Source organism: Leptothoe sp. PORK10 BA2 (genome assembly GCF_034932105.1).
Lineage (GTDB): Bacteria > Cyanobacteriota > Cyanobacteriia > Phormidesmidales > Phormidesmidaceae > Leptothoe.
This window is the reverse complement of the sequence record NZ_JAYGIG010000003.1, coordinates 57672-115342: the sequence shown is the minus strand read 5'-3', so window position 1 is coordinate 115342 and position 57671 is coordinate 57672. Positions and strand designations below refer to the sequence as shown.

45 protein-coding genes and 1 pseudogene (2 of these 46 cut by a window edge) are annotated in these 57671 nt (G+C 51.6%); 25 read left to right on the top strand and 21 right to left on the bottom strand.

Going from position 1 to position 57671, the window contains the following annotated elements; genetic code table 11:
* The 5 genes and pseudogenes from VB741_RS01950 to gatA all read right to left on the bottom strand — a co-directional run.
* Positions 1–930 (bottom strand): annotated as a pseudogene (locus VB741_RS01950) (IS481 family transposase) (it extends 145 nt beyond the left edge of the window).
* A 75-nt stretch (positions 931–1005) separates the two neighbouring features.
* Positions 1006–1302: a hypothetical protein gene (locus VB741_RS01945; RefSeq protein ID WP_323363455.1), complete on the bottom strand. Its 297-nt coding sequence runs from the start codon at positions 1300–1302 to the stop codon at positions 1006–1008.
* A 396-nt stretch (positions 1303–1698) separates the two neighbouring features.
* Entirely contained in the window at positions 1699–2694 is a 996-nt protein-coding gene (ilvC, locus tag VB741_RS01940) for a ketol-acid reductoisomerase (protein ID WP_323363454.1), read from the bottom strand.
* A gap of 367 nt (positions 2695–3061) precedes the next feature.
* Complete coding sequence (locus VB741_RS01935) at positions 3062–3928, bottom strand: Npun_F0296 family exosortase-dependent surface protein (protein ID WP_323363453.1); 867 nt, start codon at positions 3926–3928, stop codon at positions 3062–3064.
* A 474-nt stretch (positions 3929–4402) separates the two neighbouring features.
* Positions 4403–5848, bottom strand: coding sequence for an Asp-tRNA(Asn)/Glu-tRNA(Gln) amidotransferase subunit GatA (gene gatA / locus VB741_RS01930; protein ID WP_323363452.1), 1446 nt, complete (start codon positions 5846–5848; stop codon positions 4403–4405).
* Between the two features lie 549 nt (positions 5849–6397).
* On the opposite strand from gatA, the gene VB741_RS01925 reads away from it, so the two are divergent.
* From VB741_RS01925 to VB741_RS01905, 5 genes are all read left to right on the top strand, one after another.
* Positions 6398–7789 carry a serine hydrolase gene (locus VB741_RS01925; RefSeq protein ID WP_323363451.1) on the top strand — a complete coding sequence of 464 codons (1392 nt, stop codon included), beginning with the start codon at positions 6398–6400 and terminating at the stop codon, positions 7787–7789.
* A 467-nt stretch (positions 7790–8256) separates the two neighbouring features.
* Entirely contained in the window at positions 8257–9543 is a 1287-nt protein-coding gene (locus VB741_RS01920) for a glucose-1-phosphate adenylyltransferase (RefSeq protein ID WP_323363450.1), read from the top strand.
* A gap of 145 nt (positions 9544–9688) precedes the next feature.
* The gene (locus tag VB741_RS01915) at positions 9689–10915 is read left to right on the top strand and encodes an ABC transporter permease (protein ID WP_323363449.1); all 1227 of its coding nucleotides are present in this window, start codon (positions 9689–9691) and stop codon (positions 10913–10915) included.
* Positions 10916–10926: 11 nt separating this feature from the next.
* Positions 10927–11643 carry an ABC transporter ATP-binding protein gene (locus VB741_RS01910; protein ID WP_323363448.1) on the top strand — a complete coding sequence of 239 codons (717 nt, stop codon included), beginning with the start codon at positions 10927–10929 and terminating at the stop codon, positions 11641–11643.
* A 200-nt stretch (positions 11644–11843) separates the two neighbouring features.
* Positions 11844–12707, top strand: a complete 864-nt coding sequence (locus VB741_RS01905; protein WP_323363447.1) for a tetratricopeptide repeat protein — start codon at positions 11844–11846, stop codon at positions 12705–12707.
* Positions 12708–12859: 152 nt separating this feature from the next.
* On the opposite strand, the gene VB741_RS01900 is transcribed toward VB741_RS01905, so the two are convergent.
* On the bottom strand, positions 12860–13237 hold the full coding sequence (locus VB741_RS01900) for a hypothetical protein (RefSeq protein ID WP_323363446.1): 378 nt from the start codon (positions 13235–13237) through the stop codon (positions 12860–12862).
* Positions 13238–13404: 167 nt separating this feature from the next.
* On the opposite strand from VB741_RS01900, the gene VB741_RS01895 reads away from it, so the two are divergent.
* The gene (locus VB741_RS01895) at positions 13405–14529 is read left to right on the top strand and encodes a Gfo/Idh/MocA family protein (protein WP_323363445.1); all 1125 of its coding nucleotides are present in this window, start codon (positions 13405–13407) and stop codon (positions 14527–14529) included.
* A 45-nt stretch (positions 14530–14574) separates the two neighbouring features.
* A complete protein-coding gene (locus VB741_RS01890; RefSeq protein ID WP_323363444.1) occupies positions 14575–15378 on the top strand; it encodes a hypothetical protein in 804 nt (267 codons plus the stop codon).
* Here the strand turns inward: VB741_RS01890 and VB741_RS01885 are convergent.
* Positions 15375–15995, bottom strand: a complete 621-nt coding sequence (locus tag VB741_RS01885) for a CPP1-like family protein (RefSeq protein ID WP_323363443.1) — start codon at positions 15993–15995, stop codon at positions 15375–15377. The genes VB741_RS01890 and VB741_RS01885 overlap by 4 nt on opposite strands.
* A gap of 654 nt (positions 15996–16649) precedes the next feature.
* On the opposite strand from VB741_RS01885, the gene VB741_RS01880 reads away from it, so the two are divergent.
* Positions 16650–17372, top strand: a complete 723-nt coding sequence (locus tag VB741_RS01880; RefSeq protein ID WP_323363442.1) for a response regulator transcription factor — start codon at positions 16650–16652, stop codon at positions 17370–17372.
* Between the two features lie 265 nt (positions 17373–17637).
* On the opposite strand, the gene VB741_RS01875 is transcribed toward VB741_RS01880, so the two are convergent.
* Positions 17638–18960: a HetZ-related protein gene (locus VB741_RS01875; protein WP_323363441.1), complete on the bottom strand. Its 1323-nt coding sequence runs from the start codon at positions 18958–18960 to the stop codon at positions 17638–17640.
* A gap of 526 nt (positions 18961–19486) precedes the next feature.
* On the opposite strand from VB741_RS01875, the gene larC reads away from it, so the two are divergent.
* Positions 19487–20890 (top strand): nickel pincer cofactor biosynthesis protein LarC, encoded by a 1404-nt coding sequence (gene larC / locus VB741_RS01870; protein ID WP_323363440.1) that lies wholly within the window; start codon positions 19487–19489, stop codon positions 20888–20890.
* A gap of 48 nt (positions 20891–20938) precedes the next feature.
* On the opposite strand, the gene VB741_RS01865 is transcribed toward larC, so the two are convergent.
* Positions 20939–22306, bottom strand: a complete 1368-nt coding sequence (locus VB741_RS01865) for a hypothetical protein (RefSeq protein WP_323363439.1) — start codon at positions 22304–22306, stop codon at positions 20939–20941.
* A gap of 325 nt (positions 22307–22631) precedes the next feature.
* Entirely contained in the window at positions 22632–22763 is a 132-nt protein-coding gene (locus VB741_RS01860) for a hypothetical protein (RefSeq protein ID WP_323363438.1), read from the bottom strand.
* Between the two features lie 465 nt (positions 22764–23228).
* On the opposite strand from VB741_RS01860, the gene ndhL reads away from it, so the two are divergent.
* From ndhL to VB741_RS01805, 11 genes are all read left to right on the top strand, one after another.
* Entirely contained in the window at positions 23229–23459 is a 231-nt protein-coding gene (gene ndhL / locus VB741_RS01855) for an NAD(P)H-quinone oxidoreductase subunit L (protein WP_323363437.1), read from the top strand.
* A gap of 2 nt (positions 23460–23461) precedes the next feature.
* A complete protein-coding gene (locus VB741_RS01850; RefSeq protein WP_323363436.1) occupies positions 23462–23779 on the top strand; it encodes a DUF3007 family protein in 318 nt (105 codons plus the stop codon).
* A gap of 75 nt (positions 23780–23854) precedes the next feature.
* Positions 23855–24652 carry a tryptophan synthase subunit alpha gene (gene trpA / locus VB741_RS01845; RefSeq protein ID WP_323363435.1) on the top strand — a complete coding sequence of 266 codons (798 nt, stop codon included), beginning with the start codon at positions 23855–23857 and terminating at the stop codon, positions 24650–24652.
* 1148 nt (positions 24653–25800) lie between these two features.
* Complete coding sequence (locus tag VB741_RS01840) at positions 25801–26658, top strand: hypothetical protein (protein WP_323363434.1); 858 nt, start codon at positions 25801–25803, stop codon at positions 26656–26658.
* A 38-nt stretch (positions 26659–26696) separates the two neighbouring features.
* Positions 26697–30326 (top strand): TonB-dependent receptor, encoded by a 3630-nt coding sequence (locus tag VB741_RS01835; RefSeq protein WP_323363433.1) that lies wholly within the window; start codon positions 26697–26699, stop codon positions 30324–30326.
* 11 nt (positions 30327–30337) lie between these two features.
* A complete protein-coding gene (locus tag VB741_RS01830) occupies positions 30338–32410 on the top strand; it encodes an OmpA family protein (protein ID WP_323363432.1) in 2073 nt (690 codons plus the stop codon).
* A 54-nt stretch (positions 32411–32464) separates the two neighbouring features.
* Positions 32465–36529 carry a beta strand repeat-containing protein gene (locus VB741_RS01825; protein WP_323363431.1) on the top strand — a complete coding sequence of 1355 codons (4065 nt, stop codon included), beginning with the start codon at positions 32465–32467 and terminating at the stop codon, positions 36527–36529.
* Between the two features lie 8 nt (positions 36530–36537).
* Positions 36538–37953, top strand: coding sequence for a hypothetical protein (locus VB741_RS01820; protein WP_323363430.1), 1416 nt, complete (start codon positions 36538–36540; stop codon positions 37951–37953).
* Positions 37954–38290: 337 nt separating this feature from the next.
* A complete protein-coding gene (locus VB741_RS01815; protein WP_323363429.1) occupies positions 38291–39310 on the top strand; it encodes a sulfotransferase family protein in 1020 nt (339 codons plus the stop codon).
* Between the two features lie 36 nt (positions 39311–39346).
* Positions 39347–40111: a hypothetical protein gene (locus VB741_RS01810; RefSeq protein ID WP_323363428.1), complete on the top strand. Its 765-nt coding sequence runs from the start codon at positions 39347–39349 to the stop codon at positions 40109–40111.
* A 32-nt stretch (positions 40112–40143) separates the two neighbouring features.
* Positions 40144–41358, top strand: coding sequence for a glycosyltransferase family 4 protein (locus tag VB741_RS01805; RefSeq protein WP_323363427.1), 1215 nt, complete (start codon positions 40144–40146; stop codon positions 41356–41358).
* Between the two features lie 64 nt (positions 41359–41422).
* On the opposite strand, the gene VB741_RS01800 is transcribed toward VB741_RS01805, so the two are convergent.
* The 9 genes from VB741_RS01800 to VB741_RS01760 form a co-directional block, all read right to left on the bottom strand.
* Positions 41423–42319 carry a DUF6473 family protein gene (locus VB741_RS01800; protein ID WP_323363426.1) on the bottom strand — a complete coding sequence of 299 codons (897 nt, stop codon included), beginning with the start codon at positions 42317–42319 and terminating at the stop codon, positions 41423–41425.
* A 116-nt stretch (positions 42320–42435) separates the two neighbouring features.
* Entirely contained in the window at positions 42436–43668 is a 1233-nt protein-coding gene (locus VB741_RS01795) for a glycosyltransferase (protein ID WP_323363425.1), read from the bottom strand.
* Positions 43643–44728: a hormogonium polysaccharide biosynthesis glycosyltransferase HpsE gene (gene hpsE / locus VB741_RS01790; protein WP_323363424.1), complete on the bottom strand. Its 1086-nt coding sequence runs from the start codon at positions 44726–44728 to the stop codon at positions 43643–43645. The genes VB741_RS01795 and hpsE overlap by 26 nt, the downstream gene beginning before the upstream one ends.
* A gap of 1012 nt (positions 44729–45740) precedes the next feature.
* Positions 45741–46457: a hypothetical protein gene (locus VB741_RS01785; protein ID WP_323363423.1), complete on the bottom strand. Its 717-nt coding sequence runs from the start codon at positions 46455–46457 to the stop codon at positions 45741–45743.
* Between the two features lie 529 nt (positions 46458–46986).
* On the bottom strand, positions 46987–47760 hold the full coding sequence (gene hisA / locus VB741_RS01780; protein WP_323363422.1) for a 1-(5-phosphoribosyl)-5-[(5-phosphoribosylamino)methylideneamino]imidazole-4-carboxamide isomerase: 774 nt from the start codon (positions 47758–47760) through the stop codon (positions 46987–46989).
* Between the two features lie 86 nt (positions 47761–47846).
* Positions 47847–48665, bottom strand: coding sequence for a SirB1 family protein (locus VB741_RS01775; protein ID WP_323363421.1), 819 nt, complete (start codon positions 48663–48665; stop codon positions 47847–47849).
* Between the two features lie 92 nt (positions 48666–48757).
* On the bottom strand, positions 48758–50380 hold the full coding sequence (locus VB741_RS01770; RefSeq protein WP_323363420.1) for an FAD-binding oxidoreductase: 1623 nt from the start codon (positions 50378–50380) through the stop codon (positions 48758–48760).
* An 88-nt stretch (positions 50381–50468) separates the two neighbouring features.
* Complete coding sequence (locus VB741_RS01765) at positions 50469–51404, bottom strand: DUF3598 family protein (RefSeq protein ID WP_323363419.1); 936 nt, start codon at positions 51402–51404, stop codon at positions 50469–50471.
* A 20-nt stretch (positions 51405–51424) separates the two neighbouring features.
* Positions 51425–52153 carry a DUF2834 domain-containing protein gene (locus tag VB741_RS01760; protein WP_323363418.1) on the bottom strand — a complete coding sequence of 243 codons (729 nt, stop codon included), beginning with the start codon at positions 52151–52153 and terminating at the stop codon, positions 51425–51427.
* A 199-nt stretch (positions 52154–52352) separates the two neighbouring features.
* Here VB741_RS01760 and VB741_RS01755 point away from each other — a divergent pair, with 199 nt between their 5' ends.
* Together VB741_RS01755 and cutA are read left to right on the top strand one after the other, a co-directional pair.
* Positions 52353–53285 (top strand): pentapeptide repeat-containing protein, encoded by a 933-nt coding sequence (locus tag VB741_RS01755; protein ID WP_323363417.1) that lies wholly within the window; start codon positions 52353–52355, stop codon positions 53283–53285.
* A gap of 53 nt (positions 53286–53338) precedes the next feature.
* Positions 53339–53668 carry a divalent-cation tolerance protein CutA gene (gene cutA / locus VB741_RS01750; RefSeq protein ID WP_323363416.1) on the top strand — a complete coding sequence of 110 codons (330 nt, stop codon included), beginning with the start codon at positions 53339–53341 and terminating at the stop codon, positions 53666–53668.
* Here cutA and VB741_RS01745 read toward each other — a convergent pair.
* Positions 53665–54273, bottom strand: a complete 609-nt coding sequence (locus VB741_RS01745) for a cupin (protein ID WP_323363415.1) — start codon at positions 54271–54273, stop codon at positions 53665–53667. The genes cutA and VB741_RS01745 overlap by 4 nt on opposite strands.
* Before the next feature lie 337 nt (positions 54274–54610).
* Between VB741_RS01745 and VB741_RS01740 the strand changes: the two genes are divergently transcribed.
* The 3 genes from VB741_RS01740 (at position 54611) to VB741_RS01730 (ending at position 57116) form a co-directional block, all read left to right on the top strand.
* Positions 54611–55573 (top strand): formylglycine-generating enzyme family protein, encoded by a 963-nt coding sequence (locus tag VB741_RS01740; RefSeq protein WP_323363414.1) that lies wholly within the window; start codon positions 54611–54613, stop codon positions 55571–55573.
* 154 nt (positions 55574–55727) lie between these two features.
* Positions 55728–55922, top strand: a complete 195-nt coding sequence (locus tag VB741_RS01735; protein WP_323363413.1) for a hypothetical protein — start codon at positions 55728–55730, stop codon at positions 55920–55922.
* Between the two features lie 321 nt (positions 55923–56243).
* Complete coding sequence (locus VB741_RS01730; protein ID WP_323363412.1) at positions 56244–57116, top strand: NAD(P)-dependent oxidoreductase; 873 nt, start codon at positions 56244–56246, stop codon at positions 57114–57116.
* Positions 57117–57130: 14 nt separating this feature from the next.
* On the opposite strand, the gene VB741_RS01725 is transcribed toward VB741_RS01730, so the two are convergent.
* Positions 57131–57671, bottom strand: the end of a protein-coding gene (locus VB741_RS01725; RefSeq protein ID WP_323363411.1) for a SagB/ThcOx family dehydrogenase. The gene runs 998 nt beyond the window's last position; 541 of the gene's 1539 nt are visible here — the last part of the coding sequence; the start codon falls outside the window, past its right edge; its stop codon occupies positions 57131–57133.

Here is a 57671-nt window from a genome sequence, read left to right as displayed (position 1 = left end):
TGGGGTCGTTCCCAATTGTAATAGTCCATCCATTCATCCACATCGTTTTGTAGCGCTTCAAGGCTTTGATACACCTTTTTACGAAACGCAATTTGATAAAACTCCTCTAAAATCGTGCGATGAAAGCGTTTACAAATACCATTGATTTGGGGGGATCTGGCTTTCGTTGGAATAGGGTCAATGTCTTCAATGGCTAGGTAGAGCTGATATTCTATGGTGTTCTACGTTGCAACAATATTCGGTGCCTCGGTCGGTCAAAATCCTCAGTAACGGGATGCTCTGTTCTTCATAGAACGGGAGCACTCGGTCATTGAGTGTATCAGCGGCAACCAGCGCATTCTTACGGTCATATAGCTTCACCCGAGCCACCCGAGCGTAGGTATCGATGAAGGTCTGCTGATAAATCCGTCTAATGCCTTGATGTGGCCCACATAGAAGGTGTCTTGAGCGCCGAGATAGCCCGGATGATGGGTTTCTATTTCCCCATGGGCGTCCTTTTGCTCCTTCGCTTTTTCGAGGGCTTTTACCTGTGCTTCGGTAAGGATCAGCTGGTCTTGAGCGGCTTTCGCTTCGAGTCCTTTGAGCCGTAGCTTAAACGTTTGAAGGTCTGACGTAGCCAAATAGAGCGAACACCCCCTGGAGAGACAAAGATGCCTTGTTTCTTCAGTTCATTTGAAACACGCACCTGGCCCCAGGCCGGTTGGTCTGTGGCAAATGCAACCACTGCCGCTTCAATCTCTGGGTCTACTCGGTTCTTGATGCAGAGCTTTTTGCGGTCAATATCGCGTAAAGCGGCTTCTCCACCTGTCTCGTAGAGTTCTTTATAGCGATAGAACGAATCTCGCGATGCGCGCCCATCACTTGGCAGGCCTTGGATACGTTGCCTAGGGTTTTGGCTAGATTTAAGATGCCTATACGAATCTTGACGATCTTGTCTTATGCATTCATTGTGACACTCCTGATTCAGTGTGAGTTTACAGGACATGTCAGATAAAGTCTTAACTATTACAGCTTATGATTGACCAAATACACAACCCGGAGCTTTCGTTTGAGGTTAACCGACCAGACCACGGCCCTATAAAGACTCGTATCATCTTCAACTTCACCCAGGGATTGCCAGCGACTCAGGTCACTCAAGTCAACCTTGCCATCATACTTTCGATGAGCGCCACGGGGCTTTTGGGGACCGTCATAGAGGTACTTTAAGTTGGCATCACAGCGCAGCTTGTCAATCACCTCCAACTTTAGAACAACGACCCCTTTGACCCACTTCAGCTTGCTGTAGAAACCATCCCCGACCAAATATCGTACCGCTGCTGGGAACGCTGCTCTCGTCGCTCGCAGATGATCCAGGTAGTCATCGACGCGGCTGCGTTCTGTGGCCTGTTGACTATCTGGCTCAAGCGCTGGGGATGGATGTCATAGCCTTCAGGTGGTTTGTTGTATTAACTAAACCTTAGGCCTGAATGGCTTTTTTGACTATTTCTCTCGCTTTTCTGTCCGGAGTATTGCCAAATGATATTAGGAAAATAGCAATAAGTCTAAATATTTTAATTAGTAGCAATCCTCAATTATTAATGATTCATCAGTAGCATAAGCGGGAAGGGAGTTTAAATCCCCTTCCCGCTTATGAAATCTGGATATCAGGCATTCACCCTAAACTATTCCGTACAGAATTTTCAGGATGAAAATTCAGGCTTACACCTTCTTCAGCCAGCTAAACATTGCCCGCAAGTCCTTACCAACTTCTTCGATCGGGTGCTCGGCTTCACGACGACGAATGGCATTAAAACCTGCATTTCCAGACTGACTTTCTAGCACAAATTCACGGGCAAACTGACCGGTTTGAATTTCCTTGAGGATCTGCTTCATTTCCTTTTTAGTGTCCTCAGTAATGATCCGTGGACCCCGAGTGTAGTCGCCGTACTCAGCGGTGTTGGAAATGCTATGGCGCATATTGGCCAAGCCCCCTTCCACCACCAAGTCAACAATTAGCTTCACTTCATGCAGGCACTCAAAGTAAGCTAGCTCTGGCTGATATCCAGCTTCGATGAGGGTTTCAAAACCGGCCTTAATTAGTTCGCTGAGGCCACCGCACAAAACTACCTGCTCACCAAAGAGGTCAGTTTCTGTCTCTTCCCGGAAAGTCGTTTCTAAAATACCGGCGCGGGTACCGCCGATGCCCTTGGCATAGGCCATGGCCATATCGCGAGCCTTACCCGAGGCATCTTGGTAAACGGCAAACAGGGCAGGCACCCCTTGACCTTGTTCGTAGGTGCGGCGAACTAAATGGCCGGGGCCCTTGGGGGCAATCATGACCACATCTACCTCTTCGGGGGGAACGATCTGGGCAAAGTTGATATTAAAACCGTGGGCAAAGGCTAGGACGTTGCCAGGGGATAGGTTAGGGGCAATGCTTTCTTTATAGACGGTCTTTTGCACCTCGTCGGGTAGCAAAATCATAATCATGTCCGCTGCCGCCGCTGCTTCTGCCACGGGTTTAACGGCTAGACCTTCTGCTTCTGCTTTGGCGGTAGAACGGCTGCCTTCGTAAAGACCCACAACGACGTTGACGCCGCTGTCCTTAAGGTTGAGGGCATGGGCATGTCCCTGGGAACCGTAACCTATAATGGCAACGGTTTTACCATTGAGTAAATCTAGATTCGCGTCGCTGTCGTAGTACATCTGGGCCATTATTCAGAGCTCTCCTTGATTTGCGGCTGTAGGTAGCCAAACTAAATGCCCGATCCAGCGTCGATTGCTTGTCAGGTTAGTCTAGTCATTTAAGGCTTTCAGACATATCCATTGCCCTAACTAACCTGACAAGTGTTATTCCATTTGGACCGGTGGTGCAGCCTTTCATCCTACCAAACCATCTACCGATGTAAGCATTCATACACATGAGTCTTTAGGGAAAGAAAAGACCATACCCCATCAGAAACTGGTTGCACCCCCTGTAACTTGGCCAAGGTTTAAACTTAAAAAAACGGATTGACTTCAAATTATCGAAGCCAACCCGTTTGAAAAGTTGATCAAAAATCTGTTGGGTGTTGGTCAAACCCTAGGCCATCAAACGACGACGCGCCACCATGCCACTGAGGGTAACGAGACCTAACAAAATACCGGGTTCAGGTGTCTGCGCTTTATCTGTACCTTCTTCAAAGTCAAAGGACTGCTTGCTAAAGCGTAAGGAGTAGTTATCGGTCTCAAAACCGCCGCCGCCAGCCTGGGTAATTTTAATGCGATTAAACAGCCCCTTTTCTTGGTTGGCATAGAAGTGGACGTAACCGTTGTACTCGTTATTGTGATGGGCAGCTTTGGTGGGTAGTTTAGAATTGCTGGAACTAAAGACATTGTTGTAGTCAAACAGACCTAGGCTAGTTTCAATACCCTGTTCATCAACTTGGAAAAACTCAAACTTGTTCTCGGGACTTAAGGCTCCCCAGTTCATTCCAAAGTAGTTGAGTTTATTAGTTAGATCAACAGTGACCGAATTACCCTGGAAAACGGCCAAATATTGAGAGGTATTTTTTTCGGCATTAGCACCTGTGGGTGCCCATTTGTCAATTTTGATGTTTGTCTTGTTGACACCTAAGGCTTGATCAAAGGTAAAAAGCACTGACTCATTCCCAAAAGTGTAGGTATTGTCTTTGCCAGCAACTGCTTGACGAAGACTGGAGTCATTGAAATCGATGTTGACAATACCCTCGTTGTAGTAGAAGTCAGAAAATGCCCCTAGGGAGCCATTGGTGTTATTGGCCAGGTTAATGCCCTTGGTTACCTTAGCCGTGATGCCATCAATGGTGAACTCACTATAAACAGGCAAGGATGCATCATTAAAATTGTTGGCTTGGGCCAGGGGGGCAAATGCTAGGGGAGCCGCAACAGTAATCGTTGCAGCCAGCAACGTCTGATAAATACGCTTCATGGTGGGAGGTCCTTCTTTGATACTGAGGTAATGGCTTGGATGGGATGTATCAGATGTACTTTCTGATACATGGCTTTACTCAGTGTCACAGATAGGGGCCTCACCTTCTAATGGTGAAGATACTTGAAAAATAGGCCTATCAGCCTTTGATATTTTTGTGAAGCTAATGCTAACTTTAACTATTTAATACTAATTTATACGTGAATATACTCAGAAGAAAAGTCCAAGGTTGTTGTCAACAACTTTGGACCTTTTTAACTCAACTCATTCCGTGGCATTAGCTTCGGTTTTGTTTCGGATTCCTATCTAGATATACGGGTTCATTGGCATAGCAAGTTGCCTCAACCGGGTACACAACGAAACGTTTTGCCAAAACTATACGATCGGAAAGCGCGAAAGGAGAAACTTCCGCCGCCGCCTTCCTATTCTGCTAAATGCTCATCCCGCCAACAGCTCGCAGCTCTATTGGAACCGCTAAACCTGGGGCATTTTTTCATGCCAGGGGGTGGCCTGCTCATAGGCGGAAGCCACTTCAAACAGGGTGTCTTCTCGGAGGGCATTGCCAATCAGCTGCATGCCAATGGGCAGTCCCGCCTGGTCAAACCCGCAGGGCAAGCTGATGCCGGGTAACCCTGCCAGGTTCACGGTGATGGTCATGAGGTCAGATAAATACATGCTGAGGGGGTCATCCACTTTGGCCCCTGCCTTAAAGGCGGTACTGGGTACCGTGGGTGTCATCAGCACATCCACATCCTTAAAAGCGGCTTCAAAATCTTGCTTGATTAGGGTGCGAACTTTTTGGGCCTGGAGATAATAGGCATCGTAGTATCCGGCGGAAAGGGCATAGGTACCAATCATGATGCGACGCTTGACCTCAGGGCCAAAGCCTTCGGCTCGGGTCTGCTTATACATGTCAAGCAGATTGTCTGTTTTGGCCCGCATGCCATAGCGCACACCGTCATAGCGGGCCAGATTGGAGGAGGCTTCGGAGGGGGCAATGATGTAGTAGGTGGGTAGCCCGTAGCGGAAATTGGGACAGGAAATTTCGACTATCTCGGCTCCTAGCTCTTGGAGTTGCTCAATGGCGGCGTCCATCGCCGTGGATACATCGCTGTCTAAGCCTTCGCCAAAGGTTTCTTTGACTAGGCCAATGCGTTTGCCCTTGAGGTCGGTTTTGAGATGTTGGGTGTAGTCAGGAATTTTGACTTTCAGACTGGTGGCGTCCTTGGCATCGTGGCCTGCGATCGCACCCAATAAAATTGCCGCATCCTCCACCGTGCGACTAAAGGGACCAATCTGATCCAGGGACGACGCAAACGCCACCAGGCCAAATCGGGACACCAGCCCATAGGTGGGCTTCATGCCCACAACACCACAGTAAGAAGCAGGCTGACGAATGGAGCCCCCCGTATCTGATCCTAGGGAAATAGGTGCCTGGTCCGCCGCCACAGCCGCCGCCGAACCGCCGGAGGAACCACCGGGGACACAACTGGTATCCCAAGGATTCGCCGTTAACTGATAGGCCGAGTTTTCGGTGGAGCTGCCCATGGCAAACTCATCCATGTTGGTCTTACCCAGAAAAATCGCTCCGGCATCTGCCAGACGCTGGGTCACCGTCGACTCATAGGGGGGAATAAACCCCGCCAAAATTTTTGAAGCGCAGGTGGTGCGGATGCCCTTAGTGCAGAGGTTATCCTTCAGGGCGATGGGAATGCCAGCGAGGGGGCCGAGGGGTGTGGATGCTGCGATCGCAGCATCCACCTGGGTAGCCTGGGCCAAAGCCTTATCCGCTGTCACCGTCAAGAAACTATGGAGTTTAGGCTCTAGTGCCTGCAATCGAGCTAAATAGTCTTGAGTAATTTCAACCGCAGTACGCTCTTTCTGGGTGAGCTGTTGCTGCAACTTGCGGATGACTGACATTCGGGCTCCTTCAGTATGCCTGGCAATTCCAAGCTAATAGTATAGGGGGGAATGGCAAGGATGATAACGGCAAGCCTAAGCCCATCTTTACAGGACCGCCAGAACACTCAATACCCTCTACGTATTAAATTTGCGGGTTGAGGGTTAATCCAAAATGAAAAATAGTTAAGCACCTGCCTGCTGCTCCCTAGCCACAGCCCATGGCATCCCCAAACAAATGTCAGTAGCCGTAAAAATGTTTTTTCGGAAATGTGTAGATGGGTACAATCTTCCCCATTATTTTTCTATTAAATCTTTAGTAAGTACCTAGTGTTTTGAGATAAGCGAGGCACCTTAGGTTATCCCTACACTAATGTGTGTACAGGTTACTAATTTTGGCTATCAGCCTATGGGCGTCTATGAGGGATAGTCACCCCCTAACCATATTCAACGGATTTGTTCAAAACACCAGTCAATGTCACTATCCTCCTCTAGTCCTGAATTTCTGACAGTCACTTACCCATTTTCCGTGATTTAATTTCCATAGCTACCCTTGGTTCATCAGCCCGTATGATCCGTTTTCGCTCCACTTCCAAACCGATCTGGCGTAAGACATGGCTACGTCTGCTCTTGCTGTCTGGCAGTACCATTGGCTTAGTTATATTCGCCACCCTTCGACTGCCCTCGGAGTGGGTGACCACCGTCAAAGGATTGGCAACATCAGCTGCCGCCGCTGTAGGCGGCATTAAAGAAAGTGAAGTTTTCAGTCAGGGTCCGACTAAAGAGGGGCCAGCTAAACCCGAAGAACAGCTCCGGCAGCTCAGCCCTGACGGTGTGATTGAGCCCTACATTGGGTTGACCCAGACTAGCTATGACCTCACCCAAAGCTTGCTACAAAAAGAGCAGGCTGCGATGAATTATCACACAGCCATTAATTTAGCCCAGCAAGCCTTATCACTACGTAGCCAGGGCAATAGCCTCGAACTCCGCCAGCAAGAAAAGGATCTGTGGCAAGATGTTGTCCGAACATTAGGTGCCATTCACTATGACTCACCGGAATACCCGCAAGCCCAAGCAAAACTAGAAGAGTATGGCGCCATCGCCATGGTGGTGAATAGCCGCATCAATCAGGAGAAATCGACCTTTTTGATGCCCATTGCGGCAAAACAGGCCAACCCCAATGATGTACGTATTTCCTTATGTCAATTGGGCACCGATGAATGTCGGTCGTTTAATGGCAATGTCCCCCCCGCCAGCGTGGCCAGTCTGGTGAAGCTGCCCCTGGCGATAGCCCTGATGCACCAGGTCACCAGTGGAAAAGCTAGTCTGGACGAGCAGATCTATATTGACCCTAGCAACTTTACCGAAAATGCTCAGGGGAGCAAGATCTTTGTCGATAAGACATACACCTTACGGGAGGTGATGGTGCGGATGATTACCGAAAGCAATAATATCGCCACCAACCAGCTGATCGACTACATGGGCTATGACGCGATCAACGCTGCCCTCAAAGCCGAAGGGTTTACGACTACGTCCGTGGGCCACAAGCTGGTGGGCAGTAGCACCTATCCCCAAAACATGGGTACAGGTCGAAACGTGAGCACCGCCGATGAACTCACCCAAATGATGATGCGCATTTACAGCTTTACCAAAGCAGGTGATGAGGAGATTCTCGATGCCCTAGTGGGTCAGTATGATCTGGATTTTGGTTATCAGGCTCTCGTAAAAGAAAAACCTGATATTTTTTGGATTGGCGAAAAAACCGGTCAGAACTCCTCAGTGATTGGTAGCACATTGGCGTTCAAGGTGGGTGAAGAACGCTACGCGATGACCGTTACCATTGATCAAAGTGGTGACCAAGGCAGACTGCGACAAATCATTCGTGATGTGGCCCTCCATATATTAGAGCATGGCCCCTTAGATCAGCAGACTTCAGCCCCTAAAGTCGCTCAGAGCCTCTAATGGCATCCCAAAACTGAGAAATTGAGCGCGTCGTCATTAGACTCAATATTTTTTAGCCCATACTTTTTTATCCACGTCTATGAGCCCATACATTGGGGTTCTGGCACTAAAATTTCAGGGTATTTTTGGTGGTCAAAACTAAACTGACTTAGGGGTTTGATGATCAGAAAATTATCCGCTTCTAGCACTTGTTCTGGCCTGCTTTTTGCAATGAACAGGCTTGGTCTTGATGCTTTTCACCCTAAGGAAGCTGACTAAAAGGCTGACTAAAAGCTAATTAATATCTTTGCAGGTTTCCTATCATTGGCTCAACTCATAACCCTGATAGGAACCGGCTGAGGGCGCTTCCATCTTGGACGTATTTTATAGCACAAGTCAAAAATAAATTGTGTCAACCTCTTGTCAAGGGTTAGATACACCCTCAAACTAAATAATGAATTAACAAACTGCGCTAGTGAGACGATCCTGTGAAAAGAGTTCTTTCGATTATTCTCGGCGGCGGTGCTGGTACTCGCCTCTACCCCTTAACTAAGTTTCGTGCCAAGCCCGCGGTTCCCCTAGCCGGTAAATATCGATTGATTGATATTCCCGTTAGTAACTGTATCAACTCGGAAATATTAAAAATCTACGTCCTCACGCAGTTTAATTCCGCCTCCCTCAACCGCCACATCACTCGGGCCTATAACTTTTCCACCTTTAGCGACGGTTTTGTCGAGGTGCTAGCAGCCCAGCAAACCCCTGAAAGTCCTAGCTGGTTTCAGGGTACTGCCGATGCTGTGCGTAAGTATCTATGGCTATTTGAAAGCTGGGATGTGGATGAAGTCATCATCCTCTCCGGTGATCACCTGTATCGTATGGATTACAGTCTCTTTGTAGAGCGTCACCGGAGTACCGGAGCCGATGTCACCCTGTCAGTGGTGCCCGTAGGTTCTAAGGTTGCATCTAGCTTTGGCCTAATGAAGATTGATGGTTCTGGTCGCATTGTTGACTTTCATGAAAAACCCAAGGGTGATGACCTTGAAGCGATGAAGGTGGACACCACCGCCTTGGGTCTGAGTCCTGAGCAGGCCCAGGAACAGCCCTTTATTGCCTCCATGGGCATCTACGTTTTCAAAAAGCAGGCCCTGATTGATTTACTCCGCCGCTCCCCCGAACAAACCGACTTCGGTAAGGAGATTATTCCTGGCGCTGCCCGGGAGTACAATATCCAGGCCTATCTGTTTGATGGGTATTGGGAAGATATTGGAACGATTGAAGCATTTTTCAATTCCAACCTGGCGCTCACCCAGCAACCCGATCCACCTTTTAGCTTCTACGACGAAGAAGCACCGATCTATACCAGGGCTCGCTATCTCCCCCCTAGTAAATTGCTCGACTGTAAGATAACCCAGTCGATTGTGGGCGATGGCTCTGTCCTCAAGCAGTGCAACATTACCCGCACGGTGATCGGGTTACGTCAACGAATTGGGTCTGGCTGTGAGATTGAGAATGCTCTGCTGATGGGGGCTGACTACTACGAGACCAATGATAATAACCAGCATCTTACTCGGGGTAAAGTGCCCGTGGGTATCGGTGAAGGTACCATTATTAAGCAGGCCATTGTGGATAAAAATGCTCGCATTGGCCGCAATGTGAAAATTGTCAACAAGGAAAACATTCAAGAGGCCGAACGGGAAGATCTTGGCTTCTATATCCGCAGCGGCATTGTTGTTGTACTGAAGAATGCGGTGATTCCTGACGGCATGATTATTTAAACCGTAGGGCGCAGCCCACCATTGACCAACATTCCTGCTAACAAAAGGGCTCCCGAGAAAGGAGCCCTTTTGCATCAATGTCGTTATTTAAGCTTGGGTTTATGCTGTTGGTATAGCTTTCTGGTGGGCACTGCCCACCCTACAAATGGATTTTCGCGAAAGTCTCAAAATGGCGGTTAAAACCCTAATGGCCAGCAAGCTTCGCAGCAGCCTGACGATGTTGGGCATCATCATTGGCAATGCGTCGGTCATTGCCATGGTGGGTCTGGGGGAAGGGGGGCAACGCTATATCAATCAGCAGCTCCAGAGTCTGGGGCCCAATATTTTGTTTATTGTGCCGGGAAACCGAGAGACGCGACGGTTGGGGGGCTTGGAAATTTCTCGCAACTTAGTGTTGGCAGATGCGGAGGCGATTGCCCAACAGGTGCCGTCGGTGATTGATGTGGCAGCTGAAAATACAACTCCAGGGCTGCTTTCCTTTCTCAACCGTAATGCCAATGCCAGTGTGATTGGCACCAACCCCGCCTTTATTACTGTCCGCAATTTCACCATAGAGCAGGGGCGGTTTATTTCTGATTTAGATCTGCAGCGAACGAGTGCCGTTGCTGTACTGGGAAATTCTCTAGCTGAACGTTTATTTGAGGATCAGGTGGCCCTGGGACAGTCGTTGCGCATTAATAATATTGCCTTTGAAGTGGTGGGGGTGCTAGAGCGACAAGGGTCGAACCTGGGGGTGAATTATGATGATGCGGTGATTATTCCCATCACCACCCAGGCGAGTCGGATTGTGGGTCGTACCTCCCCCTATGGCCTTGAGGTGAGTTTTATTTCGGCTACCGCTCGCAATGCTGACAGTATGCAAACGGCGGAATTTCAGATTACCAACCTGTTGCGGCTACGCCATGGGATTACCCGGGCCGAAGAGGATGATTTCTTTATTCAAAACCAGGATACGTTGCTGTCCATTGCCGATACGATTACGGGGGCATTGACCTTGATGCTGGCTGCGATCGCAAGTATCTCCCTACTCGTCGGCGGCATCGGCATCATGAATATCATGCTGGTATCCGTTCGGGAACGCACCCAGGAAATCGGGTTACGCAAAGCCATCGGCGCATCCCGGAACGATATCCTCACCCAGTTTCTGATCGAAGCGATCATTCTTTCCGCCGCCGGAGGTATCATCGGCACCATGGTGGGCGTTGGCGGTATCGGTCTGCTCAGCCTACTCACCCCCTTCGAATCCTCCGCCTCAGTCAGTGTAATTATTGTCGCCGTCGGCGTCTCCGGCAGCATTGGTCTATTTTTCGGCGTCATTCCCGCCCGCCAGGCCGCTAAACTAGACCCGATTGTGGCCCTGAGAAGCATTTAATTCAGTCCTCCATGCCTCCCCTAATCAACCTCCACCACATCGCCAAAATCTACGGCAGCGGCAACACCGAAGTCAAAGCCCTATGGGATGTCAGCCTGACCATTGACCAGGGAGATTATTGCGCCATTATGGGTCCGTCCGGTTCAGGCAAATCCACCGCCATGAACCTGATTGGCTGCTTAGATCGCCCCACCGAGGGACAATACTTTTTTGATGGTCAGGATGTGGCCCAGTTAGACGATGACACCCTGGCCGTCATTCGCAATCGCAAAATCGGGTTTGTGTTCCAACAGTTTCATCTGTTGCCCCAGCTCAGTGCCCTGGATAATGTCGCCCTGCCCATGGTGTACGGGGGGGTGCCCGCCGCCGAACGACGTGAGCGGGCCGTCACCGCTCTTCAGCGGGTGGGCTTGGGCAATAGACAGGCCAACAAGCCCAGCCAGCTCTCGGGGGGACAACAACAGCGGGTGGCCATTGCCCGGGCCATTGTCAATCGTCCCCTACTACTGCTGGCGGACGAACCGACCGGTGCCCTCGATACCACCACCACCGAAGAGGTGATGAAGATTTTTGCTGAACTCAACCAGGGGGGAATTACCGTTGTGATGGTGACCCATGAACCCGCGGTTGCCAGGTTAACCGAACGGGTGGTGTGGTTTCGGGATGGCGAAGTGATCCATGCCCACATGAGTCCCAACGATGTCAGCTACGGGGCCCTAGTAGAGTAGGCATTTTTGTGAATATGTCCTAACAAGAATAAGCAGAAACCGCGTCAGGAATAACACGGAAAATGGGTAGACGTTTGAGCACCAACGCCCTATATTAATTTAATATTCCTAAAGGTTTGATAAAGTACTTGCCTTTAATCCGGTTGAGGGATAGCAGTACCGTTCACTAGGCCATTTTCTACTCTAGGGGAGCACTTTCAATGAACCTAGGCCACCGCTATGGATTGCCCCTATTACTAGCTCTGACCCTTGGCACGGTCAAACCAGCCCTAGCCCAACAACGCTATGGCAGCGCCGAAGCGGCATTGGAACAGGGAGTGATCTATGTGCAGCAGAATCAGCTGGAGGCTGCGATCTCAGCCTTTAAAAGTGCCGTAGCCCTTGACCCTACCCTGGCTATTGCCCATTACAACCTTGGCCTTGCCTACCGTCAGCAGCAACAAATGCAGGAAGCTGCGGATGCCTTCTGGCAAGCAACCCAAGCCGACGGCGAATTTACCATGGCCTATGTAAACTTAGGAGCCGCGCTGTTGGATGGGGGTAACCTAGACCAGGCAGCTAGCTATTTGCAACGGGCCGTTGCCCTCGAGCCCCAATTGGGTATTGCCCATTACAACCTCGGCTTAGTCCAACGCCGCCAAGGAAATCTACCAGAGGCCCTAGCATCCCTTTTGACCGCCGTGGATTATAGCCCCCAGGCTCCAGAAATCCACTATCAAATTGGCCTGATTTATCTGCAGCAAAATCAACTAGACGGGGCAATGGCAGCCCTTGAAACAGCCATTGCCATCGATAACAACTATCCCGAGGCCCACTACAATCTGGGCATCACCCACTTTGGACGGGGGGAATCCGACCTGGCCCTAGGGCATTTTGACCGAGCTATTCAGCTTTACCCCACCTTTGGCCATGCCTACTATTCCAGAGGACTGGCCTTAGAATCCCTGGGTCGCGAAAACGAGGCCGAACAAGCATTACAGCAGGCACTCAATCTCTACATTAACCAGGGCCGTAACCAATGGGTCACCAATACCCAAGCCCAGTTAGACCGAATTCGCCAATAGAAATAGGTTTTACCTTTCTACATCAAGACAAAACATTCTGTTATCAGACGTCTCAGGCTAACAATTTCCATGAAAATCCCCTATAGCCGCCATGGGTAAAGCAGTTACAGGGGATTCCCGCAGGAATATAGCCGTGCATCGATGACCAAGGCTTAAACAAAGAAATCCAGCTCAAATGCACGGGGCTGCCCACTTTCCAGTAGAGCCAAATTACTTTTTAGCTGACGCCAAACTAACGCTGCACTCAAAAAAGTCAGAGGACCTGACAGGGCATAGGAAAGCCATGTAGGCGTCCCAAAACAGCCCAAGCCTGAAGCTAAAAATATGGCTGTGCCGACACAAATGCCCAAGAATGGTAACTGGATATTAATCCCCCCCAGCTTGGCCACTACTTCAGACGAACGGGTTTTACGCCATGCCGCCACAATGTCTTTGAGCACAGAGCTAAAGGACGCTCCCGAGGTAACCGCAATCAGTAGACCAGCCACCATAAAGAAGTAGGGGGGCGTAAACCAATAGTAATAAGTCATGACTGGACAATCGCACTCTAAGTGTAAAGTTCTGTTAATGTTCTCATTATACGCGTCAGTGGTAGCCGCTAGCGCTGTGTCCCCCTTATCGCTAGGCTAAGGAATCGGGAGTTGGCCCAGGGCAGAGCCAACCAACTTTCTCCCCGCTGTCTAGTTCTCGCTATGCTATGTCCCAGACGTCCATTGGTGTTGCTGTTGTTGGTACAGGGTTTGGTCAAAAAGTTCATATTCCTGGCTTTATGGCCCACCATCGGACCGAAGTGGTCGCGGTTTATCATCGCGATCTCCACCAGGCCGAGGCCATTGCCCAGCAGCACGGCATTCCCCATGCCTGTGATAGTATCGAGGCAATTGTTGCCCTGCCCCAGGTCCACGCCGTGAGTGTGGCCACTCCCCCCTTTGCCCATCACCCCATGGCGGCGATCGTACTCCAGGCCGAGAAACATTTGCTGCTGGAAAAGCCCACTGCCCTCACCCTACAGGAAGCCCAACATCTCCAGGCCCTGGCCCAGCAGCACAATGTGGCCGTTGTAATGGACTTTGAGTTTCGGTTTATTCCCGCCTGGCAGCACTTGGCAGAATTACTCAATGAAAACTACGTCGGTCAAAAGCGACTGATCAAAATTGACTGGATTACAGGCAGTCGAGCTAATCCTGAACGGGCTTGGAACTGGTATGCCCGAAAAGAGCAAGGCGGTGGGGCCCTCGGGTCCATCGGCTCCCACATGTTCGACTATGTGGCCTGGCTCTTTGGTCCAGCCAAACGCCTATCGGCCAATTTGAGTACCACCATCACTCAGCGCCCGCACCCAGAATCTGGCCAGTATAAACCGGTTGATTCCGACGATACCTGCAGCATTAGCCTGGAGCTGATGGATGGCACCCCTGTGCAGGTAACCCTCAGCGCAGTAGCCCTGGCCGGTCGCGGCCACTGGGTTGAAGTCTACGGAGAAAAAGGTACCCTGGTTCTGGGCAATGCTAATCAAAAAGACTACATTCGAGGCTTTACCCTAACCGGCAGCCAGGCAGGAGAGCCCCTAGCTCCGATCGATATTCCCACCCGCTTAGCCTTTCCCAAACTCTATGAGGATGGGAGACTAGCCCCGTTTATTCGAGTGGTGGATCATTGGGTATCTTGTATAGATCAACAGCAAACCATAGCCCCATCCCTCACGGAAGGAGTTTATTCCCAGCTACTCATAGATCTCACCCACCAGGCCCATGCTCAACAAACCTGGGTGACAGTACCCAATCAAAATCTGGTTCCCAGTAAAACGTCTGGTGTCCAGTAAAACCTGGTTTAAGCCAATGGTTATCCCAGCATAGTAGCTTCAGCTATGTCGTCACCACTACAGTTTCCCGTCACCTCTCTCCAAACCCTCCGACGAGCCCTTAAGCAGCAGTTGATGTTGCCCCTATGCGAGCACGCACCTCCTGCTAACGAAGAAGACATGCCCGAGCCCGACTCCATCGCCACCTTGAGCACGTTGTTTCGGAAGGGAGGACTAATCCACCATGAAGGCTCAACTCCCAATGCAAATGGTCGCTGGTTTATTAGCACCATCGATGCTAGCACCGCCCTTAAACAACTCCCAGGCCTTGATCTCAAACCTAACTATTGTTTGGTGACCTATCTCTATCGCATGAGGAGAGACAATATAAATCATGGGGGAGCTGCAACCTGGGCAATGCAAAATCAGCTCAGTACTACATCCCACCTAGAAGCAGCCCTAGCAATGGCTGGCGATCACAATACGCCGCCCCATCCCCAAGGGGCCCTACCCAACTACATGGCTGCCATTACGGGGAATCTTACAGCTAGCTCCTTTTTGATCGCCTCTATATTCCAACGGGAATTACAAGAATTTGGCCGCTGCGGAAAATTTCACCGTTGGGCACATCATCGACTGATTGGTAGCATCCCAAATCAGTGCAGCTGGCGATGGCGCGTGGAACAACCCAAAACCCTAAAGCCAAGGGTCCACAGTCTACCTAAGGGCAAGATGGCCGTTGAATTTTACACTTGCCGCACCGTGGCGCCCATTGGGATCTTTCGCCATGTCGATCGGTATTCTGCCAACAGCTATGTGGCAAAGACGAGTAACCAAGCGATTGCAGCGGCCATAGCCACCAAAAGCTAGCGCGTAAAACTACTGACAAACCACAGCAACGTCATGGTTACAATTGCCACCACTGCGTTTATTCGTTCTGGCGTTAAGCCCAAACTCTGAGCACCCACTAGACTAACGGCTAATATCCCTAACAAGACACCCAACAATAAACCGCCGGCCGCAAAGGCAAACGAGCGCCAGAACTTCCGTTCTTTGCGGTTGACGAAGAAGATGGTGGCTGCAACGGAAAAACCTAGGGCGGTGGAAGCACCGTTGGCCGTAAACCAAGCCATAGCGGCCAATGCCAAAAACACCACCGAGGACCATAAAATATCATCTCGACTGGGGGTATCTAACCAGTTCTGTAGCCAACTAGGAGGTTGGGGGGCAGGTAGGGATACCCTGGGTGTAGACGTCGAAATCTCTGCCGTTTTTTCTGCAAATCGAATACGATCAGGCACTTTTATCTTGCCCTCCTGGCGCATTCGCAGTCGCTCCATCAAAATGGCGTCATAGGCAGCCTCAATGGACTCTTTTCGCTGGGGACTGTTGCCAAACTCCTCTAGAAGGCGTTTGCGAGCGACTTGGACCTCCTCAAAAGAAGAGGACTCATCTAATCCCAACGTTTTATAGTTGCTCTCATTCATGTCGACACCTGGTATGTACGGTGGCCGTTACGACGTTTTAAGGTGATGATATGGCATTCATCTGAGATCCCCATCTGAGATCTACATCTGAAACCCATAGCGTGTCGCCCATCAAAAAACACCACTGCCCATAATAACTATCAGTTTAACCATCCTGACAAAAAATTAGGCCTAGGGTAACAGAAATGTCAGATAACTTTTTAGAAGTTTCGGGGTTTCCCCTAACCCCATCCTTATAATTACTGGCATCTCTGGCTATAGCTTGGGCAACCTACCTGCGGCTATGTTGTCAGGTTTCAGCCCATTCCTCATTTATAGACTTACTTAAAACTTACTTATTTCAATAAATCTGCATAGGGTGGCTAATAATGCCAATTGACCAGCTGTTTTTAGCAGAATTCTTTGATAAGGTGTGGAAGCCCTGTAAAACTTCTCTGAAGTTATTGAAAACTTGTGAAATAGGACTTTAGATGTACCTTCATAGGTAGTCTAAAATTTCGTCGAATTTACGCCGCTGCTGATTTTCTAGAATGAACTGATCTAGAATTAATGCCATTTAACCAAATGCCCTAGGTTAAGTTTTTTCAGAAATCAACTGCGTCAGATTTATTTTTACCTTTTTACCTAGACTCGTATTTTTTTGGTGTAAGGATTATGACCACGGCCTCTGCCAAAATTTTAGTTGTAGACGATGATCCAGCAATTCGCAATCTTATTCATCGATTTTTAGCGAAGCAGACCTATGAGATGGAATCTGCTGAGGATGGCAAACATGCCCTAGCCGTATTTGAGCAGTTCAATCCAGATTTGGTGATATTGGACGTCAATCTGCCTGATGCCAATGGTTATGACCTGTGCAAGGAAATGCAGTCACGCACGGGCGTTTTTGTATTGATGCTCACAAGCCGCACCGATGAATCGGATAAGATCCATGGCTTTAACCAGGGGGCTGATGATTACATTACTAAACCCTTTAGCTTAGGTGAGCTGGAAGTTCGGGTGGGGGCAATTCTCAAACGTCAGCGTCCCGTTACGGCTGCTGAGCAACAGTGTTTGACCTTTAACTCCCTGGCCATTGATCCGATCCGGCGTGAAGTCACCCTAGAAGGTCAGCTGGTTCCCTTAACGGCCCTAGAGTTTGATTTACTGCACTTCCTAGCTAGTCATCCTGGCCGAGTGTGGCGACGTACCGAGCTGATTCAAAAGGTTTGGGACTATGAATATGTGGGGGATCAACGGGTGGTAGATGTCCACATCGGTCAGATTCGTAAGAAAATTGAGATTGATACCAATCAACCTACGTTGATTCAGACGGTACGGGGTGTGGGATATAAGTTTGAGCCTCCTTCGACCGATGCTGAGGCGATTGAGGCCTAGAATCGGGATTAACCCATAGAGCGCAAAAGAGCATAAGGATTACAAAGAGAGGGGCTACGGAGTGATACCGTAGCCCCTCTCTTTGTGTTTGTGAGGAAACAACTGCTATGGGCGGCGCACATTGCTCAAAGGCTTCAGCAATGTGCGCTGCCCATAGTTCACACCATAGGTGATCGCTGTAGGCTATAGACTGCTATACCTGGACAAAAAAAGCCTTCGCATCGCGAAGGCTTTGGACGTGCGGCCAAGGAAATTTTTTAACAACTCATTCCGGATTCGCCTGAACTTCAGGCTTGGCGATACGATTGGTGTTACGAACTTTCCAGGCGCTGGATACAATTTGACTCCAACGGCGTTGCACTCGTTTGGGAGTCCAACCTAGCTGCTGTGCAATTTCAGCATCCGACGGGGTGGTATGTTGTGGATTTTGCATTTGCTGCTGTTTGAGGGCCAGCAAATTCTGTTGCTCGGCGTTTAATTCGCCCAGAAACAGGGTCCACTCCTTGGGGGATAGGCCTAGGTTTTTGTCTAGGTCTGCCCCTAACCATTGGTGAACTAATTGCCAGTTGTGGGACTGGGCAAATTTTTCCACATGGTACTTAAAGCGCTGCTGTAGATAGTCCCGTTGACGGGGTGTCAGACAGAGCACTTCGTCAATTTCGGAGGCGGCCATATCCTGCAGACGCAGGGCTAGGTAGTCGATACATGCGGGTTGATCCTGCTCCTCCAGGTATTCTACGAGTTCCCGGATGATGCGATCGCGCAGTACCGCTTCTGCCGGGTCAGTGACATCGGCCACCATCTGCTCACGAATTTGCTGCAGAGCCGATGAGCGAGAATCGGCATCATCACTTTTAGGTGAATCGACAGCCATCTCAATATCGACACAGGTTTCTGCCGGTAGTCGCTTAGCAAAGCTTTGGGCTCTCAACACCAACAGCTGCTGGTTATAGCAACCGGGAAGAGAAATCCGACGCTTGGCATACTGCTCGCTAAAAGCCATATACTCAGCCAGTTCCAACCGGGTTCTGGGAGTGTAATCGACTTCGAGATGATTTTCTCGACGAAAGGCCTTGAGCACTTCAATATAGAAACCTTGAAGGAAATCCTCTAGTAGATTGCACCGTCCCTGGAATCCCAGCTGAGTCTTGGCGGGGGCGATATAGCGATAGGCGATCGCACTCAAGCGACTCTGCAATTCCACCCTGCCTTGGCGAGAGCCCAGGCGATAGTAATCCAGATATTTCTGAATCCGGTTTTCCGCTAAGGAATGCTGCCAGACATTAACCTCACCAGAAGCCTGGATCCGGTCACTTTTGCGACAAATGCGGGTCACTTCAATGGCCAACCGGTTGGCCACAGCCTGGACGGTACGGGTACTGCCTTTGACCTGCGCTTGAATCAGATTGACCAGAAAACTCACTAGGGCCTGATCAACAGGACAGAGTTCAGCTTCATGGTCGTTGGTATCGGGGGTGTTCTGTGGCGACTGAATTGATGAACCAGCCGTGGGATGCAGAACGACGTTATTAGTTGAGTTACGAGTAGTTAGGTTTAATACAGATGTAGCGGTAGATTGAGCTTTCATAATTCCCTTAGTGATGCACGCCCCTTCTATTCGAGGAGCTGTTCATTTGGCCGTTGGACGTATGATCTTGTCCCCTAGTGGACAGTTTCACTGTATAAGGACCCAATTCCGAATCTAAATAGAAATGTGTCAGTATCCAAAGCAAATGGGCCTTAAGTCTATTTTTAGACCGGGTGCCACTCGAATAAATAGGACATAAATAACTCTAAAATACTTTCTGGACAATAGTTTGGTAGATTTCTCGAACAGGATGACTGCCAATAAAAGGCAACGTCCTTGACTGTGACAGTTGAGTAGATAGTCTATCCTGTAAGTCTATTTTTTATCCTGTGACAGTTGTGGGAGAATCGATGATTCTCGACAAATCAACATTGGTTGATAAACTGCCAATAAATCTAATAGTTCCCTGACGTATTTCACTATTTAATAGCTACGTAAATGGCTGGGCCTATCCGGCGGTTTTACGGGAGGCCTGCATGAAGTGTATGTAGAGAAAATCCGTACTCAGGGGAGATTTTATAAAGCTATGGAAAAGATCGCTTATTTCGATTGTCCAACGGGCATTGCTGGCAATATGTGTCTCGGTGCAATCTTGGCAGCAGGAATGCCACTAGGGGATTTATTAGCTCAGTTGGAGAGGCTAGGACTAGGGGATGAGTATGAGTTTACAGTGGCTCAAGTTAGGCTTCAGGAACAAGCGGCGACCGCAGTTACGATCAAGTTAGTCAGGGATGCCATCCAGGGACATCGTCACTTGTCCGGGATCGAGGCGTTGATTCAGCAGGCTAATTTTCCCCCTCGGGTGACGGATTGGAGCTTGGCTATTTTTCGAGAATTGGCAGCGGCGGAGGCGGCAGTTCATGGCATTCCGACCGATCAGGTGCATTTCCATGAGGTGGGGGCCACCGATGCCCTAATAGATGTGGTGGGTACTTGTTTGGGGTTGGACTGGCTGGGGGTAGATCGGGTGGTGTGTTCCCCTCTCCCTGTGGGGGGGGGCACTGTAAAAGCTGCCCATGGCCGATTGCCGGTGCCAGCTCCGGCGGTGTTAGAGCTGCTCCGACGGGCCAGGGTGCCCATCTATAGCAATGGCATTGACAAAGAGCTGGTGACACCGACGGGGGCTGCGATCGCAACCACCCTGAGTCAACACTTTGGCTCACCCCCCGCCATGACTTTAGAGCAAGTGGGCCTAGGGGCAGGCAGTCACGACTTACCCATCCCCAATATTCTAAGGCTGTGGATCGGCACAGCCACGCAGCCAAGCCCCATGGCCCATGGCCACCACCAGGAAAAGGGGCAGACAAACCATCGCCATGGACACTCACATTCAGAACATCAACACTCAGAGCATCAACACTCAGAACATCAACACTCAGAGCATCCACACTTAGAACACCTGTATCCCCAACCAGATTCACCGCAGTCTCCCCAAATGCCCCCAGGCCATAGCGAATCCGCTGTGGAACTCCAGACTCAGCTGGACGATCTATCTCCCCAGGCCATCGGCTATCTCTATGACGGTCTATTTCAAGCCGGTGCCCTAGATGTCTTTACCCAGGCCATTGGCATGAAAAAAAATCGGCCGGGCATTTTACTGACTGTCATTTGTCATCCATCCCATGTCAACGCCTGCCAAGCGCTGCTCTTTGCAGAAACCACCACCTTGGGCATTCGCATCACCCCCCAACAGCGACAAACCCTCTACCGTACCTGGCAGTCCGTAATCACCGCCTATGGTCCCGTCCAGGTAAAAGCCGGTCTTGCCACCCCCCATGGCCCCATCGTCAATCTTCAACCCGAATATGAAACCTGTGCCCAACTAGCTCGGCACCACGGCATTGGTTGGAAACGGGTGCAATGGGCAGCCATAGCCGCCGCCCAGGCCCTATATACAGAACCCTATGCCCCCAAAAATTGGAGAGCATAAAAAACATAATATTGAGTAGGTCTTGAGGCCGACCGATAGGTTCAGCTCTTAGGCCCCAGTATCCTTCATATCTTCCAATGTCTTCAGATCTTCTAATGATGAATGGCGCAAGGGAGCCCAGTGGAGCTCCTTCATCATTTGGGAAAAAATACGATATTCATCAAAGGACGCGGTCTCAGCATTACTGGCATTGGCATCCTGCTGAACATGCACCAGGTTGTATTGCACATTGCTGCCGCAGATGGCCAGGGTGACCCCATATATCTCTAAGAAGTTGATAATCCACTGACACTCTTCCCGAGGAAATTGCTCATAGTAACGGATTAAGTCAGCAATCCGAGCATCTAAATAGGGATGGGAGTTGGGGGAAACCAAAATTAACTTGAGCAGAACAATGGCCAGGGTTAGGGGTCGGCCATTGGTCAATAGCAGGCTAAATAACGTCGACGGCGTTTCGGTATCCTCCGTCATCAGATAGTCGATCACACGATTACTCGTCAGCAATACCAGGGACGGATCAAGGGGTTGCTGATTAAATTTGACATACAGTTTATCTAGCTTTTCTTTCAATTTATTTTCGAGGGTCACCACAAAATCAGTTTTTATGGCGGAGAAAAGCAAATATTCAATCAGGCTATTTTTATAGCTGCCATAGCTCAGGTCTCGAGTTTGATCATGGAAAATTCGGGCCAAATTATGGTGACTAAACATCCCCCGCTTAGCGACCAACGCCTTGATCACCCTTAACGCACTATCTCCCAACATGGTCGGATTATCCCGACGTTGCTGAGTAGGCACCTTTTGAAAATGGGCCGTATACATGGCCAAATCGAACTTGAATTTGTCCCTAAGTCGCTGTGATAGGGCCCTAGCTGCTTCCCTTTGTTCTAGGGGATTGCTCGTGTTTATATATTGAGGCGCTAACAAATAGGCCGTATACCGATTGGACCAGTGGGGGACTTCATTGCTAAAGCGATTGGCGACAAAGAGTTTTAGGCCCTGAAAGTCATCGCTATCTACAAAGCTCTGAATCCATTGACGCAGCCGCTTGATAGTAGGTGATACGGACGCCTTACGGATACTTGGATCTGCAAACAGCTGGATTAACCCTCGGATGGCACTATGCTCCCGGGCCACCTCCCAGTTATTGATCAAAATGTAGCAGGAGCGCTTCAGGGTATTGTGAAACTCCTGTTCATTATTGGCAAATAGAATGGCATAGAGCGCTGGAACCGTACTTGCACTGACGGTTTCGTGGTGCTGCAAAAAGAGTCCTTTGAATTCATCAAGCACATCTTCTGTAGACCAATCCTTAACGATGTCTAGGAGAAAATCATAGATTGTTTGCTGGGCCTGGTGAACGTCTTGGTGACGACGTCTAGGATGAAATGAATTAGAAACTCTATCAGCAACCATGCAGATTAATGGTGTATAAGGCCGAGCTCACTACTACTACTATTAGATGGCTATCAGCCTTTACGGCAAAATAGATTAAGTATTGGTACGAAGTAAAATATGTGTCCGGATATTCACTTTGTAACAATATACCACCCACCTTGGGAAGTATATTTTTCTTAGAGCCCACTCCGTAGCGCCACTGACCGCCCATCATCAATGGCCCCTTAGAGGCTTGTATCCTAGACGCTGCTTACCTTTCGGCAATTAAAATTATCGTGCCCACTAAGGCCGCCATAGGCTTTAGATCATGGATTAATTTTGTGTACAAAGTTAAAGACACATTTTACAGCGCTAGCTTCGTAATGTAGCTAAAGAAACAGTTAAGAATGGGGGCGGAGGGACTTGAACCCTCACGACCGTTTAAGGTCAACGGATTTTCATCCTCCCACAGCTTTCGCTGTTGCCGTTTAGCCACAGCTAACACGGTTTTGAGGATTGGACCCTCCCTTTACCCTCGACTAAACGTTAGGGTAGCTCCCGTCGGGCCTCTGCACCTTCCCTGTAAAAGGATGAAGTTATCAGGATAAAGGACGAATTTATTTCCGCCTTTTGCCTTTTGCCTTCCGCCTTTCAAAGGGCTTGGCTCAGGATTGCCGTATCCCCTACCCAAAGAATGGGTCAATGGAGACTTAGGTTTCCCTGAGTTTGAGAGCTTCCACTTAGCAGATTTCTCTACTAAGGCTCAGTTTTCTAAGTCCGCAGCGTCTACCATTCCGCCACGCCCCCTTAGTTGGGTGATTATCTTGAATGGCCATAGGTTTAGAACCCTGCCCAAATCACTTTTCCGATAACACCTGTTTAATTCCAACACCAACTGGTATTCTGTGCAACCCCCTGAACGCTATGATGGCTTGTGCGAAGTAATGTGTGCCTAGGGGCTATGGATAACCTCGATATCTCACTTTTGATGACACTGGCGGTCTATGCCGGTTTGGCCGGGCTCTATTTAGCCGTGATACCCGGAATACTGCTGTTTTATCTAAAGCAACGTTGGAACGTGGCATCATCCATAGAGCGTCTGTGGATTTACTCTTTGGTGTTTATATTTTTTCCAGGGATGCTGCTGCTATCACCTTTTCTTAACTTTAGACCCCAGCGGCGTGAGATTTAGCCATGCGTCGAATTGATGTGATTGGCATCGGATTGGGTGTCTTTGTGGCGGGAGGGGCTGTCTATTTAGCCCTGACGTTGGCCGGTCTAGACGGAATTTCGGCGGGCATCTGGAGTCAGGTTATTTTTACGGGCGGACTGGTGGGCTGGGTGCTGACCTATATCACTCGGGTGTTTTCCCAAAAAATGACCTACAACCAGCAGCTTAAGGATTACGAGGATGCGGTCCTGCAAAAACGTCTAGATGAGATGACCAATGAAGAAATTGCCCAACTCCAGGTGGAGCTGGAGGCGGAGAAAAAATCCCAATCAGCGTCTTAGTACAGGCGTCTCAACACAGATAGATCACATATAGATAGATCTAGATAGATCACATATAGAGATTGCACATAGATTATGGGTAAATCGGTTTCAGCTCAATTTCAGACTCTGCGTGACCATAATGGCTGTGCGCTCATTCCATTTATTACGGCGGGCGATCCTGATTTAGCCACCACGGCAGCAGCCCTTAGGGCCTTAGATCGAGCCGGGGCTAATTTAATTGAACTGGGGGTGCCCTACTCTGATCCTTTGGCCGATGGTCCTGTGATCCAGGCGGCGGCTACCCGAGCCTTGGCCCGGGGGGTCACCCTGGACGCTGTTTTAGCCCTGGTGGCTGAGGTATCCCCAGAACTATCAGCCCCAATTGTGCTGTTTACCTATTACAACCCCATTCTCAATCGGGGGATTGAGACTTTTTTACGGGATATTTACCAGGCGGGGGCCCGGGGGCTGGTGGTGCCTGATTTACCCCTGGAGGAAATGGAGGTTCTCCTGAAGCCAGCTCAGGAAATTGGGATTGAGGTGACGCTGCTGGTGGCACCGACCACCCCCAAGGAGCGAATTGTTGCGATCGCACATCAGTGCCAAGGATTTATCTACCTAGTCAGCGTTACGGGCGTTACGGGCATGCGTGTCCAGATCGAAAGTCGAGTACAGGACCTGCTGCAGGAGCTACGGACCGTAACCGATAAACCCATTGGCGTAGGGTTTGGCGTATCCTCTCCGGAGCAGGCTGCCCAGCTTAAAACATGGGGTGCCGATGGCGTGATTGTTGGCAGCGCCTTTGTTCAACGACTAGCGACCACCGATGGCACCAGTGGCGTTGCAGAGGTAGAAAGCTTTTGCCAACAGCTTAAAGCAGCCCTGAATTAAGTGGGTTAGCCTAATCATTTAGTAAGACAGAAGGCCAGGTGTTTGGATTCCTCACCCCAACCCCAAACCCCCAATTCTGGGGGCTTTGAGTCCAATCTCCCCCAGAATTGGGGAACGGAATTGGGCCTCGATACCTGAGGCATAACTGGGATACCCTACTTAACAACCATCAGCCATGTAATGGTCGGCAATTCCAGGGCCAGTTACTAATAGCACCCTCAACTTAATAGCACCCTCAACCAGGGCAAACGCATACGTTTCTTAACACGCTATATGTAGCGTAAGCAGGCGCTCACGACACTAATGTTCATCAGCTTTTTCTCAATAAGACTCTTCTTAATGACACTATTCTCAATAAAATGGCCAAAATAGAGGCTTGTTGAGATATGTACTTTTGTATGCGTTTGCCCTGCACCCTCAACCGTATTTGTTGACTAAGCCAACAAATACGGTTGATTTTTTATACCTGCATTTAGAACTAGGACAATTCCATTTTGTTGTTACAGAATACCGACAAACATTGCGAAACATGTATTTCAATAAAACTTCACGTTATCCCATCGGAACTTCAATGAAGGACAAAATTCCCTTAAGTCAGGACGTGACACTGGCGATCCCTATGGATTTATTCAGCAAAATCAGCAAAATCTAGAAAAATTTTTCTGTTTTTCATCAAATCTTCCTGATGCTGAAAGCCTCAGTATAAGCTCTTAGACTTTGGCTTGTGATGTAAGGTGTTGCACTCTCCAAACCAGAGTGTAATAATCCTTGTCCAGAGATAGAAATAACCGTACAAATACGGCAAACTTCTTTGATTTATTGGTTGTTTGGCAGCTGTAGTCAGTATTTTTTCCTGGGCCTCCGGTTAGGGTCCTATGGGTATTTACTGGTTTTCTTGAATGGTGGTCACGTCATGTTTGTAACCACTACTGAAGTAGCTGTAAACACCCATGGAATATTGAGTCCAGTCGCTTGTGGAAAAGGTTGATGGTTATGGCTATTCGCCTTGTTGTTGGTGCCTTTGAGGGGTCATGAGAGTTTTGAACAACCGTCCTAGAGGTGTCGTTCGGCACCTGCTTAAAACAATAAGTTTTTTCTTGGTGGGCGTGCTGATGAGCACGCTGCTGGTTTATGCCCATACCCCTGTAATGCCTGTGAGTGCACAGGTTCAGGTTACTAATACGGCCTCTGGAGCCTTTGATGATCCTAGTAATCCCAGTCGGCCCAGGGTGATTGCCCCCGGTAACACCACCACCATTGGGGTGCCCCCGGTCGGAAATCAGCTCCTGAGACTGACCAAAACAGCCGACAAGTCCGCCGCTGAACCCGGTGATGTGGTGGTCTATCGGCTGTTGGTGGAGAACCTGAGTGAAGCCCCGGCCACTCCCCTAACCGTGGTGGATAACCTGCCGCGAGGCTTGGAATACATCGAAAATTCGGTCAATACCGCTCCAACGCCGCCAAACCTCACATCCTTTACAGTCTCTGGACGACAGCTCAATTTTCTGTTTGACTCGTTGGCCGCTCAAAGCAGCGTTCAGATTCTCTATGCTGTCACCCTGACACCGGATGCCATTCGAGGTTCTGGAGTCAACGTGGCCAGTGCCTCTGCCCCCGGATTCCCCACTGCCCAAGCTGAGTTTCGCTTAACTATTCGTTCCGGCATATTGTCTGACTGCGGCACCATTATCGGTCGCGTCTTTGTGGACAAAAACTTTGATGGCGAACAGCAGCCCGGTGAGCCCGGTGTGCCCAATGCTGTGGTTTACATGGACGACGGCAACCGCATTATTGCTGACCCAGACGGCTTGTTCTCCATGGCTAACGTGGTGTCGGGTAACCGCGTAGGCGTCCTTGACCTGAGCAGTTTGCCAGGTTACACCTTGGCCCCCAACCTCTACCGCCTAGAAAACAACAGCCAGTCTAGGCTGGTGCGCCTAGAAGCTGGCGGTCTAGCTCGTATGAACTTTGCAGTAACACCGACCTACGGGGAGGGCCAGAACTAATGAAGATGCGTCTGTTATCAAATTCAATTTGTTTAGCCTTGCTCACTACCCTGACTGGGGTGATAGCGCTACTACAACCGGCCCGCGCGGCTCAAACACAGTTCGGCTCGACCGCTGAGGTTGGCGTCGATACCGAGTTGCTCTTGTCAACCGATGTCAAAACCGATATCCATACCCTTAATACGACAAAGCTGGATGCCCAGAGCTTGACTTTGCTGGATGTGAACACGCTGGATGTGAACACACTGGAGGGAAATGGTCTGGAGCTATGGGCCCAGGCCAGTGATGACCTACCTAGCGATCTGCTCGATTCGGGCACGTTACCGGTGGAGGAAGATCCAGGGGAAGCCGAAGGGTTTATCGATGGCACGATTATTCGCGAGGTGCCCAGTACCCTGCCAGCACTGATTAACAATGAACTGGGGGATGATTTGACCCTGGAGATAGTTCCCACGGGTGATTCGTTTGCTCCAGCTGATGGCCGGTCCACCCTGGGGCTAAAGGGTTCCATCCTAGATGGCTCAGGTCGACCGATTCGCGAAGATGTGGTGGTCACCCTCACCGCTTCGGCGGGCACATTCATCGGTGCCGACTATGACATCGATCGCGGCGGCTTTCAGGTGCTGGCTCGCCAAGGTGAGTTTGAGGTGGAGTTGCGCTCATCCCTAGACGCCCAGCGGGTCACCGTTCGGGCCAGTGTTCAGGCCCGTGAAGCATTGGGTTTGGTAGATGACGAGGAAACCGCTCAACAACCCGAGGCCGAACTGGATGGCTACACCCAGATTAATTTCACCACCGCCTATCGTCCGTCCTTGGTGACGGGGGTGGTTGACTTTCGCTTTGGTCCGGGGGCGACTGATTTTTGGGGTCGCTATGCGGACTTCCTCGACCCAGGCAATCTGGGGGATTATGAAGCTGATCTGGACGCGGGTATTTTCGCCACGGGGACCATTGGTAGCTGGTTGCTGACGGCGGCATTTAACAGCGATCGCGCCTTGAATGAACGCTGTAATGACAACCGCCTCTATCGGGACGTTCAAAGTTGTGAGCAGAACTATCCCACCTATGGCGATAGTTCCACCACTGACTTTTTAACGCCGTCCATCGATAGTTTCTACGTTCGGTTTGAGCGGGATTCCAGCATTGTTGGCTATGAGCCCGACTTCTTCATGTGGGGCGATTACGATACAGCCGAATTTTCCCGGTTCTCCCAGGAATTTTCCGCCTTAAATCGTCAGCTTCACGGTTTTAAGGGTAATTACACCTTTGGTAATGGTCTCCAGCTGACGGCGCTTTATGCCAATAATTTACGGGCACTCCAGCGGGACACCATCGTGCCCGATGGCACCAGCGGTTACTACTTCCTGTCCCGTCGCCTGCTGTTGGCAGGCAGTGAGGACTTGTTCTTTGAAGTGGAGGAACTCAACCGACCGGGAACCGTGATTGAGCGGGTGAGATTGGTGCGGGGGGTGGACTACACCATTGACTATGATCGCGGAGCCATTTTATTTAATAATCCGGTTTCTGCGGTGGATGCCAATCCCTTTGGTCCGGCCTTGGTGCGGCGCATTGTGGCCACCTACCAAATAGATGGCGATGAGGACGATGGTAATTTGTTTGGTGGACGGCTGCAGTACAACTTTGACACCAGTCTTGACTCCCCTAGCTGGGTCGGTGCCTCAGCCATCTTTGAGGACCAGGGTGCCCAGGACTTTAGTTTGCTTGGGGTCGATGCCTTGATTCAGCTGGGGGATAGTGGTGAACTTGTCGCTGAACTGGCTCGGTCTTCCTTGGATAACCCCACTACGGATGAAGAAGGTACAGCCATTCGGGTGGAGGCTAGGGGCAACATTACCCCTGACTTGGCAGGTACCGCCTACTTTAGGGAAGCCGATAGCGGTTTCCGGAACACGGCCACCACCAGCTTTAGAGCCGGGCAAACCCGTTGGGGTGGGCAGTTGGGCTATAACGTGAGCGAAAATACACAGCTGCAGGTGCAGTTTGATCGCGAACGTAACCAGGGGAATGAAGACCTGATTCCCACCACCCTAGATCAGCTGATCAGTCCAGGCTTGGTGCGGGCGGACGGAGCAACGGTGAACAATTCCATCACTACGGTGCGAGCTGGGGTGCAGCAGCAGTTTGGTGCCCTCACCGGGAATTTAGATTGGGTATATCGCGATCGCAACGATCGAGTGACCGGTGACGACGTCGAATCGAGTCAGCTTTCCGCCGGGTTAACCTGGCCCCTCGCTGAGCGGGTTACCCTGCGGGCGCAAACGGACATTGCCCTCAATGACGAAGACGAGGCCTACCCGGGGCAAACCGTGGTGGGTGTGGACTGGGACGTGCTGCCGGAGGTCACCCTGAGATTTGCCCAGCGGTTCTTCCATGACGATGACATTACCCCCGACGCCCTTACCACCGTTGATGCGCTGATTAACTACGACCTCACCGACAACACCCAGCTAACCGGTCGTTATTCGGTCCTGGGGGCTCATAACGGTATGACTAGCCAAGGGGCGCTGGGGCTAAACCATCGCATTAACCTGGCCCCAGGGTTACATGCCGATCTAGGCTTCCAGCGAATTTTTGGTACGGGCCTGTCCTCCATCACCGGGGGGAACCAGTTTGCCCAACCCTATGCCGTGGGACAGTCGGCGGCCTCCCTGGGCTTAGTCAGCGGCACCACCTATACTCTGGGGTTGGAATATACTGACAACTCTGCTTTTCAAGCCAGTGGACGGTTTGAACACCGGGATTCGGAAGATGGTAGCAACACCGTCGTCACCGCCTCAGCGGCCGGTAAGCTTTCCTCGGCCCTGACCACCTTGGCCCGGTTTGAGCATGCCAACTTTGCCAACCAGACCATTACGGATCGGCTCAACAGTTCCACCAGTGCTCGCCTGGGATTGGCCTACCGGAATCCCCACAGCGATAAGTTCAACGGGTTGTTGAGCTACGAATATGCCATCAATCCCTCCAGCACCCCCAATGCGTTGCTGTTGGGGGCAGGGTCAGATTCTATCCAGGAACATACCCTGGCCCTAGAGGGCATTTATGCCCCCAGCTGGCGATGGGAATTCTACGGCAAATATGCCCTACGGTCCACCAATGCCGACCTCGATTCCCTTGGGGTAACCTCCTCCAATGCGATTCACTTGGGTCAGTTGAGGGCCACCCACCGCTTTGCCTACCGCTGGGATATTACCGGAGAAGTCCGCTACATTACCCAGCCTCAAACCAACTACGACGAAGTGGGATTTGCCCTAGAAGCCGGTTACTACATGACACCGGAATTACGTCTCGGTGTGGGTTACAGCTTTGGTAGCGTCAACGATCGCTCCCTTGGCGGCAGTGGCTACCGGTCCGACGATGGTCCCTACCTTGGGATAACCTTTAAGGTCAACGAACTGTGGGATCAGTTTGGTCTGCAAGAGATCGCCCCTGAACAGCAGGATGAGTCTTTGTTGGAGGCGGATAGTTCGTCACCGCCCGCCATCCCAGTCAGTAGCGTTCCGGCATCCCAGCCAGAAATTTCACCGGCAGATATCCAACCAGACATCCAGCCAGACATCCAGCCAACAGAAGCCCTACAGGCAGAAGTTGAGCAAGCAGACGGCCCACAGACAGAAGTCCCACAGGCAACTGACGGGGGTGAGGAGTAATGAAATCCACCATGCACATGTCCAAACTGACCAAACTAGTCGGAACGGCTGCCCTGGCAGTGACCCTGCCCCTGGCAGCGTCCACCGTCCAGGCCCAAGAGACGACTGCACCTACGCCCTATTCCATCATCGTCAATTCGGCCGCTGATGGAGCGGTTCGACCAGATGATGCCCTCACCCTGCGGGAAGCCATTGAGGTGATTAACGGCACCCTGCCGGTGACTGAACTGAGTGGGGCGGAACGGGCGCGGGTCGTACCGGCGGCGAGCCCAGTGATTAATTTCAGCTTGCCCAGTGAAACCACCATTGCCCTAGCGGAGCTGCTACCGCCCATCATGGCGGCGGGCACCCTGGTGGATGGTTCTAGCCAGCCGGGTTATGGTCCCATTTCCACCACCGATACCATGGTGACACCGGTGCCCACCCCCATGGTCACCCTCACGCCCGCCCCTGGGGCCGAAGTTCCCCGAGGGCTCACCATTACGGCAGATGATGTGACGGTGCGTGGTCTTAGCATTTATGGGTTTTCCGCCAGACATCGCTCCACCCAAACCACCCCCCCGGCTGATATTTTTATTACCCATGTGTCTCCCCCGGTGGATGCTGGTTTGCCAGCTGCCCCCGGTTGGCAAACGCTACAGCCCGATGAGGATTCGGATGCGCCGGTGGGTGTGGTGATTGAAGATAACTGGTTGGGCCTATCACCATCGGGGCAAATGCCGCCGGAGGAGCAGCTGTCTGCCCTGGGCATATTTGTTTTTAATGGTCTAGACACGGTAATCCAGCGCAACCGGATTGAATTCCATGAAGGTAGCGGCATCATCACCGGAGCCCAGGCCATGGGCATGGATGTCACCGAAAATACGATGCGGGCCAATGGCCTGGCTGGTATTCCCGATGGTATTCGTTTGGATGGCAACATTGACGGTGCCCAAATCCATGGCAACCTGATATGCGCCACCGACGGCAGTGGCGTGTTTATGTTTAAGCCAGAGGGATCTGCCCGGATCTATAACAACGATATTCGCTTTAATGGGCGGCGGTTGAGACGGGCGGCGGTTTATCTGATGGGTAGCGGCCACGAGGTCACGGGCAATGTGATTCAGCATCAGCCAGGCCCTGGGGTTGCGATCGCAGCCTATCCCCACAACACCGGCAATATCATTCGCGACAACCAGTTTGCCGCCCTAGACGGCCTTAGCGTAGACCTGGGGTATAACGACGAAAGCCGCATTCAGGACTTTCAACGCACCGATGGACCCAACCCCCCGCGCAACTCTTCTATGCGTCGTCGGGACACTGCCAATGGAGCCATCAACGCCCCCGAATTTGATGACTACACCTTCCCCATCAGCGGTGGCCAAGCCACCCTGAGCGGCATCGCCGATCCGGGAACAGCCATCGACATCTACACCGTGGTGGACCGCAAAGGCTATTACGGAGCCCTCAACCAGTACGTCACCACCGTCACCACTGACGACACCGGCAGTTTTAACGTGGGAGTAGATGCACCGGACGGCACCATCGTCAGCGCCCTCGCCACCGACGATGTGTACGGCACCTCTGAACCCTCAGCCATTACCGCCATCGGCACCCTGGGAGATGGACCAAGGTCTCCCCAAATGCCCAGCTGTGAAATTGCCCAAGACCCACCCGAACCCGAACCGGAACTACCGCCAGAGCAGGTGATTTTGCGGATTCCGCGCAACATTCACTTTGCCCTCGACAAGTCAGACCTCAGTGCTGCATCCATAGCCATTATGGATGACATTATTGCTGTCTTACAGGAATATCCCTTCATCACAGTTGAACTCCAGGGACATACGGACCCCCGAGCTAGCAACGCTTACAATCAGGCCCTCGGGGAACGGCGGGCATTGGCCGCTAGAAATTATCTGCTACAGCAGGGAGTTGCCCCAGAGCGCATGCGGATTCGTTCCTTTGGTGAAACCCAACGGAGATCGAGCGGAACTGGACGCGTTGATTATGCCCGCGATCGCCGGACTGAATTTATCTTCACCGATACTCGCGGCCTCGAAATTATCTACGAAAATCTTGAGACTGACCTACAGATTGAGCCGTAGACCCCATTCGTTAATCTCTGTCCAATGCCGTCACCCTCTACTAGGAATTAAGCGATGAAGCGCTTGCTCAAGAAGACCCTTAAACCACAATTTGGCCCTCATGCCCCGCAGCGGCACTCGGCTTTCTCTATTACAAACTGGTTCAATCAGCATTGTCGGCAAACGATAGTTATCACGGCCTCCGCCCTAACTGCTGCCACTCTGAGCTTAGTGACTGGCCGTCCAGCTGAGGCTGTATCCATATTTCCAGTTAATTTGAGCGGCTACACGCCCAACAGTCTCAACGAAGACATTACTGTCACCGATACCTTTGGTAACGATGTCTCCGTCAATTTAAGTTGGACCGGAAATACCGGAAACTTTGCGGTCCTACGCCCTTCCACCACGGGTTTGACCGGGGGGTTTGGCGGCGGTAGTATCCTCGAAATTCAGCACGATCCTGCCTCATTAAGCGAGGCAGTCACGCTGAATATTGACTTTGGTGCCCCCATTGAGCAAGCCCGCTTACTCGTAATTGACGTTGACCGAGATAACGCCAATACGTGGCAGGATCAGATTCAACTGGGCGGTAGTATTGCCCCTACGAGCATCACCCCCGCGACTGCCCCCTCACCGCTGTTCCAAGTTTCACCCGAAGCTGCAGCTGGAGTAGCTGGTATACCTCTAGGCATCGATCAGGCCAATGGAGGCACTGCCCCAGGGCTGGCACCGGCCAGTAACTACACCGTAGACATTGTGGGCAATGATTTTGTCGGCATCTATAACCCCAGAAGCCTTGATGCGGACCTAGTGGGTCCTGCCACCAGAACTGAATTCACCCCCATAAATGCCACACCAACTGGCGGTGTAGCTGTCAATCCCACTAACAGTGGTGCTTTACCGAACCCAGCCAATCCTCCCGCGGCAGGGGTGGAGGCTCAAAACCAAAGCTCTGAAGGAACCATCACCGCCGATTATTCAGCTGCTGGCGGTGGCACCCTCACTAACCTTACGCTTACCTACGGGAACGGTCCTGCCTCAGTAGCCGATGGGCTGAACCCGGCGGGAGGAGGTGGATACATTACCACCAACGACGCCAATGGGGGGCCGGGCAACCATGGTGTTGGTCTTTACACCATATTTATTGTCCCAGGTAGCATCGGTACGGCCAAAAGTGCGTCTACCCCTGTTCAGGTCAGTGCAACTGAGTTTGACGTTGTCTACACCGTTCAAGTAGAGAACTTTGGTGCCAGTACCACGCTGACCAATGTGCAAGCAACCGACAACCTCACCCAAACCTTTAACGGGACCACTGGATTTACGGTGGTAGTTCCCCCCACGGTCATTTCAGGTCCAGGCACCGCTAATCCTGCCTTTAATGGCAATGGCAATCAGAATCTGTTGGATGGCACCGGCTCCCTCGCACCGGGTCAGGCCACCGTCATCCAATACACCGTTCGCCTAGACACCGCTGCGGCCAATATTAACCCTGGGGAGACCTATAACAATACGGTGGTAGCCGCCGGTACAACCCCCATTGGTTTACGAATTATAGATACGTCCGTCGATGATAGTGTTCCTCCCAACGCTAATCCCGCCCCCAATCCAGACCCGAATGGTGACAATGACCCCCTAGAGGCTTCCCCCACACCAGTGATCTTGCCACCACCGGTGCCAGTACCTCGCATTAACGTCTCTGAGCAGTTCATTGAAACAACAGTAGCGCCCGTCGATGGCACCTTTGGCCCCGGTGGTGCTAACACGGCTCGGGTGCGCTACCGGATTCGGGTCCAGAATACAGGTCCCGAGCGTTTAACCAACGTCCAACTGATCAACGATTTTACCGAGACCTTTGACAACGGCACTCGTGGTGGCTCTGGGCCTGACAACGGCTTCGAAGTTATCTCAGTCACCCAAACCGGCGGTGTAGCCAATCCAGCCAATACCGCTCTCTATGATGGTGGTGACACTGTTGACAGTGGAGGTGTTAACACCAACAACGCGGTGCTGGCGACGGGAGGCACCCTAGAGCCCGGGGCATTTACCGAATATGAAATCCTGGTCGACGTTGACACCAGCAATAATGGTTCAACCCTAACTACTGGACTGCCAGGGACATTCTTCAATAGCACCACAGCGACGGGCCTCGGCAGTGATCCCACCACCCCCTCTAACCGACCGGTGAGCGATATCTCTAACGATGGCTCAGCTCTAGGCCTAGCAGGTGCTCTGGATCCTGCCGGTAATTCTCCGACCGGTGGGAGCACCGTTGGTGATCCGGGTGCGGTCAATGCACCCCCCCCGCCTGATCCAGCTGTTCCCGCCAATGAAAATACCCCCACACCGGTTACCCTACAGCCCAATGCAACTCCTCAGATCAACGTATCTGAGCAGGTGGTGAGTACGGTTATTGACCCGACAGGGATCTATGGCCCCAATACCGGTCGAGTCACCTATCGCATCCGCGTTCAAAACACAGGTACTGAAGATCTCAATACGGTCACGTTAACCAACGATTTCACCGAGACCTTTGACAATGGCACCCGGGGCGGATCGGGGCCTGACAACGGCTTTGAGATTGTATCCTTGACCCAGGTGGGTGGCACTGTCAATCCGGTTAATCCGGCCTATGACGGGGGTGACACCTCTGATCAGGGAGTCGGACCTGGTAATACAAATAATGCAGAATTGATCCAACCCGGTACCCTAGCGGTGGGTGGATTTAGCGAGTACGAAATCGTCGTTGATGTGGATCTGACGGACAATGGCGAAACGTTGTCCAATCCCCTACCCGGTCCCTTTAACAACAGCACCACCACCAATGGTATTGGTGTCACCTCAACCATTCCGGTAAGTGACATTTCCAACGATGCAACGGGCCTTGCCCTAGAAGATCAGCTGAATCCAGCAGGCAATTCACCCACGGGTGGTGGTACATCGGGCAATCCTGGGGATCCAGCGGCTCCGACCCCGGTAGCATCACCCGACCCCGTGAATGAAAACGTGCCCACCCCGGTTATCTTCCCCACTCGACCCCAGATCAACGTATCTGAGCAGGTGGTGAGTACGGTGATTGATCCGACAGGTACTTACGGAGCCAATAACGGTCGAGTCACTTATCGCATCCGCGTTCAAAACACAGGGCCTGAAGATCTCACTTCAGTCAATTTGGTGAACGACTTTACCGAGACCTTTGACAACGGCACTCGCGGTGGTTCTGGCCCTGACAATGGGTTCGAAATTGTATCGTTAGCGCAAGTAGGTGGGGTGACCAATGCGGTTAATCCCAACTATGACGGTGGCGATTCCTCGGAAGAGGGAGCCGGCCCTAACGGGACAAACGACTCGAGGTTAATCCCACTCAACAGTGGAAACTTAGCTGTTGGTGAATTTAGCGAGTACGAAATCGTCGTTGATGTGGATCTGACGGACAATGGCGAAACGTTGTCCAATCCCCTACCCGGTCCCTTTAACAACAGCACCACAACGGATGGTATCGGTGTCACTTCAAACATTCCGGTAAGTGACATTTCCAACGATGCAACGGGTCTTGCCCTAGAAGATCAGCTGAATCCAGCGGGCAATTCACCCACGGGTGGTGGTACATCGGGCAATCCTGGGGATCCAGCGGCTCCGACCCCGATAGCATCCCCCGATCCTGTGAATGAAAACGTGCCGACGCCCGTTACCTTTCCGATCCAACAACCTCAGATCAATGTCTCTGAGCAAGTGGTGACCACGGTACTGGAGCCGACAGGCACCTATGGAGCCAATACGGGGCGTGTCACCTATCGCATCCGGGTCCAAAACACAGGAGCTGAAGACCTCAATAACGTTCTGCTAACGAACGACTTTACCGACACCTTTGACGACGGCACTCGCGGTGGTTCTGGCCCTGATAATGGGTTCGAGATCATTTCGTTGACCCAGGTGGCTGGTGTTGGTGTGCCTAATCCGATTAATCCTAACTACGATGGTGGCGATTCTTCTGATCAAGGGGCTGGCCCTCCGAATACGAACAATGCCAGCCTGATCCAACCGGGGACCTTAGCTGTTGGTGAATTTAGCGAGTATGAAATCGTTGTTGATGTGGATCTGACGGACAATGGTGAAACCCTGCGGACAATGGTGAAACCCTGACAAGGGCTTTGCCGGGACCGTTTAACAACAGCACCACAGCCACTGGTGTTGGGGCTGCATCGACGATTCCAGTCAGCGATATCTCCAACGATTTGAATTCAGTCACCCCTCTGCCTGCTGATTTGGAGGGGGCCTTGAATCCTCCTGGTGAGTCGCCGACAGGGGGCAGCACCGTGGGTAATGCGGGCGATCAGAGCGCTCCGGCTCCAGCCCCTGGGGATTCTGAAAACACCCCCACCCCGGTCAACTTTGTGATCACGCCTGAAATTTCGGTGATTGAGCGGGTTGACCAAAGCCGCACTGAAATCGGTAACATTACGGGGGCCACGTTTGGTACCAACAATGTGCGTCTGGTTTATCAGATAGTGGTGCGCAACATTGGGATCGAGGATTTACGAAATGTTGTCCTCAATAATGACTTTAGACCCACCTTCGGCACCAGTGGTATTGGTGGTACTAACGACTTCAACATCGTTACACCCCCCACATTGGTCACGGCTGGGGGCGGTGTGACCACGGTGCCCGTTAACGCTAGCTTTGATGGCAGCGGCGATTTGCGTCTGGCCGGTGATCCAGCGGATCCCACCAGCACGTTGAATGTGGGTGAGTTTGCCGTTTACGAAATTACGGTTGACGTTAATACTGCGGGTAATAATGTCGCCCCCAATTTACCTGGGCCATTTGATAACCAGACGACGACTGACGGCATTGGTGTGATATCTGGGGAGCCGACATCGGATCTTTCCAACGATATCAATCCCTTCCCGAGTGATTCCACCACCCCCGATCCCGTCGCTAGTGATCCGAATGGCAACCTAGAGGCGAATGAACCGGAGGAGAACATTGAAACTCCTGTGCTTTTGGGGGCCGATCTGCGGATTGTGAAGCGCATTACTCGGGTTACTAGGGCCGGTACTAACCTGGCGCTACCGGGTATCAATGACTTCACTAATCAGCCTGGCACCGAGGATGACGATACCTTAGCCAACTTGGCAGGTAATAGCTTACCGCTGGGTCTGTTTGAGGTGGATAACCCACTACAGTCTGGGGATGTGGTGGAGTATACGGTCTACTTCTTTAATGCCGGGGTGGCCCAGGCTGCCAATGTGGAAATATGTGACGAGTTGCAGGTGCCGAGTGTTCTGCAGCCAGCGAGTCTAGAGTTGGCCTCGCCCCAGCTGCTTTCTACCCTAGGCACTAATCTTACCTTTGCTGCTGGTAGCCCGTTGTTATTCCCCCAAGCACCTTTAGCCTCTCTGGTAGAATCCTGTCCTTCCTTCCCTGGTACCTTCCCCTCGGGGACACCAACGGGTGGCCTAGGCGTTGGCGCTGGTGGAGGTGTGGTGGCTGGTGGTCCTAACCTTGGCCTGAATGTTGATGCTAGTGAGGTGGGTGCATTCCGCTTTACGGTGACTATTCCATAGGCACTGATCAGACTCTGACCGGACTCTGATTTGATTTAACTTTGCAATGTTAAGGTGGGCTAGAAATTCTAGTCCACCTTTTTTTATCGCTTTACGTCCGTAGTTCACGTCATGAGTTCATGCCAAGCAGCCATCATCCACATTAATGCCGTGTTACAAAATCCTGATTCTGCTTGACACCAGCTCCAACAAGGCGTTCAAGAATACCTCGCCCAAATGGAGTCTGTGGATTTAGCATTACAACAAGCATTGTTAAGCAGAACCGGTTAACGTAGCCTCTGTATTTACTAAAAGACTAAAAGTTATTTGCTAAAAGCTAGTCGAGCACCTCATTCCCATGATCCAATCAGGAGAGCCGCCAATTTTTATCGTCGGTATGCCCCGGTCGGGAACCACGCTGTTAACCACCATCCTCTCGGCCCATCCCCGCATTGCCGTTTCTCCAGAGAGCCACTTTCTAACCTATTGGGTCCCCACCTATGGTCATTTAAAGTTAGATCAGCCCGGGGAATTTCAACAGTTTTGGCAAGTCTTGAGCCAAAGTCAGCGATTCTCCTACTTTGATATAGAACCAGATACCACCCTAACTAACATCTTGGCCAAGGGATCTCCTAGCCATGGCACTCTCTTTGCCGGATGGTTAGAAACCTATGCTCAACGTTGTCATAAGCCCCGCTGGGGAGAAAAGACACCGCTGCACTATCAACATTTAGCAAAGCTGTTAGAGTGGTTTCCCCAGGCCCAAGTGTTATGGATGTTACGAGATCCGAGGGCGGTGACCGCATCGCTGTTAAACATGACCTGGGCCAGTAACTATGTCCATGTCCATGCCGAACAATGGCACCAAAGTACCCAACTCTATGAACAAAATTGGCACTCTGATCCACGGGTAAAACTGGTGCGCTACGAAGACTTAGTGCACCAGCCGGAATCAGTCCTTGAGGGGATTTTTGAGTTTCTTAATGAGGACTATCCTAGGGGGGTGTGGACCCAGCGTTCGACCCAAACCATGCCCATTGTCAATCGGGAGGGGTGGGCCTTAGCCCATTTAAACCAGGCACTTCAGCCCCTGGAGACTAGGGCGGTTGACAAGTGGAAACAGCAGCTGTGGCCACACCATGTCGCAATTGTGAACAGTGTGACAAATAGGTTACAACAGCAGTACGGATATACCGACGAACCTTACCAGGCCCTATCGCCTGGGGCGGTGGGACTGCTAAAAGTGGCAAAACTGCGCTGTCGGCTAGATTGCAAGCTGATGGTATGGCGCACAAAATTGTTGGGGCCTTCGTCTCGGCGAGCCCAGGACATTGGTGCTATGGCCAAAATAAAAAAACAGGATAACAGATCCAGATAACAGGTTCAGCTATCTGACCAGATTGGAAACAATATAATGGAACTACTTCCCATAAAAAATCCCCATTTAAAAATTAGACAAACGGTTCACTATCTGTTGCATCGTCCCCCCTTGAGCCCGGTGCGGTTTGTTCTGTTTGGTCGAGGTCGTTCCGGCACCACCGTTTTGGTTAGCCTGTTGGACAGTGTCAAATCAATTCAGTGTGATGGAGAGATCTTGAGCCGCCCGGTGCTCCTGCCCCAGCTTTATGTGCAGAGCTGCTGCGCCAAGGCGTCAACGGAGGCCTACGGTTGCAAAATCCTAAGCTATCACATTCGAGATGTGCAGCCGCTGCTGCGACGGCGGCATTTTTTACACCAGCTGGACAAAGTTGGCTTTAAGATCATTCATCTACAACGGCGCAATCTCTTTTACCATGCCCTTTCGAATCTTAAGGCACGGGTTTCTGGGTACTATCAGAAAAAGACCGATGCCCCGGCTAAATCTAGGGTAATTACGGTAAGACCGGAAAGTATGCTGGATTGGATGCAGCGGAGTGAACGGCTGGCAACCTATGAGCTGGAGTTGCTAAAGGGTTTAGAGGTTCTCCCATTAACCTATGAGGAGCATATCCAAGACAGCTCGCAACATCAGCCAACGGTGGATCAGATTTGTAACTTTCTGGGGGTGGCCCCATCGCCGGTCACCAGTGCCTATCAAAAACAGTCATCGGGGCGGTGGCAGGATGCGATCGCAAATCATCAAGAACTCACCGATTTTTTTGCCAAGACTCCCTACGCCCACTACCTTGAAGATAGTTAAACCAATTTTTAGGTCTATTCTTCGGTTTACCCATGGGTTCCTGTCGCAGTCTGGTTATTGTTCAAGTTCCCCCCTATCCCCCGACCGGCGGCGTGGCGTTGCGAAACTGGCAAACCCTCAACCTACTCAAACACCAGGGAGAAGTGGCTATCTTCTCCATCTATAAAGGCTCCGATCGGGCCGCCCAGGAACTTACCCAACAGGGATTTAAGTTAGCCCATTACGACATTGCCAGCCCCCAGCGCCCATGGACTGAAAAAGTTAAAAATCGGTTGGGATACCTGCGGTCCGACGGTTACAGTTATGCTGATTGGCTCTATACGGCCGACGCGGCTAAGGCCCTAGGCCAGCTGGTGGAAACATTTCAGCCCAGCCTAATGGTGTTTGAAGAGCTGTGGCTATACCCCTATCTCCAGGTAGTCAAAAACCACCCCTGCGCCATCGTTTTAGATAACCACAACATTGAAGGCAATAAGGAAGACTACCGCCTACCCCGCCGCACGTTACGCCAAATTCGGCACATTGAACAGACCTTTATCCAACGAGCCGATCAAACCTGGGTGTGCAGTCCCGTAGATGCAGACCAAATCCGGCAGCTTTATGGCATCAGCCATGGAGTGAAGGTGATTCCCAATGGATTACAGGCCGAATTTTATCGGCAGGTTAATCCCCCGGCCAGTCAAAACCATTCCCCCAAGGAGCCGCACCATCTCCTATTTCTGGGGAAGTTTTCTTATTACCCCAATGAAGAAGCCGCCCTCATCCTGATCCAAGAAATTTACCCCGCCCTCAAACGACGCTATCCCGACAGTCAGCTCTGGCTAGTGGGCCGTGACCCCACGGCGGCTATGGCAACAGCCGCCAAGCTCCACAACAACATCCACATCACCGGCATGGTGCCCGATGTGCGACCCTATTTAAACCGGGCCAGTGCCATGGTGGTTCCCCTCCGCCAGGGAGGGGGGACGCGGTTAAAAATTTTAGAAGCCTTTGCCAGCTATTGCCCCGTGGTGAGTACCGCCAAGGGGGCCGAAGGCCTGGGGGTAAAAGACAACCATCACCTTTGGCTGGGGGAAACGGCAGCCCAAATGGTGGAGAAGGTGGACTATCTCTGGCAAAATCCAGCCTTGGATAAACAAATCACAGCCCATGCCTACGATTTGTTTATCCACACCTATGCTTGGGCCGCGGTGGAGCCATCGATCGCATCAGCGGTGGCGGATTTACATTCCCAGCGCCATGCCTAGTATGCTGGTGAGGCCAAAAAAACCATTCCCAGATACCCATCCCCCACCCAAATCGTGGATCACGTTAACTAAGCAATGTCTGGACAGCAGGCAGTAGTTTGGCGTAGACATCCCGGTGCATTTGCGGGGAGGGATAGTAAATATTGGGGGCTAAGGACTGTCCCCCATAGGTTTTCAGTGGTTGGGGTAAGCCAGACTGCCCCACATATTCGACATAGCAATCGCTGTGGGGTTTTAGCTGATCGACCATGGCCTGATTCACCAGGTGGGGAAAATCTCCCAGGAACTGTTCCACCCGAGTTTCATTGCGCCGTCGCCACAGTCCCAGCTTGCCCTGGGACATCTGCTCAAGCCAGCGGTTAATGCGTCTGGGCCAGAGGGGGGGATAGATCTCCTGATAGGCGGGAGAACGTACGGAAAACCATAGCAGCACCGTGGGCACGTGAATTTTCTCCAGTAGTTCCACCATGGCGGTGACATAGTTATGGCGGGTCTCAGCCAACAGCTGTTGGAGAAAGGTAGGGTCTAGGCCCCGCTCATCTCGACCACTGACCAACTCGTAAAAAATGACATTGGCGGTGGTTTTTTTGCCATTGCTGCGGCGCAGGCCGGAACGACCACCCCGGGTGGATTCAAAGACGGAATTACTAATACTGCGTCCGGACATTACCTGGACGACGGCGAGCTTGGCCTGATTGATTAGCTCCAACGCCGCCGGATTTTGTAAATAGTATTGGGGGCCTTTACCCCCGGAGGCCAAATTCAAAGTTCCTAACTGGAGTTGTTGACCCAGGAGGGTGGGAAATGGCTCGTGGCAGTAGCGGCCAAAGGTTTGGGCGGCCCCTAAATAGGCAATGTAATCGGGCTGGGTTAAGGCTGGGCCCCGCAGGTCTAGGCCCTGTAGGCTATACATGTCATAGTTGATAATCTCAATGTCCCAATCCTGATAAAACTTACCCATACCCGCTTGTACCCGTTAGTTGGTTGCCGTTAGTTGGTTGCCGTTAGTTGGTTGCGTTAGTTGGTTGCGTTAGTTGGTAGTTAGCCGGAAACTCCCATGACCTGCGCCATTATTCCTCATTTCTCTTGACAATATTGTTCCACCACCTCGTCGTAAATCGTCTCTAGCTGGCGGGTATTTTTCTGGAGGTCAAAGTTAGCGGCCACATGGGCCTGTCCGGCTAGGGCAAATTTTTGTCGCAGTTCCCCATCGGCCAATAGTCGGAGCAAATGCTGGGTGAGCTGGGCTGTGTCTTTTTCCGGGGCGAGTAGGCCGGTCTCTCCATGCAGGACGGCTTCAGGGATGCCTCCAGTGGCAAAGCTCACCACGGGCAGCCCCATGGCCTGGGCCTCGGCAAAGACCATGCCAAAGCCCTCAGCATCCCCTGAACGGGCGATGATGCTGGGCACGCAAAACACCTGGGCTCGGTTCATCCAGTGGTATACCTGGTCCGGGGGCTGTTGGCCTAAAAACTGCACCCGGACTGGGAGCTGATCCGCCAGGGTTTGGAGGTGCGATCGCAAATTCCCCGCCCCAATTATCACCAGCGTTACCTCCGGCCGCTGACGCTGCACCGCCGCCATGGCCCGCACTAGATACTCACCCCCTTTTTTCTCCACCAGTCGCCCCACAAACAACACCATGGGCTCTCTCTGGCCCACCCTGGGGTGAAACCGCTGTCGATCGATACCAATATAGTGCACAAGAATTTTGTCAGCAGCGGCTCCCCTCAGCAGCAGTTGACTCCGAATAAACTGGGAGACAGCCACCAGTCTGTCGGCCTTCCCTAGGGCCAGATCTCGTTTCCGCAGCAGCAGTGCCCGAAAAAAATCCCCTTTTCCCCGCACGGTTCCCCAGGCAGGCGTATCCCAAGTGGCGTCATACCCATGAAATGTGACCACCAGAGGAATGTTCAACCGTTGGCACAGGGGCTGCACCATCCCCCCATCACTGCCAAAATGGGCATGAACTAACGTGGGCTGCTGCTGCTGGAGTAGACGGATCCATTGGGGAGGGGAAATACCCCCAAACTTATACCCCACCTTCCAAAGACGGCCCCAGGCAGAACTGATCTTTGATGTGTCCCCTAAACTATTCCCCAACCCGTCCCCTAAGCTATCCCTTGGCCTGTTCCGTAAACTATCCCCTAAAACAAGGGTTTTCTGCCCAGCCAAATGCTCCGCCCCCTCAGGCAGGCGACTGGTGCCAACATAGACAGCCCCATAGCGACACAGACTTCCCCCCTGGGCCGGAATAAACGTTTCCGAATAGGGTAAAAGTTGATCACGATAGATGAGAACCGTGGGCATGGGGAGGGAGGACCGTTTTCTTTTCCAACTCACTGTTCAGCTCACTTTTGCTTCCCTGGGAGCCGGTTACCCTGGGGGCAACCCTGCCACTCCCAGAATAATGAGGCCCCATGAGGCTCCGCCGCCAAGCATAAAACGGACTGAGTAAGCTACTCATTAACAACTGCAGCTCAGCTGCAGCCACCACATCTTGCCGTAGGTGCCGATGGTGCTTGATCAGATGCAGCAAAAGCTTACGACCGTCATTGCCCATAAATAAAAGGATTAACAACGGTCGCTTCCAAAGGGGAATGCCTACCATGCGGGTGGCATACTTACTCAAACCAATCCCATGGAAAAAACGCAGTAAATAAGCCTGCTCAAATCGCCAGCTGGGGATCTGATGGTCAATGTGCATCAGCGGATTAAACCATATCTCCCAGCCCGCCTTCTTTAAGTAAAGCAAGGCTTCCACATCTTCTCCCTTACAGCTCAGAGAGTTCCCCACCGGACCCCGTAGGGTTAAAGAAGAGGGCACATGGTCTAACCAAGCCTGACGTAAAATGACCAAGCCAGCGCCGGGGGGCACCAAATTACTCATGGCCCGCCACCCCGACGTAAAACAAACCACTTCGTCCCGCTCCACTACGGGAATAAAGGGGGCAATCCGCTCAAAATTGGCCGGGGGCTGGGTCTCATAGTTGGGGTGAACTTGACTGCCAAATGCTGCCGCCTGAGGATGAATGCGACCAAAGTCATAGGCAGACTGCACCCAGTGAAGATCGGGGATATTGTCATCATCCAAAAAACCAATCCAAGTTCCCTGGGCCTCCAGAATCGCTCGACGGCGGGCAAAAGAAGCACCCTGACAAGGCTCTAGTACGTATTTCAGGGGACAAACGGTCCATCTCTGCTGATACTCGTGGACCATATCAGCCGTTCCATCAACGCTGTTATTGTCGATGATGAGCACTTCCCACAGGACACTGTCAGCGATAATCTGAGCTCTGAGAGCCTCTAAAATCTTTGGTAATACCGCAGCACCGTTGTAAAGACGAATAGCAACTGAAAAATCAACCATGGATTAAGTAACGCTATAACCGCCTGGATACTTGCCGGGAAACACTATCTGGGACAACTCCACTAAAATCACAAATCACACCTAAACTGTAGGTAAAACCCCCTACGTTATGGTTTTACATTTCCTAAACTGTAGCTCAGCACACTCTTTAAACTATTACCTACTTGGCCTAGGGATGACAATGGGCAATCCCTGATAATACCTAAGATAGCACTCGATTTTTATCCATTGGCCGTAGCATTGCCCTACAAGGAAAGCGGGCTAAGGGTTATACCCCGTAAGCACCAAGCTGATAAAATTTCAAAAATTTACAACTTCATTAAGTGATTGCCCACAGGGTATCCAGATTGGCGTGGATGGGCGTCCCTCAATGTTACCAAAATTCATCCTAGACCCCCTCGGCCACGGCTGGGCAATACCTATAGATTGGCTATTGACGTGTCACATTGGCGCTATCAATCAACCCGACTAGGGATAGGCATTGTTCTCACCGAGTACCAACTCAAAGCGGGACGTTTTCCCAGATAGTATTCAGAAGTCAGGAATCATGACCTCACTGGCTTCTGGCCCTGATTCTCCACCTAGCCAGGATTTTCCAGCTTAATTTGATACCCCTATCTTTAGATAGATAAATGAAAGCAAAATAAACCAAGTCCAGGTTGAGAACCCTAGTTCTGGCAAACCCTGCGGGAGGCAATCCACACCCCCAGCCCTTCTCCTGGAAGGACTTTGACGCCCCATCTCCAGAGGAGACGGGGCGTCATCAAAGTCCCTCTCCCCTCGGGAGAGGGATTTAGGGTGAGGGAAACGCCTCTGGCTATAACTCGGTGCCTAACTACCAACGCCTCTCCCCTCGGGAGAGGGATTTAGGGTGAGGGAAACTCCAGGTTTCGAGCTAGACAAGGTTTAGGTGAATAAAAGGACCTAAAAAAAGAAGTTCCTGGATTGACTCCAGGAACTTCTTTTTTTTAAGAGGTGTCTCAGCTGATTCTTTAATCAACCGAGAACGCTCCTAGGCCAATGTTTTTTTGTTCATGCTGTACTTACCACCACGACCACGATACCACTCACTAGTACGGGCACCAGCGGATAAGATATTAGACACACGATTACGTGCTTTCAAGAAAGTTGCCTTAGGCATATCGCTCTTGAAAATTGATTCCATCACATCAGCAATTTTGAAGGCTTCATCGGGCTGAGCCTTCAGAATGTTAGCAACAACATCGGGCAAAGGTGACTTGCGGAACGGATCTTGAACGTAGCGCTGCCAGTTAGGAGACTTGCCACCACGGGGCTTTCGAGCCATCTTTTCGATCGGCTCTGCCTTGACCTTAGCCACCTTAGCCTTCGGTTCTGCCTTGACCTTAGCTACCTTAGCCTTTGGTTCTGCCTTTGGTTCTGCCTTTGGCTCTGCCTTTGGCTTGGCCTCTGCTGCTGCCTTAGCCACACCGGGCTTACGTCCACGGCGTTTGCCTACTTTTTTAACAACAGGCTCGGGCTCAGACTCAGGCTCTTCGCTGACAGCGATACTAGCAACCGCATTGGTTAAAATTTCGGTCACATTGGCCGCAACACCGTTGCTGCTACCAGATGACTGAAACATATCAATAACAGTCTTGAGACCTTCGCGCTTCTTTTCTGTGGCGGAAAGCTGACCGCTTAGTTCCTCAATTTGAGAAGCAAGCTGGGATTCAACTTCCTTGAGCTGAGCAAGGACAGTATTTGCCATATCGGGTTAAACCTCACTTTGTTGCAATGAATGGAGCGATGTTCGAGAAAGAAAATCTCGTTGGTCTTTTAATTCTACAAATATATAGCACTAATTCAACAAGTTTTTAACACCAAAAAGATACCCAAGTGCAAAAAAGTAATATCACTAGAAGTATTTTTGCCTGTCAACAACCGAGAAATATTAGAGCTAAGTTGACCAAGCCAGGGTTGACTCTTGGCGTTTAACCATTAAAACAGTGTTGCCAAACAAAGCCTGAAGTCTTCTGTTATCAAAGGCTCTAGCCGAAACACCCTGTGAAGGAGGGCGCTCATTGACGACCTGTGAAGGGATCAAGAAGTCCCTTCATAGACAGATCGACTACATCCATCGGCATGATTATTTACTAAAAAAAAAATCAGAAATTTGTTCGAATTCTATGGGTACAACAGTGAAAACTGTTAACAATTGTCTAAGTCTTTCCTTTTAAAACAACAAAAGTAGTTCACGTGAACTACTTTTGTTGTTTTGCCATGGGCCATGGATAACGTTATCCCCAACGGGTGGAGGATAAATCGGGGGGAACATCCTGTAGACGTCCTGGGCCAATCGCTTTAATCGCTTCAGGCAGGGCAACATCACCGGTATACAAGGCTTTTCCCACAATCACGCCACTCACTCCCAACGGAGCCACCCCCAACAGACTCAGTAAGTCCCCCATGGAACTCACCCCTCCCGAGGCAATGACAGGGGTATCAATTTTGCCAGCTAATTCCCTTAAGGCTTCTAAATTGGGGCCTTTAAGGGTGCCGTCCCGCTTAATGTCGGTGTAGATGATGGCAGCAGCTCCTAGCTCTCCCATACGGCGAGCCAGATCGTCTGCCATCACCGTAGATGTCTCGATCCAGCCTCGGGTGGCAACTCTGCCATCCCGGGCATCAATGCCAACAAAGATGCGACCGGGAAACTCGGTGCTGAGTTCTCCCACTAGCTCGGGGTTCTCAACGGCAACAGTCCCTAGAATGGCGTACTGTACCCCCAAATTAAACAGCTCTTTGACTCGGTTGCGATCGCGCAACCCCCCCCCCACCTGGACTGGCACATCCACCGCCTGAACAATTTGAGTAATCGCCTGCCAGTTCTCCGGTTTGCCGGCCTTAGCTCCGTCTAAATCCACCAGGTGAATCCGAGTAGCTCCCTGCTCAGCCCAGCGGCGAGCAACAGCCACCGGATCGTCATCAAAGACCTGGGATTGTTCATAGTCTCCTTGAAATAGACGAACACAGCGGCCGCCGAGTAAATCAATGGCAGGGATCACGTCCATGGTTAGAATTCACCATTATATAAGGGTGGGCAATGGTTCCCAATTGTACAGAAAAAGGTGATAGAACCCACTAGCCTGCAAATGGCCTATAAATTCTCCGTGATGTGATCTAACAACCGTGAGATCTGGTGGCGATCCGCAGCTCCTGGGCTCTGGGCCAAGTAGGTTTCTAGGTCACTGCGGGCGGCCAACAGGTTTTGTAACTGGTAGTGGATTAGGCCACGATCGCGGCTGTTTCCAGGCTGCTGGGGAAATAGTAGTAGTAAATAATTGAGAATCGTGAGGGTATGGGGTAAATCGCGTCGATTTAGGTAAATTAGCTTCAAATTATTCAGTAGGCGAGCCAATAGGGATTTGGCGGAGATGGGGGTAAGATAGTCGGCTTTCCAGCCAGCCTTAGTCCCATATAGACCCTGGAAAATAGTCTGACAATCTGGTTCAAACAGGACCTCTCCCCGATTAAACGGGTCCACATACACCGCCATCTCCTCTATGGTGGGACAGATTAAAAAATGTCCCGGCATCCCCACCCCCACCATGGGAAAGTCCAACCGCTGAGCCACTTCTAAATACACCAGGGCCAAGGTGATGGGAATGCCCACCCGTCTTTCTAAGACCCGATTGAGATAGCTATTGTCGGGATCGTAGTAGTCAATTTGGTTACCCCTAAAGCCAAGTTCTGTGTAGAGCTGGTGGTTGATGGCCTGGATTGTTTTGAGGGGATAGGTGGAAATATTGGGTTTAATGGCGGCGGCCATGTGGTCTAGCTGTTGGTAGCACACCGCAGGGTCGCAGTCAGGGTACATCTCCTGGGCCGGACACAGGGCTGCGGCCGCCAGATTTAGGGTGGGTTGGGTGATGAGATGACGAAACCGCTGTTGGGCCTGGGAGAAGCTCAGGGGCATGGGGCTGAACGGTAGGTGTGAACGATAAATGGCCAGAGACTAGATGACCAGAGACTAGATGACCAGAGACTAGATGACCAGAGACGATGACCTCATTTTCGCACCAATCCCTCATAATCCCCCCCACTGCCATAGGTGAGGGACTCTCGCCAGCGCTGCCAATAGTATCCGGCTTCACCGTGCCCGGCTTCACCGTGTCCGGCTTCCCCGGAGGCTAGACCAGGGCGGCGGGCCAGCAATCGATTTAGGGCGCTGTAAACCGCCAAGCTGACATAGTGCCCAGTCCAGTCCACCACGGCGGGAATGCCGACCTGGGGCAAAATCTTAGTGACTAGCCCGGGGTGATACACAGAGGTGCGCAACAGGGTCTTGGCCAGGGGTAAAAACTGCACCACATCTTGGAGAAATGGGCGCAGTACCGGCTCCCCCAAGGCGGCCATATCTTGAAAAATAGTGGCTAGGAGGGTGTTAATGCGATTCTCGTCCAGGGTTTGATCCATGGTCAGACTCATGGCTTTTTGGAACAGCCAGGTAACGGCAATATTGGGTTGATAGGGCTGCAGCCACCCCAGGGCAGAGGCACTGAGCTGATCTTGTTTTAGGGCGTGATCAATGCCCCTGGTGAGGCGATCCAGGTGGCGAACCATGGCTCCAAACCCACCAAAACTGAGGGGAGACTGGTGTCCACTGGCATCCCCCACCGCCAACAGGCGATCCCAGGGAAATCGCAGGGGACTGTTGCGATAGGCGGGGAAAAAGCCAAACAGGGCTCGCTTAAAGTGGAGCTGCTCTAGGGTTACCCCCTGATAGTCGGGGAGCAGGTGAAAATAATCGTCAAACAGATCCCCTAGGGTAATGCGGTCGGGATGGGCATCCAGATAGGTAAACAGATAGGTGGTACGGCCATCACGGGCGGGAAAGGCTTCCCAAAAATATTGACATTGATGCTTGATCGGGGTGAAGGAGGCGATCAAATCACCGGTATGGTTTTCCCCATAGCCAGTGGCGCAGGTGCCCACCACTAGACACACCGCGTCGGGGGGCTGTCCTTGGCGGGCCTGCTGCACAATGGGGGAGAAATGGCCCATGGTGTCAATGAGTAACCGGGTGGTGAGGGTATTTTCTCCAGCGGTGACTACAACACCGTCGGGTGCCACTCGAGCAGTGGAAAAAGGTGTGCGCTCTAGGAGTTCTCCCCCAGCGGCTAGAAAGACTTGCTTTAAGGTGTCTAGCAAATATACGGGGTCAACACCAACATTGAGCACATCTTCCACCCAGAGATCCTCTCCGCCGTCAAAACTGATGCGGGCTGGGTTGTATTCGGTTGCGATCGCAACCTCCAATTCCTCCTCACTCAAAAGACCCAGGTCAATAAATGTCCTTAACTCACTCCGAGAAATATTCCACTCTTGATCGCGTCCCTTCAGGACACCTCGCTCTAACAACATCACCCGCCATCCCCGTCGAGCCAAGGTGGCCCCCAACAAAATGCCAAGGGTGCCACCGCAAATCACCACATCATAGGTATTGGGTCTATCGAGGATATTCGTCGCATCGAGCTGCTCTTTTAAACCTAGGGATTCTGACTGGGTAGACACCACAGTGGGGGTTGGAATCTTGCCGTGGCGATAATCATGCCACAGGGCATCGGCCCGTTGAAGGCCCTGGTAGGGATTACCAGGGATGGATTGGAGGATTGTTTCGGAAAGGGACATGGATTGGGGGAAGGAGGATACGGGAAATAGGAAGGGGAGAGGGGGAAAGGGAACTAGCCAGTCAACAAGAATCATCCATAGGAAAAAACTATAGGCGTGTTTCTAGCATGAGGGATGTGCCGAGCCAGTTACCATCAGTTCCATAATCTCGCACAAGGCGTTGACGCTGACGAGGCGACAGATACCAACAAAATTCGAGGCGGGCACCGGACTGTTGCGGCAGCTGGGGATAAACGGTGCAGCTCGCATCACCGGGCAACAGCCAAAACTGCAATGGACTCCCCACTGCCTGCCAACAATGGGAATTGATGGGGGTAAATCGTCCTGTTGTAGATTCTGTTTGCCCTGGTGTGATTGCCCCTGACCCCCACGACACTTGAAGCTCATCGCCCAGACGCTTCGCCTGCCAGTAGCTGCTGCCAATCTGAGGCCGATCCATGGTGGCAGGCAGATAAAGGCTGTTGCCTTGCCAGGTGCCCAAAACCCTATCCATCATCAGGGGGATCTGAGGGGGAGCCATACTTAATGCTGCTGCTCCTATCGTCGCGGTCGCCGCCGCGGTTGCCGCCGTTGGCAGGCGATATTCAGGAATGAGGGTGACATAGTCAAGGATATGTTCCCCTGTGGCGGTGCCGTTATACAGCTGGACTAAACGTAAACGACGATTACCCGCCAGGAGAGAGAACTCAGAACCAAAACTACTCCACGGACGCCGCACAACAGGCCCCTGGGAAAACGCCCCCGTGGGAAAGAAACAAATATAAGGGGCCGCACCGGGATAGCCCAGATCTCGTTCCATGGTTTGGGATGGCTGTCCCTGGGGAGTGCGGGTTAACACCAGCGTCATGTGTTGATCGAGGCGATCTTCTTCGAGGGTAAGGACGCTGGGGGTGCTACTCACCTGGGTCGCCGAGGGCGACAATTGAATAAATAAGCCTTGCCACTGGCCAATATTTTTACGGATGTAAGTCCATTGTTCTGTGGTCCACAGATGATCGATGGCGACACCAGAAAAGTCTGTCATGGAGCCTGTCATTACCTCTGTCATGACTTAGCAGCGGCAACATTAGCAGCGGCACCAGTCGGCCGTAACGCCAAGTAGATCGCGGGTCCTAACAATGGCAGCAGAGACACCCCCCGCCAAAGGGGAGAGGCCTGACGTCTGGCCATGTCATCCCACAACAGGCTGGGGGTGAGCAACGTAAGCAGACAAAAGTCTAAGCTCATTACATGGATAAACTGACTGGTGGAGAACTGGTCCAGAAAATCTTGCCAGACACCTTGCCCCTGAATCTGGCCCTGGCCCTGGGTAAAACCATAGGCAAGCAGGAGGAGGGTTAAAATGGCCACTCCCACCCCCACCCATCGACGGTGCATCACCCTCAGCAACAGGCTATCAACAGGTTCACGGGGCAACGTAGCCGTGGATTTTCTCAAGGCCAGATAGGGCAACAGGGCAAAGGCCCCCAACCCAAAAGAACCCACCACAAACGGCCAGGCTGGCACCGCCTGATCGCGCCCATCGTCCAACGCTAAACTGGCATAGATCACCGGCCACAGCCCCATGAGGTTAAACAAAACCACCACCCAAGGATTGAGCTCCGCCCATTGCCCGGTGGACAGCTGAAGAATCACCCCTAGGGTATCTGGCGCACTCGGCGGTGACAGCAGCACCCCATAGGTTACAAAACCTAACCATAGGGCTCCCAGGGCAAATTGCCGCAATGGTCTTACGGGGACAGGCGTTAAGGCGACCTCCTTGGGCTTGTTCATATAAGTGAGATGTGTTGAAGTTTCAGAGTTTTTTAAGTTTTAAGTTGGTATATCAACCAACGTCAACCGTTCCCCCCATTGTATGGGGTGCCGTCTACCCTAATAGGTGGTGATTGTCGTTAGCGTGAACGTCCAGAAACATCCCCTCGCCAACGGCGGCCATGACAATCATTAACCACCCCTAAGGCCCTAACCTAAGATGAGAGTTCACGAGTTCCTGAAACTATATGAATCAGGCCACCGCAATTTTAAGGGAATCAACCTTAGTGGAGCCGATCTATCGAGCTGCATTTTAGTTAACATCGACCTGTCCGATGCCAATCTGATCGGCACCAATTTTAATCGCGCCTTTCTGACCAAAGGAACCTTTGCCAACGCTCAGCTCCAGCAGGCAACATTACAGTTTGCTAAGCTGAGTGGAACCAATTTTAACCACGCTAATCTCACCAAAGTTCAGGGGCGTGGAGCGTTTTGGATCAAATCCGAACTCTCTCATGCTCAATTTAGCGGGGCTCAGCTAACCCATGTAAACTTTCGGCAAAGTCATTTGCATTGCACTAATTTTTGTAGCGCTGCCCTGGCTGGGGTAAACCTGCGGGAAGCCCAAGCAAATGGGGCTAATTTTGCCTGGGCCAATCTGAGTGGGGCTCTATTATATGGAGCCGATATTTCTGCAGCTCAATTTAGTGGGGTAAATTTAGAACGCTCTCGGTTAAATGGCCTCAACTTTAGCGATTGCGATCTCAACGGAGTCAGCTTTTCCCATGCCCACATGAAGGGAACAAATCTGCAGCAGGCCAACCTCACCGCTGCTAGCTTTGCCTATGCCCAGATGCAAAACGCTGATTTACGCCAGGCCAAAATGATCGGGGCAAACTTGCAGAACACCCAGCTGCAACGGGCCAATCTAACAGACGCCGACCTCAGCCGGGCCAACCTTGATCAGGCGGACTTCACCGATGCCATCCTGACCAACACAATTTTGGCAGCTCCCACCGTCAGCTCTTCTAGAACAACTCCAGGGCAATTTACGATGCGGCCCCCCGCATTCACCCCCCACATGTCCACCCAGATCACGGCAGCCGCGCCTAGGCTATACATGAGCCAATCTTTTCCCCTCACAGCCCGGTAAACCAGGCCAGTAAACCAGGCCAATAACCCGTCAGGTCAACCAAACTCTATCCTATGGCACCCACTTTTCAACTCGGGCTGGTCCTGGTGACTACGGGTTCGGAAACCGAAGCGCGCACCCTGGCCAAGAGTCTAATCGATACTCAGCTGGCCGCCTGTGTGGCCCTAACTCCCATCGAATCTATTTATCGATGGCAGGGAGCCATTCACCAGGAGGCTGAATACCAGCTGGTGATCAAAACAGACCTAGCCCTATTTGATCAAATTGCCACCCACATCACCCAACATCACAGTTATGAGTTGCCGGAAATTATAGCTGTGCCCATGGTTGCCACAGAGGCCTATGGACAATGGGTGAAAGGACAATTACAAACCTTTACCTAAAATAACTTCGCCGTATGGTTAGCCACATCATATTGATATCGGGTCTTATGATCGGTGACACCATAGAGGTTAAAGGAAATCGTCGGTTCATCTCCTAGGGGTTCTACCTGGTGAATAGCCCCGGGGGTAAAACCAATAATATCGCCAGGTACCAGGATTTGTTCCCCCACCGATGCCAAATGGTGGGGCTGTTCTGTCGTTGGTGAACGCTGCCAAAGGTGATTTTTTTCTTCGCCACCGATCAGGGCAACAATACCCCAGGTCGCATGGTTATGAATGGTCGAAACCTGCCCGGGGGCCCAGGCGACCATCTGAACCGTCAGGGGAAACTGATGCTCTCGGTATAGGAATTTTACCGACCATCCGGTTTGCGGTGACGGGGGATCATATTCCATCTGTAGCCAGTAGGAACTGGTTAATAGCTGCCGCACCAGCGGAGTGATTCTTTGGATGCGAAGACTGTCGTCACTCTCATCAGCCAAAATATCTTCTAGGTCCGTTAAAAACCGATATAGCCGGTAGACCCGTTCAGGAGCTTGTACGTCGGCATTCCCAAAGGTGGTGCGCTGACCCTCATCGGTAACCAGCCAATTATGATTCGTCATGGACAAATGAGAACAAAGGACATCTAGAGCATTGAGCCAGCCCAGGACTTCATCTTAGTTTGTCAAACATACAAAGATACGTTCATAAGCCAAGCCCTAGGACATTGCCCCCCTGTAACAATGTTATACGAAAGAAACGTTTCATCTTGAAACAGCGGTGCAACTACAGCCTAGCCCTAGAATATTAGACCTACGGGTGATTTTTCCCTCGAACCGATCGGATCTTCCTACTCCTTAAATCTCATACCAGCTTGCTCATCGGGGCAAATGATCAAAACTTTAGGGAATCTTACCATTAGGCTCTGACCCAGTCCCCCCGCAACGTTTTTTGATACGTATGTATATCCCACGCCCACAATTCCCCCCCCGTCTAAAGTTAATCTGGACGCTGCTGCTGGTTTCCCTGGTGACCGCTTGCGGTCAAGCTAGCTCTCAGGTGGGTTTGAGCGATGACATTATCCAAGCAGAGCAAGACACTCGCTGTGCGGAGAATTCTGTATACATTGAGCGGGGGCGCTACATTGCGGGTAGTGACCAAGAGGAACGGGATTATGCCTATCGAATTTCAGCCCAGGCCCTGGCTAATAATGCCGAAGAAATAGCGGATGTGGAAACTCGACTGCGGCAGCAGCGGTGGTTTGATTTTGAACCGGATCAGGGCAACCGTCGCATGGCCTCCTTTTGCATCAGCCGTGATTTGGTGACCAACAAAGACTATCAAGAGTTTGTGCTAGCAATCGGATATCATCAACCGGGGATCACCGCTGAGAACTACCAAGAGCAAAACATGCTGGTGCACTCCTATGAGGAGCTGCGACCCTACTTTTGGCAGGGCTATCAGTTTCCTGCGGGGAAAGATAATCATCCGGTGGTTCTGGTGTCTCAAAAAGATGCCCTAGCCTATGCGGCTTGGAAAAGCCAGAAAGATGGCACTGACTATCGCTTGCCCACGGCGGATGAGTGGGAAAAAGCTGCTAGGGGGACAGATGGACGCTATTTTACCTGGGGCAACGAATGGCAAGACAAGGCGACCAACTGGCAAAAAAATGGGCCAAAAGGCACCAGTCGCATCGGTGCTTATCCCCTCAGTAAGAGCCCCTATGGTGTGGAGGATATGGCGGGCAACGTGTTTGAGTTTACGTCAACGGTCTATGTGCAAGACGCCCAGGAACGGACGATTATGAAAGGCTGTGCCTGGGATGACCTGCCAGGATTTTGTCGGGCGGCCTACCGCCATGGCCGACCGACCACCTACCGCCACATTTTATTTGGGTTTCGCCTAGTGTCAGATCCTCGGTAGGGGTGTTCCATGGAACGCCCCTACCGAGGAAAATTCATATCTGTTTCTTAGGGAAAATTCAGGTTGATTGAGATATGATGCTTTACGGATCAATTCGCCGATTTGATTTCGGCTGTATTATGATCCCTATCAATGCTTTAAGAGGAACATTCTAATGAAGGTTAATTATCTAGCGGCTGTAGCGGCAGCTTCTGTTTTAAGTCTTGGTGTTTTGACTGGTTGTGGCGGCGGTGCTGCTGATCCTTGCGCTGCTGATCCTTGCGCTGCTCCTGCTGGTGAAGTTGCTCCTGATGCGGCTGACCCCTGTGCAGCTGACCCCTGTGCAGCTGACCCCTGTGCTGGCGGCTAACATCTAAGGTCCCTAGACTATCTAGGGCAACTAGCCCATCTAGGAGACCCTAGATCATCTAGGGTCTTGAGACCACCATGAACTGGATATTTCAATGTATTTAGCTCCCTGATAATGGTGTCAGGGAGCTTTTGTCTTCATAGGCATTGGCTAAGGCATTGGTCCGTGGAGAAATCACGACTCCGAAGCACTCCTATAAATGGCTATTGCCATAACGGTTATTTTTCGAGCCAGTGACGGTCCAATGACAGCCTGATGGCAGTCCATCGGGCATTAAGCTGGAAGCAACAGCCATTGTGGATCAACTTGGGAGATTGCTAGATGAAGGTTGCATTTATTGGCCTTGGCACCATGGGCCTGCCCATGGCGATGAATTTATTGGCGGCCGGACATCACCTCACGGTCCATAATCGCAGCCGCGATCGCGAACTTCCCCTGATCGAGGCGGGGGCGACAGCGGCTGACACACCGGCCACAGCGGCGGCAGCAGCTGACATCGTGATCGTCTGTGTCAGTGATACTCCCGATGTGGAAGCGGTCCTCCTCGGACCGGAGGGGGTGATGGCCGGTGCCCAGCCTGGCACCTTGGTGATCGACATGTCCACCATCAGCCCCGCCGCCACCCGAGCCATAGCCGCCCAGCTGGCCACCCAAGACATTGCCATGCTGGATGCCCCGGTCTCCGGCGGTTCAGAAGGGGCAGAAAATGGCACCCTTTCCATCATGGTGGGGGGAGATGGGGATGCGTTGACCAAAGCCATGCCCGTGTTAGAGGCCATGGGCAAAACCATTACCCACGTCGGTCCCATTGGCGCCGGCCAAACCACTAAGGCGATCAATCAAATTGTGGTGGCAGGCACCTACTGGGCCGTAGCCGAGGGCCTAGCCCTCGGTCTCAAGGCTGAGCTAGACATGGCAAAGGTGGTTCAGGCCGTGGGCAGTGGAGCTGCCGGTTCCTGGGCCTTTACCCATCGGTCTGACAATATGCTGAATAATACCTATCCCCTGGGATTTCGCATGAGGTTGCACCGCAAGGACCTACTGATTGCCTTGGAGGCGGCTCGGGAATTGGGGTTGCCGTTACCCATGGCGGCCTATGTGGAGCAGATCGAAAGCGGCCTGATTGCCCAAGGGTTTGGGGATGAGGACATGTCAGCGGTGGCCCGCAGTGTGAGGGAAATGGGGGGCATGTAACTCCCTAGGACCCCTTAGGGCACTCCAATGGTGGTGATATAAAGCACGGCCTCGTCTTCAGGAATGCCCAACACATCATTGACCTGATCATCAAAAAATCCGGCAATGCCACTGACGCCTAGCCCCAAATGGATGGCGGCTAGGTTAATCCGCTGGCCCAGATGGCCCGCGTCCATATGCAAATATCGATAGGCGCGATCGCAATGTCGCCCAATCGCCAGTTTCAAACTGGCCGTATGGATAATCGCCACGCTGGCATCCCGCCCCAAATTCTGACCGAGGCAGAGGTGATGCAGCTCCCGGCGAAAATGCTTAAACCGCACTTGGCGTAGGGTGTTAGTGGCTGGATCGTAGTAGTAGCAGCCCGTATCCAGGTTATTTACCCCCAGCACCACAATGAAGGTTTGAATCAGACTGAGGTCAAAATAATCTGGCTGGCCATCAAACCCTTGGCCAACATAATGTTCAGGATGGTAGGCAAAGTCCAGCAGTTGGCGCAGCGGATCTAGGGAAATGGCTGCCCCCCGATAACGACGGGTGGAACGGCGGTGAAGC

Bases quoted from the DNA above. Each gene is read 5' to 3' on its own strand.
- ilvC (WP_323363454.1), bottom strand. From the start codon at position 2,694: ATGGCCCAGATGTACTACGACAGCGACGCGAATCTAGATTTACTCAAT.
- VB741_RS01935 (WP_323363453.1), bottom strand. From the start codon at position 3,928: ATGAAGCGTATTTATCAGACGTTGCTGGCTGCAACGATTACTGTTGCG.
- gatA (WP_323363452.1), bottom strand. From the start codon at position 5,848: ATGTCAGTCATCCGCAAGTTGCAGCAACAGCTCACCCAGAAAGAGCGT.
- VB741_RS01925 (WP_323363451.1), top strand. From the start codon at position 6,398: ATGATCCGTTTTCGCTCCACTTCCAAACCGATCTGGCGTAAGACATGG.
- VB741_RS01915 (WP_323363449.1), top strand. From the start codon at position 9,689: ATGGATTTTCGCGAAAGTCTCAAAATGGCGGTTAAAACCCTAATGGCC.
- VB741_RS01910 (WP_323363448.1), top strand. From the start codon at position 10,927: ATGCCTCCCCTAATCAACCTCCACCACATCGCCAAAATCTACGGCAGC.
- VB741_RS01905 (WP_323363447.1), top strand. From the start codon at position 11,844: ATGAACCTAGGCCACCGCTATGGATTGCCCCTATTACTAGCTCTGACC.
- VB741_RS01900 (WP_323363446.1), bottom strand. From the start codon at position 13,237: ATGACTTATTACTATTGGTTTACGCCCCCCTACTTCTTTATGGTGGCT.
- VB741_RS01895 (WP_323363445.1), top strand. From the start codon at position 13,405: ATGTCCCAGACGTCCATTGGTGTTGCTGTTGTTGGTACAGGGTTTGGT.
- VB741_RS01890 (WP_323363444.1), top strand. From the start codon at position 14,575: ATGTCGTCACCACTACAGTTTCCCGTCACCTCTCTCCAAACCCTCCGA.
- VB741_RS01885 (WP_323363443.1), bottom strand. From the start codon at position 15,995: ATGAATGAGAGCAACTATAAAACGTTGGGATTAGATGAGTCCTCTTCT.
- VB741_RS01880 (WP_323363442.1), top strand. From the start codon at position 16,650: ATGACCACGGCCTCTGCCAAAATTTTAGTTGTAGACGATGATCCAGCA.
- VB741_RS01875 (WP_323363441.1), bottom strand. From the start codon at position 18,960: ATGAAAGCTCAATCTACCGCTACATCTGTATTAAACCTAACTACTCGT.
- larC (WP_323363440.1), top strand. From the start codon at position 19,487: ATGGAAAAGATCGCTTATTTCGATTGTCCAACGGGCATTGCTGGCAAT.
- VB741_RS01865 (WP_323363439.1), bottom strand. From the start codon at position 22,306: ATGGTTGCTGATAGAGTTTCTAATTCATTTCATCCTAGACGTCGTCAC.
- ndhL (WP_323363437.1), top strand. From the start codon at position 23,229: ATGGATAACCTCGATATCTCACTTTTGATGACACTGGCGGTCTATGCC.
- VB741_RS01850 (WP_323363436.1), top strand. From the start codon at position 23,462: ATGCGTCGAATTGATGTGATTGGCATCGGATTGGGTGTCTTTGTGGCG.
- trpA (WP_323363435.1), top strand. From the start codon at position 23,855: ATGGGTAAATCGGTTTCAGCTCAATTTCAGACTCTGCGTGACCATAAT.
- VB741_RS01840 (WP_323363434.1), top strand. From the start codon at position 25,801: ATGCCTGTGAGTGCACAGGTTCAGGTTACTAATACGGCCTCTGGAGCC.
- VB741_RS01830 (WP_323363432.1), top strand. From the start codon at position 30,338: ATGCACATGTCCAAACTGACCAAACTAGTCGGAACGGCTGCCCTGGCA.
- VB741_RS01825 (WP_323363431.1), top strand. From the start codon at position 32,465: ATGAAGCGCTTGCTCAAGAAGACCCTTAAACCACAATTTGGCCCTCAT.
- VB741_RS01815 (WP_323363429.1), top strand. From the start codon at position 38,291: ATGATCCAATCAGGAGAGCCGCCAATTTTTATCGTCGGTATGCCCCGG.
- VB741_RS01810 (WP_323363428.1), top strand. From the start codon at position 39,347: ATGGAACTACTTCCCATAAAAAATCCCCATTTAAAAATTAGACAAACG.
- VB741_RS01805 (WP_323363427.1), top strand. From the start codon at position 40,144: ATGGGTTCCTGTCGCAGTCTGGTTATTGTTCAAGTTCCCCCCTATCCC.
- VB741_RS01800 (WP_323363426.1), bottom strand. From the start codon at position 42,319: ATGGGTAAGTTTTATCAGGATTGGGACATTGAGATTATCAACTATGAC.
- VB741_RS01795 (WP_323363425.1), bottom strand. From the start codon at position 43,668: ATGCCCACGGTTCTCATCTATCGTGATCAACTTTTACCCTATTCGGAA.
- hpsE (WP_323363424.1), bottom strand. From the start codon at position 44,728: ATGGTTGATTTTTCAGTTGCTATTCGTCTTTACAACGGTGCTGCGGTA.
- VB741_RS01785 (WP_323363423.1), bottom strand. From the start codon at position 46,457: ATGGCAAATACTGTCCTTGCTCAGCTCAAGGAAGTTGAATCCCAGCTT.
- hisA (WP_323363422.1), bottom strand. From the start codon at position 47,760: ATGGACGTGATCCCTGCCATTGATTTACTCGGCGGCCGCTGTGTTCGT.
- VB741_RS01775 (WP_323363421.1), bottom strand. From the start codon at position 48,665: ATGCCCCTGAGCTTCTCCCAGGCCCAACAGCGGTTTCGTCATCTCATC.
- VB741_RS01770 (WP_323363420.1), bottom strand. From the start codon at position 50,380: ATGTCCCTTTCCGAAACAATCCTCCAATCCATCCCTGGTAATCCCTAC.
- VB741_RS01765 (WP_323363419.1), bottom strand. From the start codon at position 51,404: ATGACAGACTTTTCTGGTGTCGCCATCGATCATCTGTGGACCACAGAA.
- VB741_RS01760 (WP_323363418.1), bottom strand. From the start codon at position 52,153: ATGAACAAGCCCAAGGAGGTCGCCTTAACGCCTGTCCCCGTAAGACCA.
- VB741_RS01755 (WP_323363417.1), top strand. From the start codon at position 52,353: ATGAGAGTTCACGAGTTCCTGAAACTATATGAATCAGGCCACCGCAAT.
- cutA (WP_323363416.1), top strand. From the start codon at position 53,339: ATGGCACCCACTTTTCAACTCGGGCTGGTCCTGGTGACTACGGGTTCG.
- VB741_RS01745 (WP_323363415.1), bottom strand. From the start codon at position 54,273: ATGACGAATCATAATTGGCTGGTTACCGATGAGGGTCAGCGCACCACC.
- VB741_RS01740 (WP_323363414.1), top strand. From the start codon at position 54,611: ATGTATATCCCACGCCCACAATTCCCCCCCCGTCTAAAGTTAATCTGG.
- VB741_RS01735 (WP_323363413.1), top strand. From the start codon at position 55,728: ATGAAGGTTAATTATCTAGCGGCTGTAGCGGCAGCTTCTGTTTTAAGT.
- VB741_RS01730 (WP_323363412.1), top strand. From the start codon at position 56,244: ATGAAGGTTGCATTTATTGGCCTTGGCACCATGGGCCTGCCCATGGCG.